The sequence below is a fragment of the Niallia endozanthoxylica genome (genome assembly GCF_008710145.1).
Lineage (GTDB): Bacteria > Bacillota > Bacilli > Bacillales > Cytobacillaceae > Bacillus_BD > Bacillus_BD endozanthoxylica.
This window is the reverse complement of record NZ_VYKL01000046.1, coordinates 1-45,118: the sequence shown is the minus strand read 5'-3', so window position 1 is coordinate 45,118 and position 45,118 is coordinate 1. Positions and strand designations below refer to the sequence as shown.

The 45,118-nt window shown below is 39.5% G+C and carries 43 protein-coding genes and 1 pseudogene; 24 read left to right on the top strand and 20 right to left on the bottom strand.

Going from position 1 to position 45,118, the window contains the following annotated elements:
• Positions 1-45: 45 nt before the first annotated feature.
• From F4V44_RS24220 to F4V44_RS24195, 6 genes and pseudogenes are all read left to right on the top strand, one after another.
• Positions 46-774, top strand: a pseudogene (locus tag F4V44_RS24220) (PTS glucitol/sorbitol transporter subunit IIB); the annotation flags it as partial.
• A 99-nt stretch (positions 775-873) separates the two neighbouring features.
• Positions 874-1,236, top strand: a complete 363-nt coding sequence (locus F4V44_RS24215) for a PTS glucitol/sorbitol transporter subunit IIA (RefSeq protein WP_150442580.1) — start codon at positions 874-876, stop codon at positions 1,234-1,236.
• 92 nt (positions 1,237-1,328) lie between these two features.
• Entirely contained in the window at positions 1,329-2,009 is a 681-nt protein-coding gene (locus F4V44_RS24210; protein ID WP_150442579.1) for a transaldolase family protein, read from the top strand.
• A gap of 37 nt (positions 2,010-2,046) precedes the next feature.
• Positions 2,047-2,826: a Cof-type HAD-IIB family hydrolase gene (locus tag F4V44_RS24205; protein ID WP_150442578.1), complete on the top strand. Its 780-nt coding sequence runs from the start codon at positions 2,047-2,049 to the stop codon at positions 2,824-2,826.
• Between the two features lie 329 nt (positions 2,827-3,155).
• On the top strand, positions 3,156-3,800 hold the full coding sequence (locus tag F4V44_RS24200; protein ID WP_150442577.1) for a LytTR family DNA-binding domain-containing protein: 645 nt from the start codon (positions 3,156-3,158) through the stop codon (positions 3,798-3,800).
• A 131-nt stretch (positions 3,801-3,931) separates the two neighbouring features.
• The gene (locus F4V44_RS24195; RefSeq protein ID WP_150442576.1) at positions 3,932-5,443 is read left to right on the top strand and encodes an acetyl-CoA hydrolase/transferase family protein; all 1,512 of its coding nucleotides are present in this window, start codon (positions 3,932-3,934) and stop codon (positions 5,441-5,443) included.
• Between the two features lie 318 nt (positions 5,444-5,761).
• Here F4V44_RS24195 and F4V44_RS24190 read toward each other — a convergent pair whose 3' ends face one another.
• Positions 5,762-6,604 (bottom strand): aldo/keto reductase, encoded by an 843-nt coding sequence (locus F4V44_RS24190; protein WP_150442575.1) that lies wholly within the window; start codon positions 6,602-6,604, stop codon positions 5,762-5,764.
• Positions 6,605-6,660: 56 nt separating this feature from the next.
• The gene (locus F4V44_RS24185) at positions 6,661-7,875 is read right to left on the bottom strand and encodes an MFS transporter (RefSeq protein ID WP_150442574.1); all 1,215 of its coding nucleotides are present in this window, start codon (positions 7,873-7,875) and stop codon (positions 6,661-6,663) included.
• 189 nt (positions 7,876-8,064) lie between these two features.
• Between F4V44_RS24185 and F4V44_RS24180 the strand changes: the two genes are divergently transcribed.
• Positions 8,065-8,436, top strand: a complete 372-nt coding sequence (locus F4V44_RS24180; RefSeq protein ID WP_150442584.1) for a winged helix-turn-helix transcriptional regulator — start codon at positions 8,065-8,067, stop codon at positions 8,434-8,436.
• Between the two features lie 91 nt (positions 8,437-8,527).
• Complete coding sequence (locus tag F4V44_RS27635) at positions 8,528-8,677, top strand: hypothetical protein (RefSeq protein WP_191090840.1); 150 nt, start codon at positions 8,528-8,530, stop codon at positions 8,675-8,677.
• A 203-nt stretch (positions 8,678-8,880) separates the two neighbouring features.
• On the opposite strand, the gene F4V44_RS24175 is transcribed toward F4V44_RS27635, so the two are convergent.
• Positions 8,881-10,158 (bottom strand): YjiH family protein, encoded by a 1,278-nt coding sequence (locus F4V44_RS24175; RefSeq protein ID WP_150442583.1) that lies wholly within the window; start codon positions 10,156-10,158, stop codon positions 8,881-8,883.
• 531 nt (positions 10,159-10,689) lie between these two features.
• Here F4V44_RS24175 and yppF (F4V44_RS24170) point away from each other — a divergent pair.
• Both yppF (F4V44_RS24170) and F4V44_RS24165 read left to right on the top strand, forming a co-directional pair.
• Positions 10,690-10,887 carry a YppF family protein gene (gene yppF, locus F4V44_RS24170; protein ID WP_150442573.1) on the top strand — a complete coding sequence of 66 codons (198 nt, stop codon included), beginning with the start codon at positions 10,690-10,692 and terminating at the stop codon, positions 10,885-10,887.
• A gap of 287 nt (positions 10,888-11,174) precedes the next feature.
• The gene (locus F4V44_RS24165; protein ID WP_150442572.1) at positions 11,175-12,026 is read left to right on the top strand and encodes a tyrosine-type recombinase/integrase; all 852 of its coding nucleotides are present in this window, start codon (positions 11,175-11,177) and stop codon (positions 12,024-12,026) included.
• Between the two features lie 109 nt (positions 12,027-12,135).
• Here F4V44_RS24165 and F4V44_RS24160 read toward each other — a convergent pair whose 3' ends face one another.
• Entirely contained in the window at positions 12,136-12,381 is a 246-nt protein-coding gene (locus F4V44_RS24160; RefSeq protein WP_150442571.1) for a hypothetical protein, read from the bottom strand.
• A 227-nt stretch (positions 12,382-12,608) separates the two neighbouring features.
• On the opposite strand from F4V44_RS24160, the gene F4V44_RS24155 reads away from it, so the two are divergent.
• Positions 12,609-13,325, top strand: coding sequence for a metallophosphoesterase family protein (locus F4V44_RS24155; protein WP_150442570.1), 717 nt, complete (start codon positions 12,609-12,611; stop codon positions 13,323-13,325).
• Between the two features lie 49 nt (positions 13,326-13,374).
• Here F4V44_RS24155 and F4V44_RS24150 read toward each other — a convergent pair whose 3' ends face one another.
• The 4 genes from F4V44_RS24150 to F4V44_RS27630 form a co-directional block, all read right to left on the bottom strand.
• On the bottom strand, positions 13,375-14,589 hold the full coding sequence (locus F4V44_RS24150; protein ID WP_223882024.1) for a sensor histidine kinase: 1,215 nt from the start codon (positions 14,587-14,589) through the stop codon (positions 13,375-13,377).
• Between the two features lie 244 nt (positions 14,590-14,833).
• Complete coding sequence (locus tag F4V44_RS24145; protein ID WP_150442568.1) at positions 14,834-16,102, bottom strand: cytosine deaminase; 1,269 nt, start codon at positions 16,100-16,102, stop codon at positions 14,834-14,836.
• Between the two features lie 3 nt (positions 16,103-16,105).
• Positions 16,106-17,371 carry a cytosine permease gene (gene codB / locus F4V44_RS24140; RefSeq protein WP_150442567.1) on the bottom strand — a complete coding sequence of 422 codons (1,266 nt, stop codon included), beginning with the start codon at positions 17,369-17,371 and terminating at the stop codon, positions 16,106-16,108.
• A gap of 349 nt (positions 17,372-17,720) precedes the next feature.
• Positions 17,721-17,876: a hypothetical protein gene (locus F4V44_RS27630; protein ID WP_191090839.1), complete on the bottom strand. Its 156-nt coding sequence runs from the start codon at positions 17,874-17,876 to the stop codon at positions 17,721-17,723.
• Between the two features lie 341 nt (positions 17,877-18,217).
• Between F4V44_RS27630 and F4V44_RS24135 the strand changes: the two genes are divergently transcribed.
• The 5 genes from F4V44_RS24135 (at position 18,218) to yppF (F4V44_RS24120) (ending at position 21,882) form a co-directional block, all read left to right on the top strand.
• Entirely contained in the window at positions 18,218-18,676 is a 459-nt protein-coding gene (locus F4V44_RS24135) for an Hsp20 family protein (RefSeq protein WP_150442566.1), read from the top strand.
• 216 nt (positions 18,677-18,892) lie between these two features.
• Positions 18,893-19,066 (top strand): hypothetical protein, encoded by a 174-nt coding sequence (locus F4V44_RS27625; protein WP_191090838.1) that lies wholly within the window; start codon positions 18,893-18,895, stop codon positions 19,064-19,066.
• A gap of 404 nt (positions 19,067-19,470) precedes the next feature.
• Positions 19,471-19,884, top strand: a complete 414-nt coding sequence (gene gloA2, locus F4V44_RS24130; RefSeq protein ID WP_150442565.1) for an SMU1112c/YaeR family gloxylase I-like metalloprotein — start codon at positions 19,471-19,473, stop codon at positions 19,882-19,884.
• A gap of 118 nt (positions 19,885-20,002) precedes the next feature.
• Positions 20,003-21,382, top strand: a complete 1,380-nt coding sequence (locus F4V44_RS24125) for an MDR family MFS transporter (protein WP_150442564.1) — start codon at positions 20,003-20,005, stop codon at positions 21,380-21,382.
• Between the two features lie 302 nt (positions 21,383-21,684).
• The gene (gene yppF / locus F4V44_RS24120) at positions 21,685-21,882 is read left to right on the top strand and encodes a YppF family protein (RefSeq protein WP_150442563.1); all 198 of its coding nucleotides are present in this window, start codon (positions 21,685-21,687) and stop codon (positions 21,880-21,882) included.
• A gap of 116 nt (positions 21,883-21,998) precedes the next feature.
• On the opposite strand, the gene F4V44_RS24115 is transcribed toward yppF (F4V44_RS24120), so the two are convergent.
• Positions 21,999-22,478: a DUF3920 family protein gene (locus F4V44_RS24115; RefSeq protein WP_150442562.1), complete on the bottom strand. Its 480-nt coding sequence runs from the start codon at positions 22,476-22,478 to the stop codon at positions 21,999-22,001.
• A 534-nt stretch (positions 22,479-23,012) separates the two neighbouring features.
• Here F4V44_RS24115 and F4V44_RS24110 point away from each other — a divergent pair.
• Both F4V44_RS24110 and F4V44_RS24105 read left to right on the top strand, forming a co-directional pair.
• Positions 23,013-23,294 (top strand): hypothetical protein, encoded by a 282-nt coding sequence (locus tag F4V44_RS24110; RefSeq protein ID WP_150442561.1) that lies wholly within the window; start codon positions 23,013-23,015, stop codon positions 23,292-23,294.
• A 423-nt stretch (positions 23,295-23,717) separates the two neighbouring features.
• Positions 23,718-25,256, top strand: coding sequence for a flavocytochrome c (locus F4V44_RS24105; RefSeq protein ID WP_150442560.1), 1,539 nt, complete (start codon positions 23,718-23,720; stop codon positions 25,254-25,256).
• A gap of 408 nt (positions 25,257-25,664) precedes the next feature.
• Here F4V44_RS24105 and F4V44_RS24100 read toward each other — a convergent pair whose 3' ends face one another.
• Positions 25,665-27,644 (bottom strand): oxidoreductase, encoded by a 1,980-nt coding sequence (locus tag F4V44_RS24100; protein ID WP_150442559.1) that lies wholly within the window; start codon positions 27,642-27,644, stop codon positions 25,665-25,667.
• Positions 27,645-28,079: 435 nt separating this feature from the next.
• Here F4V44_RS24100 and F4V44_RS24095 point away from each other — a divergent pair, with 435 nt between their 5' ends.
• Positions 28,080-29,003: a catechol 2,3-dioxygenase gene (locus tag F4V44_RS24095; protein WP_223882023.1), complete on the top strand. Its 924-nt coding sequence runs from the start codon at positions 28,080-28,082 to the stop codon at positions 29,001-29,003.
• Positions 29,004-29,150: 147 nt separating this feature from the next.
• On the opposite strand, the gene F4V44_RS24090 is transcribed toward F4V44_RS24095, so the two are convergent.
• The 7 genes from F4V44_RS24090 to F4V44_RS24060 all read right to left on the bottom strand — a co-directional run bounded on the left by F4V44_RS24090 (position 29,151) and on the right by F4V44_RS24060 (position 36,692).
• Complete coding sequence (locus F4V44_RS24090) at positions 29,151-29,876, bottom strand: TcaA NTF2-like domain-containing protein (protein ID WP_150442558.1); 726 nt, start codon at positions 29,874-29,876, stop codon at positions 29,151-29,153.
• Between the two features lie 216 nt (positions 29,877-30,092).
• Positions 30,093-30,356 (bottom strand): YiaA/YiaB family inner membrane protein, encoded by a 264-nt coding sequence (locus F4V44_RS24085; RefSeq protein ID WP_150442557.1) that lies wholly within the window; start codon positions 30,354-30,356, stop codon positions 30,093-30,095.
• A gap of 105 nt (positions 30,357-30,461) precedes the next feature.
• Positions 30,462-31,694 carry a DUF418 domain-containing protein gene (locus F4V44_RS24080; protein WP_191090837.1) on the bottom strand — a complete coding sequence of 411 codons (1,233 nt, stop codon included), beginning with the start codon at positions 31,692-31,694 and terminating at the stop codon, positions 30,462-30,464.
• 321 nt (positions 31,695-32,015) lie between these two features.
• The gene (locus F4V44_RS24075; RefSeq protein WP_150442555.1) at positions 32,016-32,309 is read right to left on the bottom strand and encodes a hypothetical protein; all 294 of its coding nucleotides are present in this window, start codon (positions 32,307-32,309) and stop codon (positions 32,016-32,018) included.
• A 172-nt stretch (positions 32,310-32,481) separates the two neighbouring features.
• On the bottom strand, positions 32,482-33,672 hold the full coding sequence (gene tnpB, locus F4V44_RS24070; protein WP_191090836.1) for an IS200/IS605 family element RNA-guided endonuclease TnpB: 1,191 nt from the start codon (positions 33,670-33,672) through the stop codon (positions 32,482-32,484).
• 121 nt (positions 33,673-33,793) lie between these two features.
• The gene (locus F4V44_RS24065) at positions 33,794-35,617 is read right to left on the bottom strand and encodes a metallophosphoesterase family protein (RefSeq protein WP_150442554.1); all 1,824 of its coding nucleotides are present in this window, start codon (positions 35,615-35,617) and stop codon (positions 33,794-33,796) included.
• 157 nt (positions 35,618-35,774) lie between these two features.
• Positions 35,775-36,692 (bottom strand): DMT family transporter, encoded by a 918-nt coding sequence (locus tag F4V44_RS24060; RefSeq protein WP_150442553.1) that lies wholly within the window; start codon positions 36,690-36,692, stop codon positions 35,775-35,777.
• 407 nt (positions 36,693-37,099) lie between these two features.
• On the opposite strand from F4V44_RS24060, the gene F4V44_RS24055 reads away from it, so the two are divergent.
• On the top strand, positions 37,100-37,852 hold the full coding sequence (locus F4V44_RS24055; RefSeq protein ID WP_150442552.1) for a YveK family protein: 753 nt from the start codon (positions 37,100-37,102) through the stop codon (positions 37,850-37,852).
• The gene (locus F4V44_RS24050; RefSeq protein ID WP_150442551.1) at positions 37,842-38,540 is read left to right on the top strand and encodes a CpsD/CapB family tyrosine-protein kinase; all 699 of its coding nucleotides are present in this window, start codon (positions 37,842-37,844) and stop codon (positions 38,538-38,540) included. The genes F4V44_RS24055 and F4V44_RS24050 overlap by 11 nt, the downstream gene beginning before the upstream one ends.
• Before the next feature lie 119 nt (positions 38,541-38,659).
• Here F4V44_RS24050 and F4V44_RS24045 read toward each other — a convergent pair whose 3' ends face one another.
• Positions 38,660-39,340, bottom strand: coding sequence for a hypothetical protein (locus F4V44_RS24045; RefSeq protein WP_150442550.1), 681 nt, complete (start codon positions 39,338-39,340; stop codon positions 38,660-38,662).
• Positions 39,341-39,851: 511 nt separating this feature from the next.
• Here F4V44_RS24045 and F4V44_RS28480 point away from each other — a divergent pair.
• The 3 genes from F4V44_RS28480 (at position 39,852) to galE (ending at position 42,133) form a co-directional block, all read left to right on the top strand.
• The gene (locus F4V44_RS28480) at positions 39,852-40,124 is read left to right on the top strand and encodes a VanZ family protein (protein ID WP_191090835.1); all 273 of its coding nucleotides are present in this window, start codon (positions 39,852-39,854) and stop codon (positions 40,122-40,124) included.
• A gap of 538 nt (positions 40,125-40,662) precedes the next feature.
• Positions 40,663-40,926 (top strand): hypothetical protein, encoded by a 264-nt coding sequence (locus tag F4V44_RS24040; RefSeq protein WP_150442549.1) that lies wholly within the window; start codon positions 40,663-40,665, stop codon positions 40,924-40,926.
• A 238-nt stretch (positions 40,927-41,164) separates the two neighbouring features.
• A complete protein-coding gene (galE, locus tag F4V44_RS24035) occupies positions 41,165-42,133 on the top strand; it encodes a UDP-glucose 4-epimerase GalE (protein ID WP_150442548.1) in 969 nt (322 codons plus the stop codon).
• Between the two features lie 73 nt (positions 42,134-42,206).
• On the opposite strand, the gene menC is transcribed toward galE, so the two are convergent.
• Both menC and F4V44_RS24025 read right to left on the bottom strand, forming a co-directional pair.
• Positions 42,207-43,325 carry an o-succinylbenzoate synthase gene (gene menC / locus F4V44_RS24030; protein WP_150442547.1) on the bottom strand — a complete coding sequence of 373 codons (1,119 nt, stop codon included), beginning with the start codon at positions 43,323-43,325 and terminating at the stop codon, positions 42,207-42,209.
• A gap of 275 nt (positions 43,326-43,600) precedes the next feature.
• Complete coding sequence (locus tag F4V44_RS24025) at positions 43,601-44,731, bottom strand: M20 peptidase aminoacylase family protein (RefSeq protein ID WP_150442546.1); 1,131 nt, start codon at positions 44,729-44,731, stop codon at positions 43,601-43,603.
• Between the last annotated feature and the right edge of the window lie 387 nt (positions 44,732-45,118).

Sequence of the window (45,118 nt, the reverse complement as noted above, 5' to 3'; positions counted from 1 at the left end):
AACCTACCATAGAGATGTGGAAAGGCGCTGGGCACTTACCCTACTAAGACCGGTCCATTAGCGAAATTCATTACCGAAGATATTTATGTATCTGCTGTTGATGTGAATCAAATTCAGCTTGTTGAGGGTGTAGCAGCACCGGCACCTGTAGCAGCTGCTGCAGAGGGGCTTCCAGAGCAGCCTGAAAGAGAATTTAAATACAGTACGAATCAAAAAATTTCTCAGACACTTGCTGCTAAGAAAAACAATAGCATTATAACAAAATTTGGTCTTGGTGCAGGGAAAGTAATTAACACGTTCTATCAAGCAGCCCGTGATGCTGTCCAAACAATGATTAATACAATCATTCCATTTATGGCTTTTGTATCTTTAATAATCGGAATTATCCAAGGCTCAGGAATCGGTAACGTGTTTGCGAAAGTCATGGCACCGCTCGCAGGCAATATTGGGGGACTGTTGTTAATCGGATTCGTTTGTTCATTACCATTCTTATCTCCATTGCTTGGACCAGGCGGTGTTATTGCACAGGTTATCGGTACTTTGATTGGGGTTGAAATTGGGAAAGGGAACATTCCGCCAAGCTTAGCGCTACCAGCATTATTCGCAATTAACACTCAAAATGCTTGTGACTTTATTCCAGTTGGTTTAGGTCTTGCTGAAGCAGAGGCTGAAACTGTTGAGGTCGGTGTTCCGTCCGTTCTCTATTCACGATTCCTCATTGGGGTTCCGAGGGTAATCGTCGCATGGCTAGCAAGTTTTGGACTATATGAGTAAGAATCAATGATTTTTTCAGTATGAATTGACATGACTAATATAAGAATATGTAACAAAAAGGAGGCTGGATGGCATCGCATTTCGATGATGCCGTTTGATATGAAAACAATATATGAAAATAAAATTATTAATGTAGGGCCGTTAGCAAATTCATTTTTAGAGGAAAAAATGTTTATCCTATTTGGAACAGAAGCTCCACAAGATTTAAAGGATTTTTGCTATAACATTAACGTTGTGGATACAGCTGGTGACATCCAAGCCGGACAAAAGCTTTTGATAAACAATGAATCTTTTGAAATTACGTCTGTCGGAAATCTTGTTCAACGTAATCTTACTACTTTAGGCCATATTACTCTTCGTTTTGACGGATCAGCCACTCCAGAGCTGCCAGGAACTCTTTACTTAGAAAATAAAGAGATTCCTGCAATCGAAGAAGGCACAGACCTAAAGATTGTAGGTTAATCACCATTTCGTTCCACGCACTTACAAGAAGTGATTAAAAAATGGGCTTAATCTATTATAGGTTAAGCCCTTTTCTATAGGGAGGAAATACCTTGAGACTTTATATTGATTCAGCAGATGTTAAACAAATTGCCCTTCTCAACGAATATTTTCCGATTGCCGGCGTGACAACTAATCCATCCATTCTTGTAAAAGAGAACCGTCCGTATCTAGAAGTATTGCGGGAAATCCGTGAAATCATTGGGGAAGAAAAGGAATTATTTGTCCAGGCCATTGGAGACACAGCCGAAGAAATAGTCGAGGAAGCTAAATTTATTAATAACGAGCTTCCAGGGAATGTCATTGTCAAAATTCCAGTAACTGACGAAGGCTTAAAAGCAATCAAGAGGCTGACAGAAGAAAATATTCCAACACTAGCAACCACAATCTATACAGCCTTTCAAGCACTGATGGCTGCGATGGCCGGAGCTAAATATGTAGCACCATATGTAAACCGAATTGATAATTTAACGGGCAATGCAGTGAATGTGGTAGCGGAAATTGCCAAATTGTATAAAACGTATCAGTTTGAGACGGAAATTTTGGCAGCAAGTTTTAAAAATGTCCAGCAGGTTCATGCTGTCTGCCTAGTTGGTGCCCATACGGTTACAGTAGGACCGGATCTAATCGAAAAATTTATTGCTTTTCCTGCTACACCAGCTGATGTAACTGAATTTAAGAATCAATGGCAAAAGGCATACGGACTTGATAAAACAAATCTAGTAAACTCTTAAAAATCAATCAAAATAAGAGTAATTTGGGAGGGGAAAAATGGCAGATAAACCAGTTATATTTTTTGATTTAGATGGGACTCTGTTAACGAGTCAATTACAGGTAGCGGCAAGCTCGGTTGAAGCAATTAAAAAAATCCGTGAAGGGGGAGCAGAGCCGGTGATTGCAACCGGACGAGCTATCCATGAAATTGAATACGTTCTCGAAGCGACCGGGATTACTTCCTGCGTTGCGATGAACGGACAATATGTCATGTATAACGGAGAAGTAATCTACGAAAATCCGTTACTAGTAGAAGAAGTAACCGCACTGCATGCTGAGGCTTCCCGCAATGGCCACGACATGGCTTTCTATAATGCTGAGAAAATAACGGTTACTGCCGAAGACTCTGAACTAATCCGAAAAAATTACGTGCGGGTTGGCGGCGAGTATCCGGTGGTTGACAGCTGTCTCTATGAAAATGAGCCGATTCATTTAATGTTGATTTTCTGTGAAATCGGTGAAGAAATTCACTATCAGGAACAGTTTCCATATTTCCAATTTGTACGGAACTCACCATACGGCTGTGATATATATCCTGCTGGTACATCAAAAGCGACTGGAATCAAACAGCTTCTGTCCTTGAAAAAGTTATCGCTGGAGAATACTTATGCCTTCGGCGATGGCTTAAATGACCTCGAAATGTTTGATCTTGTCAAACACCCAGTCGCAATGGGAAATGCCACTGAAATACTAAAGCAGTCTGCCTCCTACATAACCAGTTCCCACGACGAGGACGGCATCCAAAACGGCCTCCGCCTATGCGGCTTATTAAAATAATTGTTTGTGGAAGCGGAGGGACGGCTCTCTTGCTTTCGAATGAAGAATAAAAAGAAAACTGAGTTCTGAACCTTTAGTATAAAAAGGTTAAGCTCAGTTTTTTTACATGTCTTTTGGTGGTCAACTAGCGCAGCAACTGAAAAAATAATCATAATACAGATAGTTCATATCCGAAAAATCCAAATAAGCATTACCCAATCCTGCAGCTTCTAGTCCTCAAAAACTATACATCAATAAAGAATCTAATTTGAACAAAACATCTGCTGTTTCATTTTCTAAATGCTTGTTTTTTTCAATAATAGTATAATAATAATCGAGGTGATCCCGCGATGAAAGATATAACCCTAGGTTCATTATTAGATGTGATTGGTGAGGTTTTTTCAGATGAAATTTCGATTGCCGTATCGAACAAGAACGAATATATGTACTACCGCCCGAGTAAACGAATTGATTTAAAAATCAAAGAAGGTGACCCTGTAAAGGAAGGAACGATGGCATATAAAGCGATGCAAATGGAGCAGAAAGTCTCCGAGTTTATCAACCGGGATATATTTGGAGTTCCTTATCATGGAATGGCTATGCCTATTTTTCATGATGGACAGCTTGAAGGATGCGTTACAGCCATTTATCCTGCTTTAGCAGATGGCAAATCAGTTGTGACCGTGAAAACAAATGACGGCTGGATTCCGATTCCTTTTGCAAAGGTTGTGTATATGGAGGCCAAGGATAAGAAGACGACTGTCTATTCCGGACAGATAACGGGAACGCACAAAAACACGTTACAGGAATTTGAATACCTGCTTCCAAAGGATTCCTTTATTCGCTGCCATCGTTCTTTTATTGTCAATGTCAATCATATAGAGGCAATCTATCCTGATACCCATTCCACGTTTGTGCTTTCAATGGATAATGGAGAGCGGGTGCCTGTCAGCCAATCATATTCCAGTTACTTCCGAAAACTGTTGGGGTTCTAAAAAAGTTCCTGTTTGAGCGTCGAATTTCGCTGTTTTATTCTGAAAATTTAGTATTGTGTGCCAAAAATCTACTGTTAATGACATGAATCAGTAAAATAATAACTATCTAGTCATTAAGAGAGGGATTAAATATGGAGAATTTGGAGCGTATTAGAGACCAACGTCTAAAAGACCGCGTTGTTACACCTGATGAAGCGGCATCTTGGATTGTAAATGGAATGACGTTAGGCCTAAGTGGCTTTACTCGTGCAGGTGACGCAAAGGCTGTTCCAATCGCACTTGTCAATCGAGTGAAGGATGATGATTCTTTTAAAGTGAATGTGTATACAGGAGCTTCTTTAGGTTCTGATGTTGATAAACTATTTGCGGAAGCAGGCATTATTGGAAAGAGATTACCTTTCCAAGCAGATGCTACGATGCGTAAAGGGATTAACCAAGGAGAATTTTTATTTGTAGATCAGCATCTTTCCCATACAGTTGAGTTGATTCGTGCGAATGTATTAGATATTGACGTGGCAATCTTAGAAGCCATTGCCATCACTGAAGATGGAATGGTCATCCCAACAACATCTGTAGGAAATTCCTTAACCTTTGCTTTACATGCTAAATCCATCATTATTGAAATTAATATGGCTCAATCCCGACAACTAGAAGGCCTTCATGATTTGTATGAGCCTGGAAAACAAGGCGATCGTCAGCCACTGCCTCTTGTCAAGCCGGATGATCGAATCGGTACCATCGGCATTCCGGTTGATATTGAAAAAGTAAAGGGAATTGTGTTTACGAATCAACAGGACTCTCCATCCACGATCGTTCAGCCTGATGAAGAAACACAAATGATGGCTCAGTATTTAATCAGCTTCCTGCGAAGTGAGGTAGAAGCAGGTCGTTTAACTAAAAAGTTGGCACCATTACAATCGGGTATTGGTTCCGTAGCAAATGCCGTCCTTCATGGCATGCTAGATTCAGAGTTTGAAAACTTAGAAGTATACTCAGAGGTGTTACAGGATGCGGTATTTGATTTAATCGATGCCGGTAAAGTTAGCTTTGCTTCCTGCTGTTCCATTACACTTTCTGAGGGGAAAATGGGGCAAGTATTTAACAACTTTGAAAAATACCGTGATAAATTAATCATGCGTCCACAGGAGATTTCCAATCATCCTGAAATCATCCGCCGACTCGGATTAATTTCTATTAATACGGCTTTAGAATTAGATATTTACGGAAATGTCAACTCGACTCATGTATTAGGTTCCAAAATGATGAATGGAATTGGCGGATCAGGAGATTTTGCCAGAAATGCCCGCTTAGCTATCTTTGTAACAAAATCCATTGCAAAGGGCGGAAATATTTCCAGTATCGTACCATTCGTTTCTCACGTAGATCATACGGAGCACGATGTGGATGTCATTGTAACAGAACAAGGATATGCAGACTTACGCGGATTAGCTCCAAGAGAAAGAGTCGAAGTCATCATCGAAAACTGCGCACATCCAATGTATCGTGACCAATTACGTGAGTACTTTGAGGAAGCGCTAACAAGAGGCGGTCAAACCCCTCATGTTCTAGAAAAAGCCTTCTCATGGCACACCAACTTTGCCAAAAACGGCACGATGCTTCAAAAAGTACCAGCAACCGTATAATAAGATTAAATATTATTACGGTTCATATATAAAAGCCTAATCCAACAGGGGACTAAAAGGTCAAACAAAGTTTAAAGGGGTGGGCCCCCTGCTGGATTAACGCTTTACCATGACGGGGGACAGTCCCCCGCTGATTTAACGCTTTACCAGAGTGGGGGACTTTCCCCCATTGCTTTAATGCTTTACCTAGACTGAGTCTTATTCTTACTCCCGTTTGGCGGGTTTTTTTCCATCGGTTTATTTCTTTTCCTTCTATATTTTTATATACTGCGCTTAGCCAGCAGCTGACGGAAAACAGCTGCTGGCTTTTGTTTCTATTTAAAAATCAAAGTTATCAGGATCAGGCCCAACTCGAAGATTTAGATTTAAGTTATCTATTGCTGCCATCTCTTCCGTCGTCAGCTTAAAATCAAATATAGTTGCGTTCTCTAAAATCCGTTGTTCCTTCGTCGATTTTGGAATGGTAATCACACCGTTTTGCCGATCCCATCGTATAATAATCTGGGCAATCGACTTATTATATTTATTGGCTATATCCTGTAAAACAGGATGGTCCAATAACTGGCCCTGCATCAAAGGTGACCAAGCTTCTAGCTGAATGTTGTTTTTTAAACAAAAGGCTTGAACTTCCTTCTGGGTTAAACGAGGGTGGTATTCTACCTGATTGATCATTGGTTTGATTTCTGCCGTTTTCAATAATTCTTTAAGATGATGCACCTGGAAGTTGCTGACACCAATCGCTTTTACACGGCCTTCCTTATATAGTGTTTCTAAGGCACGCCATGCCTCTAAATATTTCCCTTCCACAGGCCAGTGAATCAGGTATAAATCTAAATAATCTAGCCCAAGTTTCTTTAGGCTGGTTTCATAGGCTGCCAAAGTAGATTCGTAGCCTAAATCGGAATTCCACACCTTTGATGTGATAAATAACTCTTCCCTGGAGATGCCGGATTCTTGCATCCCTTCACGAATCGCCAGCCCAACCCCTTCTTCATTTTCATAAATGGCAGCTGTATCAATACTGCGATATCCATGCTTGATGGCAAATTTGACGGCATGCACTAATTCTGGACCTTCTTCTACTTTAAATACCCCGATACCAAGCCAAGGCATTTTAACACCATTATGCAATGTAGTAGTATCTTCTAAATTTTGAATCATTTTGAATAGACCTCCGATTATTAATTATTATTTTTTAAAAAATTAGTCAAAAACAATTAACACACCTGTTCAGTCAGTGTTTCAACGTCTCCTTGATCTTTCCTTTCAAGGCTTGAGCTCCATCCTGTAAGAATGACAGCTGCTAGTACCATCAGTGCCCCAATCCAGGTGGTGTGAATGAGCCCAATGGAATCAGTAACAATGCCGCCTAAAAAGGATCCGATGGCAATCCCAGCATTAAATGCAGCAATATTAATCGCTGATGCCACATCAACGGCAGTCGGAACAAATCGTTCGGCCAGCATGACCACATATACTTGCAAACCTGGTACATTCATAAAAGCTAGAAGGCCCATTAAGAAAATGGTCAGTAAACCTGCCATTTTAAATGGAGCCGTAAACAGCAATATCACCAATACAACAGCTTGAACGATAAACATATAAAATAAGGCTTGAATGGGGTTTTTGTTTGAAACCTTTCCTCCTACCATGTTGCCAATGGCGATGGCAATCCCGTAAAGAAGCAGAATGAAGGCAACTGTTCCTTCCTTGAAACCTGTTATATTCTGCAGGATTAGTGATAAATAAGTAAAGACAACGAAGGTTCCTCCATAGCCTAATACAGTAATCATAAAGACAAGCAGCAAGCGGCCGTTTGTCACTAATTTAATCTGGTCACGAAGTGTTGTTCGATTTCCTTTTCTTAAATCAGAAGGAACAAGAAAATGGTTGGCAATCAGTGCAATGATACCGACTGTAACAATGACTAAAAAGGCCATTCTCCAGCCAAACTGCTGCCCGATGAAGGTTCCAAATGGGACACCAGTAACGGTTGCTACCGTCAAACCGGTAAACATAAAGGCAATCGCGCTGGCCCTCCGGTTTTCAGGTACTAAATCAGCTGCAATCGTAGAGGCGATTGACATGAAAACACCATGGGAAAAGGCGGAAATTACACGGGCTGTAAGTAAAACACCGATACTTCCGGCACTCGCGGCAATACTATTCCCGATAATAAAAATAATCATGATCCAAAGCAGCAAAGCTTTTCGTGGCATCCTCGAAGTAAGGGCTGTAAGAATGGGTGCTCCAAAAGTTGCACCTAGAGCATATAAGGAAACGGTTAAACCGGCTGTTGTAACAGGTATGTGTAAATCATCAGCAATTAAAGGCAGCAGCCCCACACTGATAAATTCTGTGGTGCCGATAGCAAAGGCACTGACCGCTAAGGCGATTAATGCAAAGGTACTTCTTTTTTTATCTAGAGACATGATCTCTCCTCCTTTTGATTTGTAGGTTGATTGGCTTTTTATAAATATAAATGAATACTGTTATGCTCAACCCGCAAATGCTATTATGGAATAAATGGGTTTGAAAAAGAAGTACGTACTTTAAAGTAATATAGATACCAAAAAGTTATATAGGTACCTTTTAGTATCTATAAAAGGGAGGTCATTATGATAGAAAAGAAGAAATACAATATATCTGTAGAAGCAACGTTAGAAGTGATTGGAGGCAAGTGGAAATGCGTGATTTTATGCCATTTATTGCGAGGAAAGAAAAGAACAAGTGAATTGAAAAAGCTGATGCCGACTATTACGCAAAAAATGTTAACCCAGCAGCTGCGTGAATTAGAAGAAGCTGGAGTGATTAATCGAATCGTTTACAATCAAGTTCCACCCAAAGTGGAATATGAGTTAAGTGAATATGGATGGAGCTTGGAGGGAATCTTGCATTCGCTTTGCGATTGGGGTGAAAAACATATTACGAAAGTATATGGAGATAAATTCAGTGTGTTGGAAGAAAGTATTTTAAATGAGCATTTGAAGTAATGTCCTATTGTTTTTAATATTCATCCTGTGCTGAATCGTCTACATATTCCTAAACAGGTTGGAAACCTTAAAAACAAAGGAGGTTTTCCAGATGAAAAAGTATTTTATGATGTTTTGTCTTGCCTTTTCTTTATTTTCCTTAACAGGATGCGGTAATGATGAAAAGCCTGAAGAAGGTGAAGAAGTAGAAGACGTTGAGGAAGAAGATGAAATTGGCGACGGCGAAATTGATGATGAATAAAGGAGTGCTCATTTCAGGAGTGTCCTATAGAATGGCGCTGCTGTTACTGTAAAAAGTCACAAAGGATAAAATAGTATGTTAGACAAAGGAAAATGTCCTTCCTAAGAATGATGAGGGAATCCCTAAATGAAATGATGGGCTGCTAGCCATCCAGCAGCCCTAATCACAAAAAACACCCCCAAATTTTGGAGGTGTTTCAATTATTAAAAAAGAAAATGCGCTACAAGTGTAATAATTGGCAAGGTGATTAACGTTCTTTGGATGAAAATCACGAATAACTCCCAGAAAGAAACAGGGATTTTCGAGCCTAGCAGCAATCCCCCAACTTCGGACATGTAAATCAGCTGTGTAACCGATACAGATGCTACGATAAATCTTGTCATTTCGCTTTCAATCCCTGCACCGATAACAGATGGCAGGAACATGTCGGCAAAACCAACAACCAATGTTTCTGAAGCTGCTTTTGCCTCAGGAATTTGCAGTAATTCTAATAAAGGAATAAACGGCAAGCCAAGCCATTGGAAAAGCGGTGTATACTCGGCAATGATTAGGGCAAGAGTTCCAAGAGCCATCACGATTGGTGCCACGCCCATCCACATATCAAGAACATTTTTACCGCCGGAAATAAAGAAAGCTTGAAGACCACGGTTATGGCCGGCCTTTTTAAGTGCTTGCGCAAATCCCCATGTAAGCGGCGTATGACCTTCAGGAATATGATCCTCTGTATAGTCATCCGGTTTTTCTACATAATACGTATCTTTTTTACGAGAAAGCGGGGGAATTCTAGGTGCGATAAAAGCAGCCGCCAATCCTGCTCCCGTGATCGTTAAGTAAAACGGGACGAACATATGAGCAAGTCCAACCTGAGAAATGACGACAAGGCTAAACGTAATGGATACGACTGAGAAAGAGGTACCAATGATAGCAGCTTCACGTTTCGTGTAATAGCCTTCCTCATACTGCTTGCTTGTTAAAAGAACCCCAATCGTTCCGTCACCAAGCCAGGAAGCAATACAATCGATGGACGAACGCCCAGGTAACTTGAAAACCGGACGCATAATTTTTGTTAGCAGCGTTCCAAACAACTCAAGCAGACCAAAGTCCAATAGGAGCGGCAGGAACAAGCCGGCAAATAAAAAGACAGAGAAAAGTACAGGCAACAGGCTATTTAGAAGCAATCCTCCCGTATTCTCAGACCAAATCATTTCTGGTCCCAATTGGAAAAGTACACAAACGGCAAAAATTGCGCCAAGAATTCGTGCAGCAAACCAAACGGGCGGAACGTCGAGCAGCGTTTTTAAAAACGGATTTCGATTCATCACTGCTGGACGTACGGTTTTTATCAATAGTGTACCTAGCAGAGTAAGAATAATAATTCCCGTCATAATGGCCGGTAAGGAGTCAGCCAGCCATTCCTGTACTAGACCGGATAAAACGGCAATCGGAATGGTAATATTATCGTTATACGAAATCGGAACCATAAATAGAAAGATTCCAAGACATGATGGGAGCAGAAAGGTTAGAAGTCTTTTTAAGGACTTCTTTTTTTGCAGTTCTTGTTGTAATAGTTGTTCCAATTCAAATCATCCTTATTACATATTTATAAAACAGAGTTTATTTTAATTCATATTATCCATTTTGCCAACCCTATTTTCCAAACTAATAATTCTGTATTTTCAAGGCTTCCGAAATATTAAAAGATATTTCCTGAACTGGAATATTTGTATATAGAAAGATAGTAATTTTTTGTATAAAAGTAAAAAAGTTTTCGAGAGAATCCTACAAAGATAGCGCAGAAATCGTTTTTTCGACGACATTTGTAGAATGCATATAAATGGTAAAAACCTTTATATGAAAAGGTTGCACCAAATTTATACGACTCACACAACTAAAATCTTGTAAATTCATGTCGTTAGTCTGAAAATTATAAAAATAAAAAAGAGTGATTTTTTCATGGTATGATTCTTCCTGCGTATAAATGTTTGAAAATTTAAAGAAAGTGGTGGATTACTATGTTGGAAGAGTTAAAGAGTCATTTTGAGAAAGTGAAAAATCGTAACCCATTGCATGTTAATGAATTACTAGATCACATTCAAAGAAGATACATACATGGTGAATTATCCATCGTTGAATACAAACAGTTTTATTCTGTGCTTGATAAATTAAACGCACAAAAGCCAGATTCATTTATTTTTGCTTCAAATAGTTAATACTTCTTAGAATAAATATTTATTATTGATACATCGGAAAGAGAGGAATCTGTGTTGATTGACTCTCTTTTTTATGATTAAAAATGCTTATTTGGGTGTGTAAATCTACTTAAAACAAAAGTTTGTTAATAAAAACTGAATGAATAGAATAGCTTCTTTTATAGAATAAAATAATCTTTTCAAATACACATTACGTCAAAGGAACAATAAGTATTCGTAGAAGTGGGTTTATTTCTAATATTCTATTAAGTTATAATAAGAATAAAGAAATAACTAGGAGGATTGAAATGAAAAAACATTCTACTGAAGCTATTCCGCTGATTCTTGATTTCTGTCTCTGGTTAAACGAACATAATAAATCTCCCAATACGATTAAAACGTATAAGAGAGAATTGGAAAAATATCAAGAATGGCTTCAAGAGAAGAACAGGGATATCAATCACCTAGAAAAATCAGATATCCAATCGTATATTGATTATTTGGAAGAACAGCAGAAAAGTCTGGCAACGATAGATAAAACGATTGGAGCGATTCGGACTTTTGCTAAATTTTTAAAAAAACCAGAGCTCACGTTTGGGATCGAAATCAAACCTGTTGAAAAAAAGAATGAAATTGAGACTTTATCTGCTTTCGAATACAATCAGTTATTAAAAAAGGTAAAAGAGGATGGGAATCTTCGCAATATTACGATTGTGTATGTTCTTTTGCACACAGGAATCCGTGTTTCAGAATTATGCAGCTTAAATCGGTCTCATATTGATTTGGACAATCATGAATTAATTGTAGAAAAAACGAATGAAAAAAGAGTCATTCCACTTTCGCAGGAGGCGAGGGAATACTTGAAAAATTATTTAGCCTCGCATTCGGCAGAAGAAGCGGTTTTTGTTTCCAATGCAGGTGAACGTCTTACAGAGAGAGCTGTTCAATATATGCTGAAGAAATATCAAGTGAATCCCCAAAAGCTTCGACATACCTTCTGTCAGCGGCTCATTGATAATAAAGTGGATGTTGAAACAGTCTCTCGACTGGCAGGTCATAAAGATATTAACGTAACGAAAAGATATATTAAGTCGAGTATGAATAAACAAAAAGTGGAAGAAGCCATTAATGAGGCTTTTACAAACAGTCAAATTTGTTAATATCTAAATGCCTATCAATAAAGAACGCTGTTTTAGAAAGAACTCGGTTTTTTCTTGTCATTTAATAGAAAGGGCATAGAAGGGAAAGTCCTTCTATGCCTGTTTTCTGTTAATCAAACCAAAACGGTTTTCTTTTGCTTTCACGATCTCCGCCATGATGATCATGCTGCTTATGCTTATGATCATCATGGTGTTTATGTTCGTGATGCTTATCGTCATCCTTTTTAATAATAATGATATCATCTGCGTGGATGATGACTTTGTCTACCTTAATAATTAAGTTTCCATCGTCATCAAATATTCCTGCTACATTCCCTTTATCAAAACGAATGTGGTGATGTTGTTTTTCTTCCACACAACTTTCCCCCTTTCATCCTTATAAAATAAAATATGCTTCTAGTAAAGAAATGAATGGACAAGTACTATAAGGCGGTCGTCCATTTTTCTGTTTTTTCAAAAATAGTGTAATTGAATTGGTGGAGATGTTCTCTGCAAATTGAATTATAGAGTAGGGTGGGATGTTTGTGGATGCTGATTTGTTCAGTTACAATAAAATTAATTTGAAAAAAAGGGGATGGTGGAATGAAGATTGCTTTTATCTCGGATATCCATGGAAACGCTAATGCGCTTGATGCTGTGTTAAAGGATATCAAGGGTCGGGCCGTTGATAAAATCTACGTTCTAGGAGATATCTGCTATCGAGGACCGGAGCCGCAGCGTTCAATGGATCTTGTCCGTGCATTACATACTGAGGTTATTAAAGGAAATGCAGATGAATGGGTCATACGTGGAGTGAAGAAGGGGGAGGTGGCAGATCACGCGCTAGATATGATGAATAAGGAAAGGGAATGGATTTGTGCCCATTTGAATGCGGACGCTATTGAGTATCTTCAGGGTCTCCCGACAGAATTAAAACTTGAGGTCGAAGGTGTTTCTATTCATGCCTATCACGCGACACCAAGCAGTCTTTTTGATATTGTTCTTCCCCATGAAAATGAAGAAATATTAGAAAGAAAAATGATGGTTCAAGCGGCAGATGTTTATGTCTATGCACATATTCATAGACCGTATATTAGATATTTAAATGGAAAATGCATAATTAATATAGGAAGTGTCGGGCTTCCGTTTGATGGAAATGCTAAAGCTTCGTATGCTCTTCTGGATATACAGGATGGAAGCTGTCAAACATCGATTGTGAGAGTAGCATATGATGTAAACCAAACGATTCAACAATTTGCAGAGTCCGATTATCCAAATCGTAATCAGCTTGTTTCTATTTTGAAAAATGCTGGGATATAACTATAGAAAAAGCTCCTGCGCAAGTCTGTGCAAGGAGCTAATTTTATAATTAAACTGGAATGGAGATGGTAAATGTTGTGCCTTTGTCTACTTCACTATCAACCTTAATATTCCCTTTTACTTTATGAATAGTGCTATACACCATCAGCATGCCAAGGCCTGTCCCCTGATTTTTTGTCGAGTAATACGGCTTTCCTAAATGAGCTACCTGTTCCTTGGTCATGCCGATACCCGTATCTTTAATAGTAATGACTATGTTGTTCTTCCGTTCGAATACACTAACAGACAGTGCACCGCCTGTTTCCTCCATTGATTCAATTCCATTTTTACATAAATTGATTAAACATTGCTGCATTTGATTTTTATCATATTTTAAATGTAAGGTATTTTGAAACGAAAGATCCATCTCGACCTGGTGCATATGTGCATAGGGCTGCAGGATATTTTTCGTATACTCGGCTTCCTCTTTCAAGTTGGAATAGACCATATTTTCACTTTGTGGCTTGGAGAAGGTGAGAAAATCACTGACAATTTTCTCCGCGCGCTTTAACTCCTTTAAGGAGAAATCGATATAACCTTTTTCTTTACCTGGGATGGAATTAGACTCGCTGAGCAGTTGAAGAAAGCCATTCGTTACCGTCAACGGGTTACGGATTTCATGTGCTACACTGGCTGAGAGCTCACTAATTATATGGAACCGTTCTTTGTATAAAAAAGATTCACGCGCTTTTGTATTAGCGATAATCTTCTCAACTAAAAACATCAGAATAAGGGTCATAATAATATAGGTTGACAATGAATTGACAGCTAGGAGCCAGAATTCCCGATTTAATGGTACCTGAAAAGCAAGAGTGAATAGATAAAAGAGTATGGAGAAAAATGAGATCAAAGCGGCGAAATTAATTCTATGCCGCGGCTTCCATTGCCGAAATTTGTTGCTCCATACGGTGATAAACGGAAACAAAACGGTATTATACAAAAATGCTTCAATTGTGCCGTCTCCGCCAATAATAAAACGGTATATTATGAGAACAAGATAAAGGATAAAGGCATATTTATAACCACTGTAAAGAGAAACCATAATCAGTGGAATTAAACGTAAATCAAAAATAAATCCGACCTCTAAATAAATTGGAAACGACATACACAATATCATTGAAGCGGCGCCAAGAACAACAACAACTGGCATCGTTAACACATGCATTCGATTCTCAAAAAAAATAAGATAAGTCAAAACGGGTAAAAGCAAAAATAAAAAATTCAACAACAGGGACTCTAACAAGCAGGATACCCCTCCCATTATAAAATTACCGTACTAGCTATTCTATCATAATATTGAAAGCAAGTGACAAACAACAATGGCCTTTTTCGTCTGAGTCTAGAAAAAAGATAATGCTTTAACGCATTAACAAAGCGGGGGACAGTCCCCCAGCGCGTTAACGCACTGGGGGACTGTCCCCCGCTGCTTTAATGTGCGAAAGGCTACCCCTTGGATTCTTCAGTTTTTATTATTTGTTAAAGTTTATTTTCTCCGCTGTTTGGCCGAGTATGATGCTGGTTTCGGCTGGTTTGGTTTGAGCGATGATGCTTCCGTTTCGAATCGAGTATGTGACAGTTGCTTGTTTGCGAATGGCTTCATATTCGTTTTCTGCAGAGAGTATTATTAGGTTTGCCGGTTTGCCTTCTTCAATTCCATAATGGTCCTCGATTTGAAGGGTTCTGGCACTATTAGCCGTGATGAGGTCAATTGAGTTTACGATTTGCTCATAGCCCATCAATTGGGAGGCATGGATTCCCATGTGCAGTACCTGCAGCATGTTGCCTGTTCCAAGCGGATACCATGGGTCAAAAATATCATCATGTCCAAAGCAGACATTCAAGCCTGATTCCAGTAATTCTTTCACCCGTGTTAATCCTCTTCGTTTTGGGTACGTATCAAATCGGCCTTGCAGGTGAATATTCACAAGCGGATTGGAGACAAAGTTTAGCCCAGACATTTTTAACAAACGGAATAGTTTGTAGGTATATGCATCATTATACGAGCCCATGGCCGTTGTATGGCTGGCTGTTGTCCGGGCACCAAGACCGCGCTCATATGCTTCCTTGGCTACTACTTCGACAAATCGTGATTGCTCATCGTCGATTTCGTCACAGTGAATATCAACGAGACGGTCATATTTTTCAGCTAAATCAAATGCGATTTTCATCGAATCCACACCATATTCACGAGTGAATTCAAAGTGAGGGATGCCGCCGACAGCATCTGCACCCATTTTTAGAGACTCTTCTAAAAGCTCTGTGCCGTTCGGATAGGAGAGAATGCCTTCTTGTGGAAAAGCAACAAGCTGCAGATTTACATATGGTGACATTTCTTCTTTTACTTCAAGCATCGCTTTTAACGCCGTTAGTGTTGGGTCCGTTACATCAACATGTGTCCGAACATGCTGAATTCCTTGAGCAATCTGCCATTTCAAGGCTGTTTTCGCTCTTGTTTTTACATCCTCAAACGTCAGCGTTTCTTTACGCTCGGCCCATCTTTGGATGCCTTCAAAAAGAGTACCGCTCAGGTTCCACTCCGGCTCACCTGCTGTTAAGGTTGTATCCAGATGGATATGCGGCTCAATAAAAGGCGGGAGGATAAGAGATCCCGCCGCATCGATTACTTCATGGCCTGTCGTCTCGACAACAGCCTGTGTAATTTTTGCCATTTTTCCGTCCTCAATCACAAGAGTCCATAATCCCGTTTTTCCACGAAGCGTTGCATTTTTAATAATCATTTATTAACTCACCTTTTCATTTAGTTTACGTACTGACTTAGCTGCGAATAAAGGTGCACTTTTCATAAGGATAATATAAAGGATGATGGAGCCTGCAAGTCCGTTAATTGGCGCGATGCCAGGCAGTAATTCTGCGGCAGCTACACCTCCGGCCCATGCAAGAATGGCCATCCAGTTCACGGATTTAAAGGTCATTTTTTTAAAAGCGACTTTGTATTTAGCTCGGTTTAGAAAGAAATAATCCGCAATGATAATGGCTCCGATTGATGGAAGCGCAGACCCTAGTACAGTTAAGAATCCAGTAAAATTGTTGTAAAGCCACATAGCTGCGATGGTTCCAAGAACACCGTTGAATACGACAATTTTGTTTTTATTCCATTTTGTAATCGTTGTGTAGCCTAAGCTTGAAGCGTATAGAGCATTTTCGTTTGTTGTCCAAATATTTAGACCAAGTACGATAATCGCTGGTAAAATTAATCCTTGTAAAAACATGACATCTGAGATATCTGACTTGCCATATGTCATCGCTCCAACTGCGCCGAATAGGAACATTAATGAGTTTCCTAAGAAGAAGGCAATTACAGTTGCTGTTACGGCTGACTTTGAAGTTTTGGCAAAGCGGGTAAAGTCAGGTGTCAATGTTCCAGCGCTTACGAAAGAGCCGATACAAATCGTTAAGGCAGCGGCAATTCCTAATCCTTGAACCGGCTGATACGCCATTAATCCTTCCATACCACCGATTGTTTCTGTTGCTTCAAAAACAGAGTAGCTTCCTAAAATAGCAATGGCCGGTACGGCAACCATTCCAAGTATCGCTAAAGCCTTCATTCCATAAATCGCTGTTAAAGTCATTAAAATACCTGAAAGTACGATAAGCAGATATAAATTTATTCCGGTTACTTTATGAACAGGGACTGCAAACATTGCTACACCAACGCCGAACCATCCAACCTGAGTAGACGCTAGCAGAAAAGAGGAAAGATAAGAACCTTTTATACCAAAAGCATATTTTGTTAAAAGATGTGTCGATAACCCTGTTTTTGCTGAGATATGGGCGAGTGCACCCGTATAAATGCCAAGTAATAGATTTCCTGCCAGAACAACAAGCATAAAGGTTGTAAAGCTTAGTCCGTTTCCAAGCGTTCCACCGGCCCACATGCTTGCAGAGAAGAACGTTAACCCAAGCATAACCGCGAGTATTTTCCAAAATCCATTTCGATGTGATTGTGGTACAGGTGATAATGAGAATTCTAAATCTTTGTTTTCCATTCCAATTCCTCCAATAAAATATTTTTGGAACTGGTACCGACGTGTTTGGCAATAAAAAAAGGTTTATTGCCAGACATGACAATAAACCTCTTCTAATTATCCTGGGTTGATAGGTATAGCAAAATAAGGCATACCCCGCCTAGGATAAATATCCGTTGTCCTTGTCAGCCTCTCTGGACTGAATTAAAGGTACCAGTATTTAATTGAATTTATTATTGCAGGAAAAAGATAGACTGTCAACAGAAAATAATCTAATAAATTAAACTTTCTATTAAAAATTCATAGATTAGCGTAGAAGGCTATAAAAAAACAGGCACCTAAATGGTACCTGTCTTATCGTCTTATTTGTTTAACAGCTTTGCATACCTGATAAAACAAAGCCGCGATATTCATTGTAATCTAAAGTAAGGCTAGTTGTGTATTCAATAAGATCCTGTTCTATGGCAATTTGAACACCATTGATCACTTCAACTTGATCATTTGCTTGCGGCTCATCCAGAGCCACTCCAATCTTAGGGCCTCCTCAGCCATAGCCTGAAAAAAACAGGCGAACACTAGATTGGTTCTCTGACGCTAACAACGAGACTAGCTCATCACGTGCAATATCTGTAACCTTCAACCTTCTCCATCCCTCTCTAACAGTCATAAATCATAATATGAAATTAATAATATACTATATAAGGTATACCGTAAAGCAGCTTGTCCTTCGGGGTCACTTTAACACACTAAAGCACTGGGGGACTGTCCCCCAACTCTTTAAAGCGATAAAGCAAATATTGTTTCACACTTTTTTCTTTTGTGCATATGATATTGGGGATTGATTCTTGCCTGGGAGGGGATGACCATATGTTTGAGCGTAAAAAAAATGACCGTAATGATCGGTTTGGAGAGTTAATGAGGCCTCTCAATCATTTTTTCAATGAAAAACCTGTAAAGGGATTATTACAGCAGATGGATGAGTTGTTTCAAAAGCCTTTCTTTTTCAGTTCTTCATTCAACGTGGATGTCACAGAAACAGAAAATGAGTATCGACTAACTTCTGAGCTTCCGGGTATTAAGCGGGAACAAATTGACATCGATATTCTTGATCATTACGTAACAATCTCTGTTCAATCCTCCGAGTCCTTAACCGAAGAAGATGAGAATCGCGTTGTTGTCAGGCGACAGCAGTCAATGCAACGGTCAAGCAGAACGATTTCATTTCCACAGCCAATCGATGAGAAAACAGTAAAAGCTTCTTATAAAGACGGAGTGCTGCAAATCATTGTCCCAAAACAAAGAGGAAGAAAAATTCACTTAGAATAGAACGTAAACAACAAGCAGGAGAGAAGACTGCTTGTTTTATTATTGTCCTTTAAAAAGGAGTCCTATTATTTTCCTGTAACTGAATTCTAATGTTACGTTAACCATTTGAAAAAAGTAAACACCGTATAAAAATAAAAATAAAAATTCAGCCCATTTTTTTGTCACCAAAAGCCCAAAATTGTATAAACTGTTATAAAGGAATAAGAAGGTGATTAGATGCTTCTGCAAATAGCCCTTTACCTTTTAATCGGCTTCACCGTCTTATGGTATTTAAAGGCACAGCCCCTCAAAACCATTTTAAAAGAAGTCTACTTTGTTATCCTCTGGCCATTTTTCCTTCTCCTTCAATTCGTTGAACTCGTCGACAATGTCAAAAGAAACCGGGAATGAAGAAAAAGAAGCCTGGAATTTTTAGAGTTATCGTTAAAGCAGGTGGATGTTCTTTTCAAGCTAAGCTTTCTAAGGTTCCTACAGTAATATTATAAAGACATTCAGGAAAAATAGAACATCATGTTTTTTTAAGAATCTGTTAAATAAAACAGGTTCTTTTTTGTTGCCTGTGATAATTAATTGTGACGACCTCTAACACACTGTAGCATACCTATCTCTACGGTCTATCACGTGTTTATGCTGGACCAAACACATGGACGAATACGCTGCAGGACAACAATCAACGGTTAGTTAAATAGTTGTCGAAAAAATGTGTTTCATTAACAAGTCGTTTCGCAATTCATAAAGGAATAAATATGATACTATTTTTCTTACATCTCATGTAAAAGGAAGGCAAGTAGGTTATGAAATTATTAAGTATCCACCATATTGCAATTATCTGTTCAGATTATGAGAAATCTAAAGACTTCTACATAAGAATTCTAGGTTTTACCCCCATCCGAGAGGTTTATCGGGAGGAGAGGGATTCCTATAAATTGGATTTGAAAGTGAACGGTCACTACCAGATTGAATTATTTTCGTTTCCAAATCCACCGGCACGCCCAAGCTACCCAGAGGCAGCAGGATTGCGTCATATTGCGTTTGCCGTAGAGGATATTGAAGAGACAGTGAGCTATTTAAAGGGGCAAGGTGTTGAAGTAGAACCAATCAGGATTGACCCATTTACGAGAAAAAAATTCACGTTTTTAACCGACCCAGATGGATTGCCGATTGAGATTTATGAACAAGAAGCGAAAGCAGATGATTACCAAACATAAGGCAGGGGAGCGGAAATAGAAATCTGAAGCGAGAACGTAAAATAAGGGATGCGGACCGTGAAACAACAAGAATAGGAGGCAGAGTACCACCCTTCTGCCTCTTAAAAGGAGGATTAAAATGGAAAAACAGACGAATCAAAAGTCAGTTATTTGGGCATTGTTGATTGCGACGTTTCTTACGGCGATTGAGGGGACGATTGTGAGTACGGCGATGCCGGTGATTGTTGGAGATCTAGGAGGCAGTGAGCTATATACGTGGGTCATATCTGTCTATTTATTGGCAATGGTGATTGGCACACCTATTTTTGGAAAAATGGCTGACTTATATGGAAGAAAGTTAATGTTTACGCTGGGCGTTATCATCTTTGTCGCTGGTTCGATGCTTTCAGGTCTAGCGCAGACAATGGAACAGCTGGTCTGGTACCGTGTGATTCAAGGAATCGGGGCAGGTGCCTTAACGACCATTCCATTTACCATTATTGGTGATGTATTTGCCTTTGAACAGCGGGCAAAAATCCAAGGGATGATTAGCTCTGTCTGGGGAATTTCCGGGATTATCGGGCCATTGGCAGGCGGCTTCATCGTTGATTATGTATCCTGGCGCTGGATTTTCTTTATGAATCTCCCGTTTGGCATCGTCTCCTTGGTTCTGTTATGGGTAGCCTTACATGAGCACTTGGAAAAGAAAAAGCAGATTATTGATTATCCAGGCATTTTTACATTTGCCATTAGTATGACCTCGTTTCTCTATGCGTTAACGTTATTGAAGGAGCAAAAAGAACTCACAGGCAGTATCATCCTGCTGCTGGCTGTCGCGGTGGTAGGAATCGGATTGTTCTTCTGGATTGAAAAAAATTCAAAAGAACCTATGCTGCCACTTTCTTTATTTAAAAATAAATTCATTTCTGTTGCGAATACGGCCAGTTTTCTGTTCGGTTTTATTCTCGTAACCGTTACCTTTTATATTCCTTTATGGGTCCAAGGTGTGAACAACTTAAATGCAACCATTTCCGGCATCTCCATGCTGCCTATGTCCATTACCTGGCCACTCGGAGCTGTATTATCAGGAAGATGGCTAGCCAAATCATCAGTTGGAAAAATTGCCGTTACAGGTATTTCCGTCGTATTGGCGGGAACCTTTGGTTTAATTTTCATGCAAGAGGATACAACGATTGCGTATATGATGGTCCTGACAGCTATTCTTGGTTTTGGTTTTGGATTAGCGCTTACTGCTTTTACCGTTGCTGTCCAATCAGCAGTAGAGTGGAAGCTCCGTGGAGCGGCAATGGGCTCCTTTAATCTCTTGCGAAACCTCGGTCAGGCAATTGGAATTGCCGTATCAGGTTTATGGCTAAGCGATGAACTATATGGGCATGCACTAGCTGATAGCTTGCACACCGTATTCATTATCCTAGTCGTGTTGGCAATCGGAGCCCTTCTCACAGGAAGCATACTCCTAGGCAAAAATGGGTTATCCTTATCAACAGAAAAACAGTAGATACGATAAGATATAAAGGTCGGTTTTCCTGATTTTAAATCCGAATCAGGAAATGCCTCCCATCCATTTTTCCTGACCGCCCAATAGGAATCAAAGAAGTCCATGCGAAGAGAAATCTCTGCTTGGACTTCTTTTTTTTGAAAACATGGGAGCCGTTTTCCTCCGAACATTCGACAAAACTTTTGTAGAAAAATGTCGGTAGTTTGAATTTTTTTAAAATAAAATACAATAGGTTTTACATGTTATACTGATTCCAACATAAACAAGTTGATAAAATACTAAATGAAATGAGTGGATGAATAATGTTAGAAGAATTAACAAAGCGTTTTGAGTCTGGTAAAAAGCGTAACCCTTTACATGTTAATGAACTATTAGATTATCTGCAAAAAAGCTATATTTACGGTGAGTTATCAATTGTAGAATATAAGAAATTCTTCTCAGAGCTTCACAAGCTTGAAGCTAAAAAGCCAGAGCAGTTTGTTTTTTCTGCAGCAATGTAACAAAGGGTTTGTAATCTTCAATAATAAATTCCACACTATTTTATACTCATAGAAAAAAGAGAAAGACCTAAATGGTACTTTCTCTTTTGTTATATTAATATAATAAAAACGTAGAGTTAAACCACATTTTCCCGCCCATAAAGGGTTTTGAAATAAATATTGGTTTTTTCCTTAGCAAACTGAAAGGCATCCATTTCCGTCTTGCGCTCTTTATAAGGTAATTTCTTGTCATGTTCAAAATGATGTCGAAAGTCAGCGTCCAAATCCTGCATCACATGGCGGTATTCATGGAAAAGGGTTTCAATGAGGGTTTCGTATTCCTCATAATGGAAAATAAAGATAATCCCGAGCTCCCGCCAATAAATCCCCGCAGCAAACCGCAAATATTCGTCCTCATCATGGCCTAAATCACTGATAATTTTATTTGCCTCCCGAATGGAACAAAAAATAACAGGAATGGGAAACGTTGTATCTAAATGGTCGTGAATCTTATGATAGATAGAAGGAATATTCCATGGGAAGTCATTGTCTAAAACATACCAGCACTTATATTGTTGAAGGATCGTACGCTTCTGCAAAACTTCGGTTAAAGTCATAACTCCAGCCCCCAATCCAAGAAAATCAACATGCTACTATCATATAGCCTATAGGTGCAGGTTATACCTTTTGAATAATATTTCCATTGTTAAAATAATTCTAAAAGCAGTATAAACTATGGCAATGTCAACAAAATTTATAAAAGAAATGCTCCCAAAAGGTAAGACGCTATTCGTTTCATCAGTAACAACTTTTCTATAACGACCTGTATTAGCAGCTAAATCAACCATGTCTTTTAGAACTAAAAGGGATAATTTTTACCCCACTCTTAACGGGCAGTAAGCCTCTCACCTCAAGATTCTGAAGATGTAAAGAAGATAGGTGGGAGATTCAACTGCCTGTAAAGGTCCATTCGTGGAATCACGGACTAAGAACGTCACATTTGTGGCAACGTCTGTGTGACCCACATCCTGCGGGCCTAAACTAACCATCAGTGGGGGATGAAGAAAAACCCCCGCTGATGGAAGTTTCGCTTTATCATTGTTCAATAATTGGGATAAACTAATACTAAACTTATATAAGGAGAAGAAGTCATGTTTAATGAAGAGTATGAACGGCTGTTGAAAAAATCCGTTGAGGTGGCGCCAGATTGGTTAAAGAAGGATGTCGAAAGCATTGTGAGTAAGGAGCCACATGCGGGCATCAGCTACTTAATCTCAGAGTTGCATCACACCTACACATTTAGCATCAGACATATCTTATCGGCAAGCCATCTGTCGAGTGAGTGGTCACAGGTTTCAAGAGAACGACTGAACTTTATTGATAATAATATTGATGTGATTGCTGCTCTTTATAATGAAGAAAAGATACATTAACCATACAAAGAAGATATGTAATGTAAACGATTGAACCGATTTATTTTTTCGGTTCTTTTTTTATTTAAAGGCTTTGTTCATTAACATTGTTGATTTTGAATCATCTAAAGCTGTAGGCTTATCAACATTATTTGCTAACAAAGCTTATTTAAAAACAAAGTATTCGTTTCCCTTCAAAAGGCTTACATATAAAAACAAGTTATGGAATTATTACATAAATATTCTATTTAAATTATGCAACCAATTATTATAAAGCCAACTCAAATCTTATGTTATTGAAATGGATAATTTTCATAAAAAGGACAAAAACTTGTGATCATTTTATAAAAGCAACCAGATTCTATAGAAAAGTAACAGGAAGATTTATAAGATATGAGTGTGTTAATTAATGTGAATCTATTCACATGATAGGAGATGACATCAATGAAGAAAAAAAGCATGTTAGTTATGCTCTTCTTGAGTATTTTCATGCTTATTGCAGCGGGATGCGGAAGCAACAACGCGAGTGAGCCGCAAAAGGAAGAACCGAAAGAAGAGAAAAAAGAAGAAGTAAATAAAGAAGAAGCCGTTTCAGGTGCATCTAAGGAAGGCACCTATACGCCTTACGAAGAACTTCAAGACAGCTATGACATCGTTATTATTGGTGCTGGCGGTGCCGGAATGACTGCTGCTTTAGAAGCAAAGGCAAATGGCATGAACCCAGTTATTTTAGAAAAAATGCCAGTTGCTGGTGGAAATACATCAAAGTCCTCATCAGGTATGAATGCATCCCAAACAAAGTTTCAAACAGAACAGGGCATTCAAGATAGCAATGATAAATTCTATGAAGAGACATTAAAAGGCGGTAAAGGAACAAATAATCCAGAATTGCTTCGTTTCTTCGTGGATAATTCCGGCGCTGCTATTGATTGGTTAGACTCTATCGGTATCCGTCTGAACAATATCACAATTACAGGGGGAATGAGCGAAAAGCGTACACACCGTCCTGAAGATGGTTCTGCTGTAGGTCAATACCTTGTAAATGGTTTAGTGAAAAATGTAGAAGAGAAGCAAATTCCTCTATTCGTTAATGCTGATGTAAAAGAAATCACGCAAAAAGACGGAAAAGTAAATGGGGTAAGAGTTGTGTTCAATGAAAAAGATGAAAAAACAATTACAGCAAAGGCTGTTATCGTAGCATCCGGCGGTTTTGGAGCTAATATGGATATGATTACTAAAGTTAGAAGTGATCTAGCTGGCTATGTAACAACAAACCAAGTTGGCAGCACGGGTGACGGTATTCGTATGATTGAAGAGTTAGGCGGTACAACAGTGGATATGGACCAAATCCAAGTTCATCCAACTGTACAACAGGAAAAATCCTACTTAATTGGTGAAGTCGTTCGCGGTGAAGGAGCCATCCTTGTTAATGCAGAAGGAACAAGATTCCATAACGAAATGGATACTCGTGATAATGTAACTGCAGCGATTAATGCATTACCAGAAAGAACGGCATGGCTTGTATTTGATTCTGGTGTAAAATCTCGTGCGAAGGCCATTGAACAATACGAAAAAATGGGCTTTACTGTTCAAGGTGACACAATTGAAGCGCTTGCTGAGAAAATGAATGTTCCAGCAGAAGAATTAAAAACAACTCTTGATACTTGGAACACTGCCGTAACAAATAAAAACGATGCAGAGTTTGGCAGAACAACAGCAATGGACAATGCTTTATCAGGTGCTCCATACTATGCAATTAAAATCGGCCCTGGAATTCACTATACAATGGGTGGAGTTATCATCAACACAAATACAGAAGTATTAAATAAAGATGGACAAGCAATTCCTGGTTTATTCGCAGCGGGTGAAGTAACCGGCGGATTACATGGACAAAACCGTATCGGAGGCAACTCTGTAGGTGAAATTATTGTTTTTGGTCTTCAAGCAGGGGTAAAATCTGCTGAATTTGTAAAAGCACAATAATTTAGTTGTTCATATTAAAAAACGAAATATGTGCACAGGCTGCAGGAACACTTTCAATTGAAAGTGTTCCTGCAGTTTTTTTATCCCACTCTTAACGGGCAGTAAGACTCCCACTTCAAGATTCTGAGGATGTAAAGAAGATAGGTAGGAGATCCAACTGCCAAAGGTCCATTCGTGGAATCACAGACTAAGAACGCCACATTTGTGGCAATGCCTGTGTGACCCACATCCTGTGGGACTCAACTAACCATCCAGTTCCGCTTAGAAAAATGTTCTTCATAAAAATAAAAAAGGACAATTCCTTTTAACAGAAAGGAAAAGGTCCCTCGTTATAAATCGAAGGGACAAAATATCTTCTCCTCACGAGGCAATTGTCCTTTACAAAGCTCAACATTAATAACAACTCTTTTAAACGGTCACAACAGAACCTTTGTTACATATCTGCGATTCGAACACATAAGCCAACTCAAACCCATCCTTCACAGCCGTTGACAAGGACCCCGGATGATTGATGGCATCGCCAATCACAAAGACGTGATTAAAGTGCAGACGATACAATTCTTCTAATGGGTTATATGCTTGTGTTCCCATTGCAATAACCACATGATCCATTTCAACCTCTCGCTGCTTACCTGAAACAGAATCTTCTATCATTACGGCATTTGGCTGAATCCGTAAGACATGATAATCTGTGAGGATTTTGACATTTGCTCTTTTCAACCGATTCATCAGGCGTAATCTTGTTGGAGCACTGATACGATTGCCAATCGCCGTTGGAAGCTCAATAAAGGTGACGTCGTTCCCCTTGCCTGCGAGCTGGTCGGTAATACTAAAGCAAATCATTCCGCTGCCCATCACGACTATTTTTTCTTGATTGAAGTATTTATGGTGTGAATAGACATACTCATAGCCGTAGATATTCGGCAAGTCGATTCCAGGAATATTCGGGATATAGCCTTTTGCGCCAGTTGCTAGTATAACGGCATAGGGATTCATCGCCTTAATCTTGTTAAGCTCAGCTTCGGTATTTAGCCGGATATCAACACCGAGACGTTTCAATTCATTCCGCTCAAACTCAATAAACCAATTCATTTTTTCCTTATGGAGCGGTTTGCTTACCAAATGAAGCTGTCCGCCTAGCTTATTGTCTTTTTCAAATAAGGTAATCTTATATCCTTTTTGGGATAGAACCCTTGCTGCTTCCATACCGCCTGGACCGCCGCCAATAATCACAACATGTCGTTTTTCTTGAATCGGTGTCAGCTCATCAAATTCCATTTCACGTCCAGCACGTACGTTGATCGCACATTGGACATGGAGGTTCTTACTGACTGATCGGATGCAGTGCATACAGCAAATACATTTGCGAATTTCACTTTCACGGCCTTCCATCACTTTAAGGACCCACTCAGGGTCTGCAATTTGCCCGCGGCCGATTGCGATAAAGTCTGCTTTGCCATCTGCTAAAATTGATTCCGCAAATTCCGGCTCACGAATGACGCCGACCGCGATGACGGGGATACTGACTGCCTTCTTTATTTCTTCAGCAAGATAAACTCTCCAGCCTTGCTCATATAATGGGGACTCGATGATGGTTTCAAATGATTCATATGTTCCAGCGCTGGCATGAATAGCATCCACTCCTATCCTTTCTAAGTGCATGCTGATTCTTTTTCCCAGCTCAACATCTATGCCGCCATTGACAAATTCATCGACACTCAACCTTACTGTGACAGGATAATCACGCCCGCATTTTTCTTTAATGCCAGCAATGATTTCATCTAAAAAGCGCATTCTGTTTTCAAAGCTTCCTCCATATTCATCCTTTCGAATGTTGGTAAGAGGACTCAAAAACTGATTCACTAAATACCCATGAGCAGCATGAATCTCAACTCCATCCGCACCGGCTATCTTCGACCTGACTGCTCCCATAATAAATTTATTCACTAGTTCTCTCACTTCCGCATGAGTCAATTCCCGAGGTTCCTCTCCGACTGCTGCGCTGACTATGGGACTAGGTGCAACAATTTGTCTGCCGTTAATGTATATTGAACAGGATTGACGACCGCCATGGTGAAGCTGGACAAACATTTTTGTGCCGTATTTATGCAAGGTATTAGCCAGACGATGAAACCCCGGAATGAAGCGGTCATCGTCAATCCTTGTTTGTACAGCTGATGCCTTTCCGTAATCGTATTCGATGGAGGTCATCTCAACAATGATTAACCCTGTACCTCCCTTTGCGCGCTCCTCATAATAACGTATTTGATGGTCGGTGATTTCTCCTTCTGCTCCAGATAAATTGGTCTCCATGGGCGGCATAACAATGCGGTTTTTCAACGCAAGCTTGCCGATAGTTCCTTTATTAAATAAATGAGTGTAATTCAAGTTGAGCCCTCCTAAAAAAACATCTATGTTAATTTATTCACAAAAGAAGCGGTAATAAAGATAGTCCAATTTAATTATAAAGGAATGAACAAGATGAATAATGCTATAAAAGTGACAATTAAGTGCCAAGTGGTTTTAGAAAGAAGGATGGGTGAATGAAAGGGGATTTTTGTCAATAAAACAACAGATAATGTCTAATTTTATCGTTTTTTCAGACATCTTGTGTCATTGTTAAATTTATTTGTAAGCGTTATCATTTGTTTATAAACTTTATTTCATAGTTTATAAACCTGGGAGGCACATTGATAAATGGGGTGTATTTGGGAGGATCTCCTTTTTTATCAATCATATAGACAGCAAGAGTAAGGTTCCATCGTTTTATAGAACATCTATGAAATAAACGAATTCTAGTAATGTATAAGGGGAGTGTTAAGGATGATGAATTTTAACGGTATTGAAAGAATGGGTCGTATTCAGCTAAGAGTACATGATTTTGAAAAATCAGTAGACTACTATACAAATGTTTTAGGTTTAGACATTACCGGTCGTGACGAAAATAGAGTCTATTTAAAAGCATGGGATGAATGGGATCATCACAGCGTTATCTTAGAAAAGTCTGACTCCGCCGGAATGGAACATATGGGTTTTAAAGTGACAAATAATGAAGTTTTAGATACATTAGAAAAGAAAATTGGGGATTTTGGCTGTACGATTGAGCGTATTTCCAATAAGTCGCGTGTTGGTGAAGGAGAAGCGATTCGTGTTCACGTTCCATCAGGCCATAAAATCGAATTCTATCATGATATTGATTATGTTGGTGTTCCAACGGGCAGGCTTAACCCGCACCCATGGCCAGATGGATTAAGAGGAATTTCTCCGCATCGACTTGACCATGCATTGTTGTCAGGTGATGACATTGTCGATACAAAAAGATTATTCAAAGATATACTAGGGTTTGTAGAAACGGAAAAAGTTGTGACTGTTGACGGGGAGCAGTTAATCGCTACTTGGCTTACAACAACCATGACTGGACATGATATTGCCATAATCAAAGGTCCTGTTGGAAAGTTACACCATGTGGGCTGGTATTTAGAAAGCTGGCACGATATTTTAAAAGCCTCTGATATTCTTTCTCGTAATGAGATTGAAATCGACGTAACACCGACTCGACACGGAATCACAAGAGGTCAAACGATTTATTTCTTTGATCCATCTGGTAACCGCAACGAAGTGTATACTGGAGGATATGCAGTGTACTCAGACTTCCCAACAATTACTTGGACAGAGGATAAACTTGGCCAAGGCATCTTCTATCACCGCCGTCAGTTAAATGAAGCCTTCGGTTCTGTATTTAGTTAATCATAAAAGGGAGATTCTTCGTTATGAGGAATCTCTCTCTTTTTGATAAAAAGCAGGTTTAAGAGGTTTCGAAGGTTTCGGAACAGTATTGCGAATGCCTTCGCAACGATGTTTTGAATCCTTCGGAACCTCACCAGTTTTCAAACCTCAGATTAAAGATGTGACCTGCAAATCCGTAATTAAAAATACACCATACTCGAATTTTTTTACCGTATAGATATTTTCAAAGTCCATGACTTGTTCTCTATCCTCATTTCCGAAATAGACAGCAAATGACTCTTGTACTGTAATCTGATACGTATCTTCTCCAACCGGTGTGATGCTTCCAATGTCATAATAAAGCAGGCTCTCTTTAATATTTCGGTTATATGTTTCCAGCACGTAGTCTGCCTGGTCATGATAAAAGATGCTCTCTGGGTCAATTAAATGCATAATATAAATAAAGGCACCCTCATTAACAGCTAATGGATAGTTAGCCATATATTCATCCATCAACATCATCATTTGCTGCTCTTCTAGCTCTGAAGGTCCTTCTTGGGACGAAGCAGAAGGGAGAATAGCAGGAACGGCAGGGTCTTCATGTTCACTTTCTGTATCCTTTTCGCTAGAAGGGGGAGGTGCCGGTTGTTTGCCTCCGCCAGTCTGAATCTCTCCATTAGGTTTATCCTTATTCGGATTGGTTGGTTTAGGAGACTCTTCTTTAGGTGTTGATTCCTTTGGGGATGATTCCGTTCCATTTCCTTGATTTTGAACGTTTTCTGCAGCTGCCTCTTCTGTTGCTGAATCCTCACTCGACGTGTCTTTATCGGAACACCCAGCTAAAATAAATAACAGAACTAATAACATCATCATACCATAGTGTTTTTTCATCATCTTCACCTCTGAATAATTAGAGCAATTGGATATTTGGGGAGGGAACGAAAAAAGGTCAGTCAGCCGAAAAAGGCCCCAACCCTATCCTATTCTGGGTGGATGATATAATATGCTAGGATATTCCGTGAAAAATTAAAGAACTTCGTGTGCAATGGAATCAAAAAAGGCGCTAATCCCGGCTCACAATAGAGTATGGACTAGCACCCCAGGTCAATCTTAATCCAGCTTAGCAGACTGATTTTGTTTTCTTTCAAGCTCAGCCATAATTTCAGCATCTTCATAATTATCTCTTGTCACCTTTTGCGTTAGGATCGCACCAACGGCAACTAGAATCATAACGGCAAGATAATAACCTTTTTCGTTTAATTCAAGTGAATCCTCATTGTAGAGTCCGATACAAAATAATAGAATACCAGCAATCAGTGTAAAATAAGACAAAATGGTGAAGGCTGGTGTATTGCGGCGTCTGTATTTATGCATGTTTTCCCTCCGTATTAAACAATAACTACTATTATAATAGTAAGTATAAAATTAAATGGATCATACCACAAGTTTCCTTTGGAGGATAGATAACCTATTTCCTATTTAAACACCTGTATCTTGTCTATTGGAGTTGCTCAACTTCTCTTCTTTTTTCATGGACTGAATATATCCGTACGTCATCGTCCGCCACAGCCATTCAAACGGACCAAAGCGAAAGTTTTTCATCCATACATAGCTGAACAGAGTTTGAGCCGCATAGATTACTAGACAGATAAGCGTTCCAGTCGCTAGGCTGACTTTGCCGTAAAAATTTAGACCTAAGAAAATCCCCACGGAGATAAATGTTTGTAACAGATAATTCGTTAAGGCCATTTGCCCAGTGTAGCCGAGCGGACGGAGAAACCTCTGCCAAAACTCGCGGCGCAGCATGAGTGTTAAGGATGATATATAGAAGAAACATAGAGTTAAACCGCTAAGGCTGGTGAACAGGTAGATAGCATTTTGTTGATAGACACCAACGTCAATGACATCCATTTTATATAGAGCTAAGAATGTAACAAGTGGAATACTTAAGATTAACGCCGTCCACCAAACCTTTTTAATCATTGGCAGATGCGCGGAAACATCCTTGAACACACCCCTTTTTCCAGCATACAACCCGAATAAAAACAACGCCAAAATGTTGAACAGAGCAAAAGGAAGATTGGCTAAAAGCCGACCCATTTCTGTTTGCAGGCGGTAGGACACCCATTCTAAATAGGGTGCGTTTTCATACATATCCACGTATTCTCCAAGCTTAGCGGCTTCCTCTTGGTCAAGTCCCGCGGCAATTGATTCCATCTCTGTGGCAGGTATCAGAAACGGTGCGGAAATCAGAGCATGGAAAATAAACAATAAGCTAAATGCCCAGATCAAGAGTGTCTTTGGCTTTCTTTTATAAAAAAGAAGCAGAAGAAAGCCGGTAATCGCGTAGGTATGCAGGATGTCGCCATACCAAAGAAAAACGATGTGCAGGGCGCCGAATAATAATAGTGCGAACAGCCGTCTTGAAAACAATCGGTTAATTTTTAGCCCCTTTTGTTCAGCACGGCTCATAAATATGTAAAAGCCGAGACCAAATAAAAAGGAAAAAATGGTATAGAACTTTGTTTGGACAAACATTTGAAATAGCAAGTCAAGCCAGTAATTCACGCCGGAATAGTCCGGATAACTGACCATAAACGCCGGGGAATGGAAGGCTGGCATGTTGACTAGAAATATCCCGAGAAGTGCAAAACCCCGAATAATGTCAATCGTCACAATCCTTTCAGAGTTAGATATAGGTGCTGATTTCATCTCCATCATCTCCTGTTTAGAATTCCTGCAGACGGTGTTTCTTGCATAAGGACGTTTTTAGACAAAGTCTTTATGTAAGAAATGATCTGTGGTGTACGTTCCCGTGAATTCTTCTAAATCAAACATATGAATACTGTACAACATGGCTCTTCCAGCAACAATGATTTTTAACAAAATTTTCAAAAAAACATTTTCTACTTTGGAAGGCCAACATAGCCCGTACGAGGAAACAATATTCCTTTAACTAATATGCGTGAATAAGACTCTGTATGTTGAGTAGACTGGGGATTTTATCCAAAAAGAAAAAGACGTCTCATAGAACTAAATCCTTGAGGCGTCTTTCACCTTTTTCCAACGCTTATTTTCGATACCTTCGGCAGTAAGGGAAAGCATGCTGAGATGATTCTCTGTTTCAATAATATAATCTTTGTTAACCGGCTTGTAGCGAAGCAGATCTTTCCATAGGTAAGGTTTTCTTACTGCCTCTTCTTTTTCAACCGTCTGGATATGATAAGAAGGATCACAGTACCGAAGGATATCCTTATTTTTTCTTTTTAAAATGTTCACTTCAATAGCTAATTTTAAAAGCGAGCCCCAAATATCTGAAAAGCTCATATTTTTTAACGGACTGGATTTGACACTCCCACAGCTAAAGCAGTGGGATTCTTAACCCCACTTGCGTTAAGTCACCTTGTTTCTCAACAAAGCTCCTTAAGCCATAAGTTTTCCTATGTCGTTTGAATCTTTTGACTCAAAAGGGTTGCTTTAAAACGCTGTCTAGCAACCATTAGGCTAGCCCCGTCTGTCCGACGGTTAGAAGGCGTTTCCCTTCTTGGAAAATGTTCTTCGCAGCGTTTTCGTCTCGATCATGTGTAGCACCGCACGAACATGTCCATATACGTACCGATAAATCTTTTACTTTTTTATTTTTTGCTCCACAACTTGAACATATTTGGGAACTGGGAAAATGGGCCCCAACTACACTCAGCTGCTTGCCATACCATTCACATTTATACTCTAACATTCTACGAAACTCTGACCAGGATACTTCTGATATGGCTTTGGCTAGTTTTCCGTTCTTTAACATATTTTTTACACGCAGGTTCTCCATGCAAATGACTTGGTTTTCGTTCACAAGCGAAGTAGATACCTTGTGCAAAAAATCATTTCGTTGATTCACGATCTTTTCATGAATTCTAGCTACCTTTTTCTTTTGCTTGTACCAGTTTGAACCGCCTTTTTTTCTTCTTGAAAGGATACGTTGAGCCTTCGCCAACTTTTCCTCCGTTTTTTGGAACCATTTCGGATTTTTAATTTTCGTGCCATCTGAAAGGGTCGCAAACACCTTCAGCCCGACATCAATCCCTACTTCGAACATCGATCGTTGGACCGATTGAACCTCTTGTTCGGTCAACAACGACACAAAATACTTACCGGAAGGGGCTCTGCGTACCGTAGCCGAAAGGATTTTACCTTTCACTTCTTTACTTTTAGAGAACTTGACAAGACCTAATTTCGGCAGGCGAAGATAACCTTCTTTTTCAATACGAATGGTCGCTCCTGACTTTCCATAGTTACATTTTGATTTATAGGACTGAATTTCATTCCTTTTGCTTTTAAATTTAGGCTTTGCCTTTGTCTTCTCATAATAGCTTTTGAAGGCACTCCCTAGATGTTGAAGAGAATTTTGCAAAGCAGTTGAATCTACTTCATTCAACCATTGAATCTCTTTTTTCAGACCGGTTAATTCTTTTTGTTGTTTGGCTGCATGATAAAATTCAGATTTCCAAAGATTCTGATTTAACTGCCCGTTTTGAACCATTTCCTCCACGATGTACCAATAAGCATTTTTATCGTATTGTTGACCTAATGCCCAGTTGAACACATACCGACAGCAGCCAATCGTTTTGTTAATCAAAGCTGCCTGTTCTTTCGTCGGATATAATCGGAATTTATATCCCTTATGAAAAATCTCCAATTCATTCCCTCCCTTCCTTTTTATTGCCTATTACCATTATAACAGAACATAGGTTCTTTTTTTAGCGTTATTTTAATAAAAATTAAAAAAGGTCAAACGATCAACCTGTCAATCGACACGCCTAGTTTGACCTCACTCTCATCTCACGACTAAAGCCGTGGGCTTTCTCGTTCGGGAGTTCTGTAAATTGTTTTACCTTCAGTTCACGGCTGTCAGAGAAGGTCACGGTCGAAAAGACAGATGAGCCGTAATGGACATCGCCTGATAGAATGATACATTCACTCGGCCCCCAATTTGCTGCCTGCTCAAGGAAGTTGGTAAAGCCTCTGCCGTTATATTTCCAAGCCTCAAAATCAAAGGTAGTCTGGGTTTTCATCCCTAGTAACCTTAGGGGATACACATAATCATGTAAAAAGGTTTCGATTAGACCCATGCCGTAGACAGGAGGAGCGGAAACAACGATAAGTGGACGACCGGCCCTCCATCCGCTGTCATACAGCTGCTTGGTCACCTGCTGCCATTCTCTTTGATTGATTAGCTGAGGGGGCTGGGGAGTATCCTCAATGATTCTTCCCAAGCTTACAGGCTTTGGTTGAAGAGCATAATCCCGCTTTGTTCGGGTATCGAGAACAACGGCAGTCGGGATGGTTGGTGTAATAAAGTGCCATTGCTGTTCCTTCCATAGAAGTTCTATCCAATGATTATGATAGTTATGCATATCCCCTTTTCTAAGGCCGTGAAAGTAGTTGTTCATGATGGAAATAAACTCAGGACCAAATGCATCGGGGTCATTGCCCCAGCCTTGAAACGCCCAATAAGCGGACAAGCCGTTGGCAACCACATGTTTGCCAAGTGGTGCTTGCTCCACATTTTTTCTCCAGGTACTTGAGATATTCCAATCATCAGTTATATCATGATCATCAAAAATCATGTAGGAAGGGATATTTGCTAGCAGCCTTCGAACCTTATATAAAGAATACTGAATCGTTGTTAACAGTTCCTGTTGTTCATTGTAGCGATCTTTAAGTTGTTTGATGACCTGCTGCTGCTTCTTTGTGAACGGGTGATGGGCTTGAAAATGAAGATGGATATGGTTGTTTTCAAGGGCTTCCTCGAATGATTCGAATAAACCCTGTTCATAGGAGGACTCCCAGAGCGCCGGACTCCACGCGAGTAAGTACATCACAGCATACTCACCGAATTCAATGAGATGATTAGCGGCTGAAGATGAAGTAAAATGACAAAGATTTTCCATGATAAACTGCCTGCCGTTTATTTGGTGAATGGAGGTGCGGAGTGGTTCGTCGTTTAAATGACTGTCTAACGGCTCAAGCTGTTCCTTTTGTCCTATTAATTGTTCACCCAATTGGGAAATGACACGAATGATTGGATCAGGAACGTCGTCAGCGTATATTTGATCTCCCAGTAAAAATAGAGAGCCTGGCCGATCTTCGATATGGTCATACTGCTGGCTTATCTGATCATCGCCAAGAGCAAGAGTATCTTCACCTTTTCCATGAAGCTTGCGGCAGGATCCGTAAAGCAGTCTGCAAGGTTTTTCAGAGCTGTTCATGAAAAAGGTAGGATAGGTTAAATCACCATAAACAATGGAATTGGAGTGGTTGGGGGAAAGCCATCCAAGGTCCCCAAGGTGAAAGGATTCTTTATGGCTGTTGAAAAACAGATTATAGCCCAGTAATTGATCCTGTGGAAACGGTCCTTGAGCAGGGGTAACTATAAATAACCTCTTTCCAAATTGAATGGTCTCGGTGTTACTGTGAGTGTGGAGGTACTGCTCTGTCCAGTTTCCTTCGTTCCTTTTCATAAGAAAAAGCTCGGCGTGGATCCGAAAACGAGAGCTTGTTGCAATCCAAATAAAAATTTGAGTCGGCTCCACTCTGCGAATTAACGGTCCGGTTAACACGGTCGGAAGAGAAAACCCCATACAACCACCTCTTACAAATAGACTTGCTCTATCCTATGCCCGGAAAATAAGGCAGGTGTCTGTACATGAAGAAAGGTTTATCGTTAAAAGTGGTGTCAGGCACCGCAAAAAGACATTTTCTAGCGTTTTGTCTTTTTAGGGTGCCTGACATCATTATTTATATCTGCAGCTGTTTATTTCTTCGTTGTGAGATCCATGCTTCTAGTGTTCCTGATCCAAGGAGTACTCCAGATACAATAAGTACTAATCCGGCATAGTGAGCGGGAACGATTGCCTCGTTTAGGAATAAAGCGGCTCCTACTATAGAGAAGAAAGTATTTAAGTTCAAGAAAATCGAAGCTTCCGCTGGTCCCACCTGGCTGATGCAATAATTATAGACCGCGTGCCCAACTCCGGTGCCAAAAACAGCTGAAAGAAGGAAGACAATCCATAGGGACGGAGCTGCTTTTGTAATGGTGGCTAATCCGTTCGGTTCAAGTACTACGCTGATGAGAAACAGAATCATCGAGCCGAAAAATAACATATAACCTGTAAATAGAACCGGATTCATTGTTTTGGAGACTTTATTAATAATGAGAAAACTAATCGCCTGAGATAAAATAGCCATAAAGATATCCCAATCACCTATATTAATAGAACGAATGGTGCCTGTTCCAAATAAAACAGTAATTGACACTCCGATACCGCCAAGGAAGAATCCTACTAACGTCAGTGCTGTCGGCCTTTTTTTTAAAAAAATCATCGATAAAACAACGGTTAACAGAGGCCCCATTCCGAGAATCAAGCCTGCATTCGCAGCGGATGTTTTCGACAAGCCGTCAGCTAGAAAATAATGGTGGAGGACGACACTTAACAGGGAGCCTAACGCTATGTATATCCATTCTTTTTTAGCTGGTAAGCGGATATTGCGCGTAATGCCGAGCATAAAGAATACTACTAGCGATGCAGTAAAAATCCGCAAAGACGTAATGGTAATCGGAGCCCAGTTTTCCACGATGGTTTTTACCATGGACACATTGAAGCCCCAGACAATCATCAAGCCAACTAACATCAAATATATTTTCATTGCATTCATGGTGAACCAATCAACCTTTCAAGTGTTATCTAGATATTTTAACACTTTTCTGTGAATTTAAAATAAAAAGGCTTTTAGCCTGGTTAATTACCAATAAATTTTTTTGTTGAGGTTTGTAGAATTATAGTATAATTACTCCTGTGGTTTCAAATGGAATAAAAAACGCCTTATATGATAGAAAATGAGGTGGTAATTCCCAACAAGAAATTTTGTCAAAAGGGCGAAAAATTATTATTTGAAAAACAAAAACTTTTACTAGTAATTTACCATTAGGAAAGTCTTTGGTTTTTTACGTTTTTCGACTATAATAGAAACTATTGGGAATTTAGACTTATTTTGTAGAATAATAGCGACTGCTTCTTAATAAGAGCAGGAGCAATAAACACATGCACAATTAGGAGGGCCACATGGAAGAAGAAACGATAAGTTTGAGGGAATTATTTGCTGTTTTAAGAAAGAGATTATCAATGATTGTCATCATAACCGTGCTTGCAACTGTAGCAAGCGGTGTTGTCAGCTATTCCTTTTTAAAGCCGGTTTATCAGGCATCCACTCAGATTCTAGTCAGCCAAGCTGCGGCAGGATCATTAGCATCTATTGCAGGCATGTCATTTGATAATGATGCAAAATACATTGAAACGTACAATGTTATTTTAAAAAGTCCATATATTTTAGACCAGGTAATTGAAGAATTGGATTTAGATACATCTGCACAAGGTTTGAATAGCCATATAAATGTTACACAGGAAGGTGATTCTCAGGTTGTCAGTATTGCGGTCCAAAATGAAAACCCTGCAAAGGCCGTGACCATTGCAAACGAAATTGCAAAGGTATTCCAGCGTGAAATTTCAGCACTTATGAGGATTGATAATATTCATATTCTAACGCCTGCAGAGATGCCAGAAAATCCAACTCCAATTAAACCGCAGCCGGTGCTAAATATGGCGATTGCTCTCGTTGTCGGATTAATGGCTTCCGTAGGGATTGCCTTCTTATTAGAATATCTTGATAACACGATTAAGAATGAACAGGATATTGAGAAGTTACTTGGATTGCCGGTACTTGGAGCGGTTAATACAATTGAATTAGAAAATCAAAAAAGTACTGCCAATAAATCGTCAATTATGAACAATAAGGGGGGTGCAAAGGTTGAAGTTTAAGAAAAAGGAAAAAAATAAGCTTCCAAATAAAAAGTCCTTAGTTACCTTCCTAAATTCCCGTTCACCGATTTCTGAACAGTACAGAACGATTCGGACAAATATCCAATTTTCATCTGATTTAGGAATTCGTTCAATTGTTGTCACTTCTTCAGCACCGGGGGAAGGGAAATCAACAACGGTTGCGAATTTAGCGATTGTGTTTGCACAGCAAGGGAAGAAAACTCTTTTGATTGATGCGGATATGCGTAAGCCGACCGTTCATTATAAATTTAACGTCGAAAATCAAAAAGGTTTAACACATGTTCTAACAAAACGAGGTAGTCTCGAGGGATGTATCCAAGAATCAGCCATAGAGAATTTATCTATTCTGACAACAGGACCTATCCCACCAAATCCTGCGGAGCTGCTTGGGTCACAAGTAATGAAGGATCTACTTGATAAAGCTTTAGAACAGTATGACATGATCCTTATTGATACACCGCCTGTACTTGCAGTAACAGATGCACAAATACTGGCCAATCTATGTGACGGCACGATTCTTGTGATTAAGAGTGGTGAGACGGAAGTTGAAGCTGCAATCAAAGCAAAGGAATTATTATTATCAGCTAACGGAAAACTTCTTGGTACCGTGTTAAATCATAAAAATGTCAACCAGAGTCATTACTACTACTATTACGGTAGTGAATAAGGGAATACGGCAAAAGGGATGGCTCATTTGAGTCATCCCTTTTGTGCGACGGGCAGAAAGAAAATGAAAAAAGCTTAAAACCTGCTTGATGTAGGTTTTAAGTAAGCTTTTATTTTTAGTTAAAAAGCTTCTAATTCACTAAATATTCGTGCCAGACGCTGCTGTTTCTTTGCTTCATACTCGTCTTTAAATTCTACCGCTTCGCTTGGATTATGGCCATATTTTTCTAAGTCATCCAGTAACTGATTGTAAATGGTATTAAATATTTTATCAGCATTTTGCTCGAGAGCCGTTGCTGCATCTTGATATTTAACCACAAGGTCTGATTTTGTCATTTTACCGCTGACATAATCAGCCTTTGCTTGGACCATTAATTGGTCCGCTCTGCTCGTTTCCTGAACTTCAAGATCCGAGAAAATAGTTCGGTAAGCTGCCTTTATCTGCTCTAAGGAAGTACCTTTGAAACGGGGGGATTCGGTGTTTCCTTCAGTGTCTGATGTGCCGTCTGTTTGCGATTGTCCATTTCCTGACTCGGTGTTTGAATGAGTTGTAGAGTGATTGTTCCCTTTTGCAGGATTACTATTCGGATTACTAGTTGTACCTTCATCAGCCAACCCCTCTGCATTTTCAGGAGATTCTCCGTTCTCACTAGTAGTTTTCTTTTTAGTTTCAGCCACTTTAAGGTCTTCTTTAGATTTTTCGACAGTTGTCTCCACCTTTGAATTCCACTGGAAAACACTGAATGTAATGAGTACAATCGCTAAAACACAGCCGCCTATGTATAGATATTTCCGTTTCATATAATTCCCTTCTTTTTATATGCATTTATACTAATTTACCCCGTCAACAGCCATTTAGACAGATGGGGAGCGTTTAATAAATTATTATAAGAAATAACATGTGAAATTGGAAACATTTTTTCTGGAAAAGTGTTTTCCTCATTGAAACAATCTAGTAGTATCGTATTATTTTATCAGACTTCTGCTATTCAATAGTGAAGAAGCTACAATCATATTATTAACAGAGCATCAGTACACAAAAAAAGATGCCGAGAACTCGTTCGGCATCGGTTGCTTTTAAGGCTGAAAGTACATTTTCAAACGGTTTGTACTAACTATTGGAAAGTGCGAATAGTTTGTTAATAGTTAAAACGATGTTTCTTTATATCTGGGCAAGAGCCGTTTTTTTTTAAAAGACCTAAGTGTCTAATTTACATGAATTAATCATTCTTCATTCAGTCCATTTTACATTTCAGAAGTCACCTGATTTTTCAATGTTCTTTCTCCATTGCCGGCCATCACAGAAGGATTTATGATCCAGAAAGTAGGCCATATCCTTTCGTTTTTTCTATTAAGGCTCCTTGCTCTCCAATGTTTTCACTCGTACCAGTTCTGCTTTGTTACTTGTATATGGTATGGATATATGACTGAGCTCTTCCAGCTGTTCTTTGTACGAGCTGGAAGGCTCTTTGATGTAGGATTTTATGCTGTTGGAGTCCTATCGGGTCTATTCCTTTCAGCCATAATTATGCAGATAAAGAGGAATGCGGCAGGACAGGTGTGGAGAGATAGCGATCCTAATTAAAGAGCTTTTTTCGCGGGCGATTTCTAAATTTCACATAAATTTCGCCTTCTCTTGATCTGAAAAGTTTTATTCCTACCAGTTTAAGTGGTGTGCTAATTTCTTTCATTTCAACTAAAGGCAATATTAATCTCTCCTTTTAAATTTAGTAGTGTGACTTTTATCACTATTAATTATACACTATTCTGTCAAATTTAACATTTGTATTTTTGAAAATTGCAATATACCACTTTATAAACAGCGTTTCTCTATTAATTAATAATTTTTCTCCTCGGACAATTCCAAAATTTTATATAATACTCCCCATCACTTGATTTAAATAACCGAATACCTACTAGTTTTAGTGGTGTGAGGATCTCTTTCATCGCTATTAAAGGCATAACAAAACCTCCCTGAATATTTTAAATTTTAAATATTTAAATAATTATAACCTAAATAGAACGAAATTTGTTATAAAAGTTCTTTATACGGAACATATTGCTGTGAATATATAAGAGTAAAACTGAATATCTATAAAAAAATGTTTAGGGGGAATCTCTAAATGACAAAGGTTATGTTAAGGATATTCAGTGTCCTGCTTGTCTTGCTTGGTATTATTTTCTTTATTACAAATAATGAAGGACTAGGGATTGCGGCTGTTGTTTTAGCCATTATTCTTTTTCCAACTAAACGAAGCAGTGTAAAAAGGGGTTCTCATGGCAGCAGCCACTATTATGACCACGATAACGACTATGATAATAATCCTGAATCAAACAGTGGAGATTCCTCCAGTGGCAGTGATTCAGGTGGAGGGGGCGATGATTAAGATAGAAATAATATAGAGGGATCTGCAGCAATAGAAGAGGGGATTTACATTTGAAAAATCTCACCGTAATAGAGAGGTCAGCAGATAATAAAGAATCCTAGGACTACTACTATAAAATTAAAAGACTGATAGAAAAATGGCAGATTTTTTGAAAAAATTCCTTTTAAATTTTAATTTGAGGATAAGTTTTAGAAATGCTATGGCTTTATCTTGGATCTTATTTAAAGGGGATGCTTCCATGATTTTAGTCATCGGCGGGGCCGGTTATATAGGCAGCCATATGGTTAAAGAATTAGTAAAAGAGAAGGAAGTAGTGGTACTCGACAATCTATCAACTGGCCATAGATGGGCCGTTGATGAGAAAGCTATTTTTGTTGAAGGGGATTTAGGGGATGTTGGGGATTTGGATTCTGTATTTTCTACCTATGGAATAGAAGCGGTGATGCATTTTGCGGCCAACAGTCTTGTTGGTGAATCGGTTGTAGATCCGATGAAATATTATCAAAATAATGTAGCTGCAACCATGATATTATTAGAAGCTATGAAGAAGTATGAGGTGAAAAATTTCATATTTTCTTCGACTGCAGCAGTATATGGGGTTCCCAAGTTTGAGCTGATTACAGAAGAAACTCCGACTCTTCCAATCAACCCGTACGGTCGTTCCAAGTTAATGATTGAACAGATATTGGCAGATTATGCGAGAGCGTACGGTTTCCATTATGTTGTACTCCGTTATTTCAATGCGGCCGGTGCCTATGGAACAGGTGAAATCGGTGAAAAGCATTATCCGGAAACTCACTTAATTCCAATTGTGCTGCAGCAGCTGCTAGGGGAGCGTGAAAGCATTTTTGTGTTTGGCAGTGATTATGACACACCAGACGGTACTTGTATCCGCGATTATATTCATGTAACAGATATAGCGAGGGCGCATATGTTAGCGCTTGATGCCCTGCTGTTGGGTAATAAAGAAACCGCCATTTATAACCTTGGCAATGGCTTAGGTTATTCTGTAAAAGAGGTAATTGAAACCTGTGAAAAAGTGACCGGGAAGCAAGCGAATATGATTATGGCGAATCGCAGAGAAGGGGACCCGGCGAGACTTGTTGCCTCTTCAGAAAAAGTCTTCAAGGAGCTTGGCTGGAAGGCGAAGTATTCATTAGTGGACATGATTGCAAGTGCTTGGAAATGGCATTCGAGGGGGATATAATTGAAGATTTGAGAAGCACCCGTAATTTTCGCGGGTGCATTATTGTGTGCCTTGGAAAGAATGTAATAGCTGTTTATTTTGCAGCCCCTCGAAAGGTTCTCGCCTTAACCGTATAATAATCAACCATCTTCCTGTTCACCTCATACCCAATCCCAGGCTGCTCAGGTACTGTAATCAATCCATTCTTTACCTCAACCTCAGGATCAATAATATCTCGTTCCCAATAATGGGAGGAACCAGCCGTATCTCCAGGCATTGTGAAGTTTTCCAATGACGTAATTGCAATATTGTGCGCTCGTCCCACTCCAGCTTCCAGCATGCCGCCGCACCAAACAGGTATTTCCCTTTCTTTACACAAGTCGTGAATCTTTATAGCCTCAGATAATCCACCGACACGGCCAATTTTTACATTTATCACTTTACAGCTTCCAAGTTCAATCGCCTTTCGTGTATCCTCGATAGAAAGAATACTCTCATCCAAACAAATCGGCGTCTGAATCTGTGCTTGCAGCGTAGCATGATCGATAATATCATCCGAGCCGAGCGGCTGTTCAATCATCATCAGTCCATATTGATCCAACTCTTTCAGCAGGTCAATATCTGCTAGAGTATAGGCTGAGTTCGCATCGGCCATTAACGGAATCGTCGGGAACTGCTTGCGGATGGCGGCAATCAACTCAACATCCAAGCCAGGTTTAATTTTGATTTTCATTCGGCGGTATCCTTCTACCGCATATTTATCAATGATGCGAAGCAGGTCATCAGTCGTCTTCTGAATGCCAATGGCAATACCGGCTTCGATGCTCTTCTTTTTCCCTCCGAGGGCTTGGCTTAACGAAATACCCTTCCTTTTTGAATAAAGATCCCAAACGGCACCTTCAATCGCTGCTTTTGCCATGTTATTTTTTTTGATAAAAGAAAAGCGTGTGTTCAGTTCATCCGGATGTTCAAAAGGGGAATTGAATGCGAGCGGCAATAGGAAGTCCTCGAGCATATGCCAGCTTGTCTTCACTGTTTCTTCGGTATACCATGGAACATGAAACGCAACACCCTCTCCCCAGCCTGTGATGCCGTCTTCATCAATGGCCTCGACCAAAATAAAGTCCTTTGTTGTAAACGTCCCGTAGCTTGTTGAAAAAGGTGATTTTTGTTTCATTTGTAAATGTCTTAATACGACGCGATCCAGCTTCATCTTATGCCTCCGTGGTTTCAGATTCTTTAACTTCATTCAGCATTTATCCTCTACTTTTGTAAGTGGGGGATGAATGCGAATAGCTCTCCGATTCAGTGGGGATTCAAATCCCGGCTGAATGAAGTTAAGCCTTCGGCGAGTCTTGCGATTTTTTATAGGTAATTTATCAAGCGAGTTTGATAAAAATCCGGACGTAAATTCGACAGGGGAATTTGATTACAAAAATATTCACCGGCTGCAGGGGTAATCCTGCCGCCATCTTCCAAAATCATACCTTATTTTTTCCCTCGTTCAAAGGTTTTCATCACAGTAGAGGCTAGAATAAGAACCCCATTTAATATATCGTCCTTGTTAAATGTCATATCCGGGTGATGCAGTCCTGGTGTCAGGTCACAGCCAAGTCCAAGCATCGTTGTCTTCAAATCTTCCTTCATAAGCGAGTAGAAGTGGAAATCTTCGCCGCCCGATGTAATGACAGGCGGAGCGCAGCAATCTTGTCCCATTACTTCAATAATGGCATGTTCCATCATTTCCTGAGCTGTCGGATCAACCTGTGCTGCTGGAAGTTTGATTTCCGACTTCAACTTGATGTCTGCGTCATAGATAGCAGAAAGGCCTTCTGCAATTTGGGTTAGCTTATATTCTAATTCATTCATTACATCGTTGTTTTGGGCTCGTAAATCGAGCGTAAACTCAGCACGGTCCGGGATGACGTTTGCATTTGGTCCGCCTGCATGAAACGCTGTCATTTTTATGGATGCAGGTACTTGAGGATCCATATGGATTTTGCCTATTTCTTGAATCAGGCTGCTGCCAACCTCAATGACGTTAATACCAAGATGTGGGCGTGCTCCATGGGCTGAAACTCCTTTAATTACCCCTGTAACGGTTTGAGAGGCACCGTGGCAAATGGAAGGAGAGGCATAGCCGCTACGCAGCTCTTGGATGGGACGAAGATGCACTCCATATAAGAAATCAACACCATCTATCACCTTTTTTTCAAGCATTTTCAAAGCGCCAGCGCCTTTTTCCTCTGCTGGTTGAAAAATCACCTTCAGTTTACCGGGCGGTTTGTAGCCCATTCTATTAAATAATTTCACAACCCCAAGGGCCATCGTTGAATGTGAATCATGACCGCAAGAATGAACAGCTTGCCATTTTCCATCCTTTTCCTGCCAAAGTGCATCCATATCAGCTCTTAGTGCAACAGTAAAGTCACCTTCTCCTATTTCCCCGATAACCCCTGTGCAATCCTCAAAGGTGTGGGTATGGTAACCTTCCTTTTCAAGCTGTTCCTTAATAAACTTTGTGGTTTGAACCTCTTCCCAACTAATCTCTGCATGACAGTGGAGATGGTCAAACACAGCAAAAATGTCTTTTTCAATCTGTTTTAAGGCTTGTTTCACAGTTCTGCATCTCCCTTTTTAATAGGAGGTATGATTCCTCCATTTATTTATTATTGTGATTTCGTTTTAATGAGAAAAGTAATGATGAAAATATATTAGCTACTACTATAGATTATTTTCATATTGTAATGAATGTGAAAGAGAATTAGCTCATATTGCATGTTTTTATTTAATATACAGCATTCACACCCTAATGGAATGGCGAAAGTATTGATAAGTAGAAAAGATATTTATATCTTACAATAATATAATGTTCTTCCAACTCATTCAAGAACTTTTTACTGAATGTTCAGTAAAGTTTTATTGCTATTGCAATACAGAGGCAATATCCCAATCAAACACATGATTTATATCTATGTTCGTAAAACATTCTTATGCGTTAAAGCG

Bases quoted from the DNA above. Each gene is read 5' to 3' on its own strand.
- F4V44_RS24060 (WP_150442553.1), bottom strand. From the start codon at position 36,692: ATGAATGCAATGAAAATATATTTGATGTTAGTTGGCTTGATGATTGTC.
- F4V44_RS24195 (WP_150442576.1), top strand. From the start codon at position 3,932: ATGGAGAATTTGGAGCGTATTAGAGACCAACGTCTAAAAGACCGCGTT.
- F4V44_RS24200 (WP_150442577.1), top strand. From the start codon at position 3,156: ATGAAAGATATAACCCTAGGTTCATTATTAGATGTGATTGGTGAGGTT.
- F4V44_RS24080 (WP_191090837.1), bottom strand. From the start codon at position 31,694: ATGAAATCAGCACCTATATCTAACTCTGAAAGGATTGTGACGATTGAC.
- F4V44_RS24165 (WP_150442572.1), top strand. From the start codon at position 11,175: ATGAAAAAACATTCTACTGAAGCTATTCCGCTGATTCTTGATTTCTGT.
- F4V44_RS24215 (WP_150442580.1), top strand. From the start codon at position 874: ATGAAAACAATATATGAAAATAAAATTATTAATGTAGGGCCGTTAGCA.
- F4V44_RS24135 (WP_150442566.1), top strand. From the start codon at position 18,218: ATGTTTGAGCGTAAAAAAAATGACCGTAATGATCGGTTTGGAGAGTTA.
- F4V44_RS24185 (WP_150442574.1), bottom strand. From the start codon at position 7,875: ATGTCTCTAGATAAAAAAAGAAGTACCTTTGCATTAATCGCCTTAGCG.
- F4V44_RS24065 (WP_150442554.1), bottom strand. From the start codon at position 35,617: ATGGGGTTTTCTCTTCCGACCGTGTTAACCGGACCGTTAATTCGCAGA.
- F4V44_RS24145 (WP_150442568.1), bottom strand. From the start codon at position 16,102: ATGATTATTAAAAATGCAACGCTTCGTGGAAAAACGGGATTATGGACT.
- F4V44_RS24205 (WP_150442578.1), top strand. From the start codon at position 2,047: ATGGCAGATAAACCAGTTATATTTTTTGATTTAGATGGGACTCTGTTA.
- F4V44_RS28480 (WP_191090835.1), top strand. From the start codon at position 39,852: ATGATCCAGAAAGTAGGCCATATCCTTTCGTTTTTTCTATTAAGGCTC.
- F4V44_RS24110 (WP_150442561.1), top strand. From the start codon at position 23,013: ATGTTTAATGAAGAGTATGAACGGCTGTTGAAAAAATCCGTTGAGGTG.
- F4V44_RS24055 (WP_150442552.1), top strand. From the start codon at position 37,100: ATGGAAGAAGAAACGATAAGTTTGAGGGAATTATTTGCTGTTTTAAGA.
- F4V44_RS24075 (WP_150442555.1), bottom strand. From the start codon at position 32,309: ATGAGCTTTTCAGATATTTGGGGCTCGCTTTTAAAATTAGCTATTGAA.
- yppF (WP_150442563.1), top strand. From the start codon at position 21,685: ATGTTAGAAGAATTAACAAAGCGTTTTGAGTCTGGTAAAAAGCGTAAC.
- F4V44_RS24190 (WP_150442575.1), bottom strand. From the start codon at position 6,604: ATGATTCAAAATTTAGAAGATACTACTACATTGCATAATGGTGTTAAA.
- F4V44_RS27625 (WP_191090838.1), top strand. From the start codon at position 18,893: ATGCTTCTGCAAATAGCCCTTTACCTTTTAATCGGCTTCACCGTCTTA.
- F4V44_RS24090 (WP_150442558.1), bottom strand. From the start codon at position 29,876: ATGATGAAAAAACACTATGGTATGATGATGTTATTAGTTCTGTTATTT.
- F4V44_RS24155 (WP_150442570.1), top strand. From the start codon at position 12,609: ATGAAGATTGCTTTTATCTCGGATATCCATGGAAACGCTAATGCGCTT.
- F4V44_RS27635 (WP_191090840.1), top strand. From the start codon at position 8,528: ATGAAAAAGTATTTTATGATGTTTTGTCTTGCCTTTTCTTTATTTTCC.
- F4V44_RS24175 (WP_150442583.1), bottom strand. From the start codon at position 10,158: ATGGTTCCGATTTCGTATAACGATAATATTACCATTCCGATTGCCGTT.
- F4V44_RS24125 (WP_150442564.1), top strand. From the start codon at position 20,003: ATGGAAAAACAGACGAATCAAAAGTCAGTTATTTGGGCATTGTTGATT.
- gloA2 (WP_150442565.1), top strand. From the start codon at position 19,471: ATGAAATTATTAAGTATCCACCATATTGCAATTATCTGTTCAGATTAT.
- yppF (WP_150442573.1), top strand. From the start codon at position 10,690: ATGTTGGAAGAGTTAAAGAGTCATTTTGAGAAAGTGAAAAATCGTAAC.
- F4V44_RS24095 (WP_223882023.1), top strand. From the start codon at position 28,080: ATGATGAATTTTAACGGTATTGAAAGAATGGGTCGTATTCAGCTAAGA.
- F4V44_RS24115 (WP_150442562.1), bottom strand. From the start codon at position 22,478: ATGACTTTAACCGAAGTTTTGCAGAAGCGTACGATCCTTCAACAATAT.
- galE (WP_150442548.1), top strand. From the start codon at position 41,165: ATGATTTTAGTCATCGGCGGGGCCGGTTATATAGGCAGCCATATGGTT.
- F4V44_RS24045 (WP_150442550.1), bottom strand. From the start codon at position 39,340: ATGAAACGGAAATATCTATACATAGGCGGCTGTGTTTTAGCGATTGTA.
- F4V44_RS24040 (WP_150442549.1), top strand. From the start codon at position 40,663: ATGACAAAGGTTATGTTAAGGATATTCAGTGTCCTGCTTGTCTTGCTT.
- F4V44_RS24105 (WP_150442560.1), top strand. From the start codon at position 23,718: ATGAAGAAAAAAAGCATGTTAGTTATGCTCTTCTTGAGTATTTTCATG.
- F4V44_RS24085 (WP_150442557.1), bottom strand. From the start codon at position 30,356: ATGCATAAATACAGACGCCGCAATACACCAGCCTTCACCATTTTGTCT.
- codB (WP_150442567.1), bottom strand. From the start codon at position 17,371: ATGGAAAACAAAGATTTAGAATTCTCATTATCACCTGTACCACAATCA.
- menC (WP_150442547.1), bottom strand. From the start codon at position 43,325: ATGAAGCTGGATCGCGTCGTATTAAGACATTTACAAATGAAACAAAAA.